At 45.2% G+C, this 57,461-nt stretch carries 57 protein-coding genes, 1 tRNA gene, 1 pseudogene and 1 riboswitch (2 of these 60 cut by a window edge); of the genes and pseudogenes, 31 read left to right on the top strand and 28 right to left on the bottom strand.

Annotated elements, in window-relative coordinates:
• The 6 genes from fusA to NIES593_RS02880 all read right to left on the bottom strand — a co-directional run.
• Window positions 1–31 carry the 5' portion of an elongation factor G gene (gene fusA, locus NIES593_RS02855; RefSeq protein WP_073598145.1) on the bottom strand. Its footprint begins 2,045 nt before the window's first position, so the window shows 31 of its 2,076 coding nt (coding positions 1–31); it begins with the start codon at window positions 29–31; its stop codon lies off the left edge, out of view.
• 160 nt (window positions 32–191) lie between these two features.
• Window positions 192–662, bottom strand: a complete 471-nt coding sequence (gene rpsG, locus NIES593_RS02860) for a 30S ribosomal protein S7 (protein WP_073598146.1) — start codon at window positions 660–662, stop codon at window positions 192–194.
• A 175-nt stretch (window positions 663–837) separates the two neighbouring features.
• The gene (gene rpsL / locus NIES593_RS02865) at window positions 838–1,215 is read right to left on the bottom strand and encodes a 30S ribosomal protein S12 (protein WP_015144237.1); all 378 of its coding nucleotides are present in this window, start codon (window positions 1,213–1,215) and stop codon (window positions 838–840) included.
• Window positions 1,216–1,340: 125 nt separating this feature from the next.
• Window positions 1,341–1,670 carry a HesB/IscA family protein gene (locus NIES593_RS02870; protein ID WP_073598147.1) on the bottom strand — a complete coding sequence of 110 codons (330 nt, stop codon included), beginning with the start codon at window positions 1,668–1,670 and terminating at the stop codon, window positions 1,341–1,343.
• A gap of 262 nt (window positions 1,671–1,932) precedes the next feature.
• Window positions 1,933–2,328: a cupin domain-containing protein gene (locus NIES593_RS02875; protein WP_015144234.1), complete on the bottom strand. Its 396-nt coding sequence runs from the start codon at window positions 2,326–2,328 to the stop codon at window positions 1,933–1,935.
• Between the two features lie 196 nt (window positions 2,329–2,524).
• Window positions 2,525–3,739, bottom strand: coding sequence for a DUF3747 domain-containing protein (locus NIES593_RS02880; protein WP_073598148.1), 1,215 nt, complete (start codon window positions 3,737–3,739; stop codon window positions 2,525–2,527).
• A gap of 349 nt (window positions 3,740–4,088) precedes the next feature.
• Between NIES593_RS02880 and NIES593_RS02885 the strand changes: the two genes are divergently transcribed.
• The 3 genes from NIES593_RS02885 to NIES593_RS02900 all read left to right on the top strand — a co-directional run bounded on the left by NIES593_RS02885 (window position 4,089) and on the right by NIES593_RS02900 (window position 9,405).
• Entirely contained in the window at window positions 4,089–5,186 is a 1,098-nt protein-coding gene (locus tag NIES593_RS02885; RefSeq protein WP_073598149.1) for a glycosyltransferase family 4 protein, read from the top strand.
• 460 nt (window positions 5,187–5,646) lie between these two features.
• Window positions 5,647–6,750, top strand: a complete 1,104-nt coding sequence (locus NIES593_RS02895) for a glycosyltransferase family 4 protein (protein ID WP_073598151.1) — start codon at window positions 5,647–5,649, stop codon at window positions 6,748–6,750.
• A 57-nt stretch (window positions 6,751–6,807) separates the two neighbouring features.
• Window positions 6,808–9,405: a GumC family protein gene (locus NIES593_RS02900; protein WP_073598152.1), complete on the top strand. Its 2,598-nt coding sequence runs from the start codon at window positions 6,808–6,810 to the stop codon at window positions 9,403–9,405.
• Between the two features lie 147 nt (window positions 9,406–9,552).
• On the opposite strand, the gene NIES593_RS02905 is transcribed toward NIES593_RS02900, so the two are convergent.
• The 7 genes from NIES593_RS02905 to NIES593_RS02935 form a co-directional block, all read right to left on the bottom strand.
• Complete coding sequence (locus NIES593_RS02905) at window positions 9,553–10,152, bottom strand: ATP-dependent Clp protease proteolytic subunit (protein WP_015144229.1); 600 nt, start codon at window positions 10,150–10,152, stop codon at window positions 9,553–9,555.
• Window positions 10,153–10,191: 39 nt separating this feature from the next.
• On the bottom strand, window positions 10,192–10,878 hold the full coding sequence (locus tag NIES593_RS02910) for an ATP-dependent Clp protease proteolytic subunit (protein WP_015144228.1): 687 nt from the start codon (window positions 10,876–10,878) through the stop codon (window positions 10,192–10,194).
• Between the two features lie 227 nt (window positions 10,879–11,105).
• Window positions 11,106–11,318 (bottom strand): chlorophyll a/b-binding protein, encoded by a 213-nt coding sequence (locus NIES593_RS02915; RefSeq protein ID WP_073598153.1) that lies wholly within the window; start codon window positions 11,316–11,318, stop codon window positions 11,106–11,108.
• Between the two features lie 402 nt (window positions 11,319–11,720).
• A complete protein-coding gene (locus tag NIES593_RS02920; RefSeq protein WP_073598154.1) occupies window positions 11,721–12,608 on the bottom strand; it encodes a J domain-containing protein in 888 nt (295 codons plus the stop codon).
• Between the two features lie 242 nt (window positions 12,609–12,850).
• Entirely contained in the window at window positions 12,851–15,028 is a 2,178-nt protein-coding gene (dnaK, locus tag NIES593_RS02925) for a molecular chaperone DnaK (RefSeq protein ID WP_073598155.1), read from the bottom strand.
• 692 nt (window positions 15,029–15,720) lie between these two features.
• Window positions 15,721–17,646: a hypothetical protein gene (locus NIES593_RS02930; protein ID WP_073598156.1), complete on the bottom strand. Its 1,926-nt coding sequence runs from the start codon at window positions 17,644–17,646 to the stop codon at window positions 15,721–15,723.
• A 250-nt stretch (window positions 17,647–17,896) separates the two neighbouring features.
• The gene (locus NIES593_RS02935; protein ID WP_073598157.1) at window positions 17,897–18,475 is read right to left on the bottom strand and encodes a thioredoxin family protein; all 579 of its coding nucleotides are present in this window, start codon (window positions 18,473–18,475) and stop codon (window positions 17,897–17,899) included.
• Between the two features lie 70 nt (window positions 18,476–18,545).
• Here NIES593_RS02935 and NIES593_RS02940 point away from each other — a divergent pair, with 70 nt between their 5' ends.
• Window positions 18,546–18,950, top strand: a complete 405-nt coding sequence (locus NIES593_RS02940; protein ID WP_073598158.1) for an NIL domain-containing protein — start codon at window positions 18,546–18,548, stop codon at window positions 18,948–18,950.
• Between the two features lie 111 nt (window positions 18,951–19,061).
• On the opposite strand, the gene NIES593_RS02945 is transcribed toward NIES593_RS02940, so the two are convergent.
• Complete coding sequence (locus NIES593_RS02945) at window positions 19,062–20,678, bottom strand: NAD(P)H-quinone oxidoreductase subunit N (RefSeq protein ID WP_073598159.1); 1,617 nt, start codon at window positions 20,676–20,678, stop codon at window positions 19,062–19,064.
• A gap of 409 nt (window positions 20,679–21,087) precedes the next feature.
• On the opposite strand from NIES593_RS02945, the gene topA reads away from it, so the two are divergent.
• Genes topA through NIES593_RS02965 form a run of 4 tightly spaced genes read left to right on the top strand, consistent with a single transcriptional unit; the run spans window position 21,088 to window position 25,611 of the window.
• A complete protein-coding gene (gene topA / locus NIES593_RS02955; protein ID WP_073598161.1) occupies window positions 21,088–23,721 on the top strand; it encodes a type I DNA topoisomerase in 2,634 nt (877 codons plus the stop codon).
• Between the two features lie 53 nt (window positions 23,722–23,774).
• Window positions 23,775–24,371: a phycobiliprotein lyase gene (locus tag NIES593_RS02960; protein WP_073598162.1), complete on the top strand. Its 597-nt coding sequence runs from the start codon at window positions 23,775–23,777 to the stop codon at window positions 24,369–24,371.
• 5 nt (window positions 24,372–24,376) lie between these two features.
• Window positions 24,377–24,673, top strand: a complete 297-nt coding sequence (locus NIES593_RS23385; RefSeq protein ID WP_139253609.1) for a hypothetical protein — start codon at window positions 24,377–24,379, stop codon at window positions 24,671–24,673.
• On the top strand, window positions 24,670–25,611 hold the full coding sequence (locus NIES593_RS02965) for a serine hydrolase (RefSeq protein ID WP_073598163.1): 942 nt from the start codon (window positions 24,670–24,672) through the stop codon (window positions 25,609–25,611). Before NIES593_RS23385 ends, NIES593_RS02965 begins: the two co-directional genes overlap by 4 nt.
• Before the next feature lie 64 nt (window positions 25,612–25,675).
• Here NIES593_RS02965 and gifA read toward each other — a convergent pair whose 3' ends face one another.
• Complete coding sequence (gene gifA / locus NIES593_RS02970) at window positions 25,676–26,101, bottom strand: glutamine synthetase inactivation factor IF7A (protein WP_073598164.1); 426 nt, start codon at window positions 26,099–26,101, stop codon at window positions 25,676–25,678.
• A 35-nt stretch (window positions 26,102–26,136) separates the two neighbouring features.
• A riboswitch (Glutamine riboswitch) is annotated at window positions 26,137–26,202 on the bottom strand.
• A gap of 92 nt (window positions 26,203–26,294) precedes the next feature.
• Here gifA and smpB point away from each other — a divergent pair.
• A complete protein-coding gene (gene smpB / locus NIES593_RS02975; protein WP_073598165.1) occupies window positions 26,295–26,759 on the top strand; it encodes an SsrA-binding protein SmpB in 465 nt (154 codons plus the stop codon).
• A gap of 80 nt (window positions 26,760–26,839) precedes the next feature.
• A tRNA-Gly gene (locus NIES593_RS02980) sits at window positions 26,840–26,910 on the top strand.
• A gap of 58 nt (window positions 26,911–26,968) precedes the next feature.
• Here NIES593_RS02980 and NIES593_RS02985 read toward each other — a convergent pair.
• From NIES593_RS02985 to bchM, 3 genes are all read right to left on the bottom strand, one after another.
• Window positions 26,969–27,565, bottom strand: coding sequence for a neutral zinc metallopeptidase (locus tag NIES593_RS02985; RefSeq protein ID WP_073598166.1), 597 nt, complete (start codon window positions 27,563–27,565; stop codon window positions 26,969–26,971).
• A gap of 195 nt (window positions 27,566–27,760) precedes the next feature.
• On the bottom strand, window positions 27,761–28,543 hold the full coding sequence (gene panB, locus NIES593_RS02990) for a 3-methyl-2-oxobutanoate hydroxymethyltransferase (protein ID WP_073598167.1): 783 nt from the start codon (window positions 28,541–28,543) through the stop codon (window positions 27,761–27,763).
• Window positions 28,544–28,609: 66 nt separating this feature from the next.
• Window positions 28,610–29,329 (bottom strand): magnesium protoporphyrin IX methyltransferase, encoded by a 720-nt coding sequence (gene bchM, locus NIES593_RS02995; RefSeq protein WP_073598168.1) that lies wholly within the window; start codon window positions 29,327–29,329, stop codon window positions 28,610–28,612.
• A gap of 262 nt (window positions 29,330–29,591) precedes the next feature.
• On the opposite strand from bchM, the gene NIES593_RS03000 reads away from it, so the two are divergent.
• From NIES593_RS03000 to NIES593_RS03015, 4 genes are read left to right on the top strand one after another with little or no spacing between them, the layout of a single operon-like run.
• Window positions 29,592–30,014 carry an NfeD family protein gene (locus NIES593_RS03000; RefSeq protein ID WP_073598169.1) on the top strand — a complete coding sequence of 141 codons (423 nt, stop codon included), beginning with the start codon at window positions 29,592–29,594 and terminating at the stop codon, window positions 30,012–30,014.
• Window positions 30,015–30,028: 14 nt separating this feature from the next.
• Window positions 30,029–31,018 carry an SPFH domain-containing protein gene (locus tag NIES593_RS03005; RefSeq protein ID WP_073598170.1) on the top strand — a complete coding sequence of 330 codons (990 nt, stop codon included), beginning with the start codon at window positions 30,029–30,031 and terminating at the stop codon, window positions 31,016–31,018.
• A gap of 22 nt (window positions 31,019–31,040) precedes the next feature.
• Window positions 31,041–32,177 carry a hypothetical protein gene (locus tag NIES593_RS03010; protein WP_073598171.1) on the top strand — a complete coding sequence of 379 codons (1,137 nt, stop codon included), beginning with the start codon at window positions 31,041–31,043 and terminating at the stop codon, window positions 32,175–32,177.
• 19 nt (window positions 32,178–32,196) lie between these two features.
• Window positions 32,197–33,189, top strand: coding sequence for a pentapeptide repeat-containing protein (locus NIES593_RS03015; RefSeq protein WP_073598172.1), 993 nt, complete (start codon window positions 32,197–32,199; stop codon window positions 33,187–33,189).
• Between the two features lie 54 nt (window positions 33,190–33,243).
• Here NIES593_RS03015 and NIES593_RS03020 read toward each other — a convergent pair whose 3' ends face one another.
• The 3 genes from NIES593_RS03020 to NIES593_RS03030 form a co-directional block, all read right to left on the bottom strand.
• On the bottom strand, window positions 33,244–34,092 hold the full coding sequence (locus NIES593_RS03020; RefSeq protein ID WP_073598173.1) for a methyltransferase domain-containing protein: 849 nt from the start codon (window positions 34,090–34,092) through the stop codon (window positions 33,244–33,246).
• Between the two features lie 137 nt (window positions 34,093–34,229).
• Complete coding sequence (locus NIES593_RS03025; protein WP_073598174.1) at window positions 34,230–34,712, bottom strand: hypothetical protein; 483 nt, start codon at window positions 34,710–34,712, stop codon at window positions 34,230–34,232.
• A 223-nt stretch (window positions 34,713–34,935) separates the two neighbouring features.
• Window positions 34,936–36,147 carry a glycoside hydrolase family 10-like protein gene (locus NIES593_RS03030; RefSeq protein ID WP_073598175.1) on the bottom strand — a complete coding sequence of 404 codons (1,212 nt, stop codon included), beginning with the start codon at window positions 36,145–36,147 and terminating at the stop codon, window positions 34,936–34,938.
• A 208-nt stretch (window positions 36,148–36,355) separates the two neighbouring features.
• Between NIES593_RS03030 and rraA the strand changes: the two genes are divergently transcribed.
• Together rraA and NIES593_RS03040 are read left to right on the top strand one after the other, a co-directional pair.
• The gene (rraA, locus tag NIES593_RS03035; protein WP_073598176.1) at window positions 36,356–36,850 is read left to right on the top strand and encodes a ribonuclease E activity regulator RraA; all 495 of its coding nucleotides are present in this window, start codon (window positions 36,356–36,358) and stop codon (window positions 36,848–36,850) included.
• A gap of 161 nt (window positions 36,851–37,011) precedes the next feature.
• The gene (locus tag NIES593_RS03040; protein ID WP_073598177.1) at window positions 37,012–37,398 is read left to right on the top strand and encodes a DUF423 domain-containing protein; all 387 of its coding nucleotides are present in this window, start codon (window positions 37,012–37,014) and stop codon (window positions 37,396–37,398) included.
• On the opposite strand, the gene NIES593_RS03045 is transcribed toward NIES593_RS03040, so the two are convergent.
• Together NIES593_RS03045 and NIES593_RS03050 are read right to left on the bottom strand one after the other, a co-directional pair.
• Complete coding sequence (locus NIES593_RS03045) at window positions 37,388–37,735, bottom strand: hypothetical protein (RefSeq protein WP_139253610.1); 348 nt, start codon at window positions 37,733–37,735, stop codon at window positions 37,388–37,390. The genes NIES593_RS03040 and NIES593_RS03045 overlap by 11 nt on opposite strands.
• 453 nt (window positions 37,736–38,188) lie before the next feature.
• Window positions 38,189–39,010: an RMD1 family protein gene (locus NIES593_RS03050; protein ID WP_245817250.1), complete on the bottom strand. Its 822-nt coding sequence runs from the start codon at window positions 39,008–39,010 to the stop codon at window positions 38,189–38,191.
• Between the two features lie 189 nt (window positions 39,011–39,199).
• Here NIES593_RS03050 and glyA point away from each other — a divergent pair, with 189 nt between their 5' ends.
• From glyA to NIES593_RS25090, 7 genes and pseudogenes are all read left to right on the top strand, one after another.
• The gene (glyA, locus tag NIES593_RS03055) at window positions 39,200–40,483 is read left to right on the top strand and encodes a serine hydroxymethyltransferase (protein WP_073598180.1); all 1,284 of its coding nucleotides are present in this window, start codon (window positions 39,200–39,202) and stop codon (window positions 40,481–40,483) included.
• Between the two features lie 170 nt (window positions 40,484–40,653).
• Complete coding sequence (locus NIES593_RS03060; RefSeq protein WP_073598343.1) at window positions 40,654–41,718, top strand: glycosyltransferase family 4 protein; 1,065 nt, start codon at window positions 40,654–40,656, stop codon at window positions 41,716–41,718.
• Between the two features lie 134 nt (window positions 41,719–41,852).
• Window positions 41,853–43,124: pseudogene (locus NIES593_RS03065) on the top strand (PQQ-dependent sugar dehydrogenase).
• A 118-nt stretch (window positions 43,125–43,242) separates the two neighbouring features.
• Entirely contained in the window at window positions 43,243–44,508 is a 1,266-nt protein-coding gene (locus NIES593_RS03070; RefSeq protein WP_073598181.1) for a competence/damage-inducible protein A, read from the top strand.
• A gap of 201 nt (window positions 44,509–44,709) precedes the next feature.
• Window positions 44,710–44,859: a hypothetical protein gene (locus NIES593_RS23895; RefSeq protein WP_175561018.1), complete on the top strand. Its 150-nt coding sequence runs from the start codon at window positions 44,710–44,712 to the stop codon at window positions 44,857–44,859.
• An 8-nt stretch (window positions 44,860–44,867) separates the two neighbouring features.
• Window positions 44,868–45,365 carry a type II 3-dehydroquinate dehydratase gene (aroQ, locus tag NIES593_RS03075; RefSeq protein ID WP_073598182.1) on the top strand — a complete coding sequence of 166 codons (498 nt, stop codon included), beginning with the start codon at window positions 44,868–44,870 and terminating at the stop codon, window positions 45,363–45,365.
• Between the two features lie 482 nt (window positions 45,366–45,847).
• A complete protein-coding gene (locus NIES593_RS25090; RefSeq protein WP_073598183.1) occupies window positions 45,848–47,953 on the top strand; it encodes a calcium-binding protein in 2,106 nt (701 codons plus the stop codon).
• A gap of 188 nt (window positions 47,954–48,141) precedes the next feature.
• Here the strand turns inward: NIES593_RS25090 and NIES593_RS03085 are convergent, their stop codons facing one another.
• Window positions 48,142–49,704, bottom strand: coding sequence for a phytoene desaturase family protein (locus NIES593_RS03085; protein ID WP_073598184.1), 1,563 nt, complete (start codon window positions 49,702–49,704; stop codon window positions 48,142–48,144).
• A 422-nt stretch (window positions 49,705–50,126) separates the two neighbouring features.
• Here NIES593_RS03085 and speE point away from each other — a divergent pair, with 422 nt between their 5' ends.
• Window positions 50,127–51,035, top strand: coding sequence for a polyamine aminopropyltransferase (gene speE / locus NIES593_RS03090; protein ID WP_073598185.1), 909 nt, complete (start codon window positions 50,127–50,129; stop codon window positions 51,033–51,035).
• 115 nt (window positions 51,036–51,150) lie between these two features.
• On the opposite strand, the gene NIES593_RS03095 is transcribed toward speE, so the two are convergent.
• Entirely contained in the window at window positions 51,151–51,426 is a 276-nt protein-coding gene (locus NIES593_RS03095) for a GlsB/YeaQ/YmgE family stress response membrane protein (RefSeq protein WP_015144192.1), read from the bottom strand.
• A gap of 310 nt (window positions 51,427–51,736) precedes the next feature.
• On the opposite strand from NIES593_RS03095, the gene NIES593_RS03100 reads away from it, so the two are divergent.
• Together NIES593_RS03100 and NIES593_RS03105 are read left to right on the top strand one after the other, a co-directional pair.
• Window positions 51,737–51,922, top strand: coding sequence for an NblA/ycf18 family protein (locus NIES593_RS03100; protein WP_073598186.1), 186 nt, complete (start codon window positions 51,737–51,739; stop codon window positions 51,920–51,922).
• A 233-nt stretch (window positions 51,923–52,155) separates the two neighbouring features.
• Window positions 52,156–52,584, top strand: coding sequence for a Na-translocating system protein MpsC family protein (locus NIES593_RS03105; protein ID WP_073598187.1), 429 nt, complete (start codon window positions 52,156–52,158; stop codon window positions 52,582–52,584).
• 35 nt (window positions 52,585–52,619) lie between these two features.
• Here NIES593_RS03105 and NIES593_RS03110 read toward each other — a convergent pair whose 3' ends face one another.
• On the bottom strand, window positions 52,620–53,090 hold the full coding sequence (locus NIES593_RS03110) for a response regulator (protein WP_073598188.1): 471 nt from the start codon (window positions 53,088–53,090) through the stop codon (window positions 52,620–52,622).
• A 258-nt stretch (window positions 53,091–53,348) separates the two neighbouring features.
• Between NIES593_RS03110 and NIES593_RS03115 the strand changes: the two genes are divergently transcribed.
• Window positions 53,349–53,576 (top strand): hypothetical protein, encoded by a 228-nt coding sequence (locus tag NIES593_RS03115; RefSeq protein ID WP_073598189.1) that lies wholly within the window; start codon window positions 53,349–53,351, stop codon window positions 53,574–53,576.
• A 71-nt stretch (window positions 53,577–53,647) separates the two neighbouring features.
• The gene (locus NIES593_RS03120; protein ID WP_073598190.1) at window positions 53,648–54,364 is read left to right on the top strand and encodes a response regulator transcription factor; all 717 of its coding nucleotides are present in this window, start codon (window positions 53,648–53,650) and stop codon (window positions 54,362–54,364) included.
• Here NIES593_RS03120 and hisH read toward each other — a convergent pair.
• On the bottom strand, window positions 54,345–54,983 hold the full coding sequence (gene hisH, locus NIES593_RS03125) for an imidazole glycerol phosphate synthase subunit HisH (RefSeq protein ID WP_073598191.1): 639 nt from the start codon (window positions 54,981–54,983) through the stop codon (window positions 54,345–54,347). The genes NIES593_RS03120 and hisH overlap by 20 nt on opposite strands.
• Window positions 54,984–55,049: 66 nt before the next feature.
• On the opposite strand from hisH, the gene NIES593_RS03130 reads away from it, so the two are divergent.
• From NIES593_RS03130 to NIES593_RS03140, 3 genes are all read left to right on the top strand, one after another.
• A complete protein-coding gene (locus NIES593_RS03130) occupies window positions 55,050–55,559 on the top strand; it encodes a pyroglutamyl-peptidase I family protein (RefSeq protein WP_073598192.1) in 510 nt (169 codons plus the stop codon).
• A gap of 14 nt (window positions 55,560–55,573) precedes the next feature.
• Window positions 55,574–56,092, top strand: coding sequence for a YidH family protein (locus NIES593_RS03135; protein ID WP_073598193.1), 519 nt, complete (start codon window positions 55,574–55,576; stop codon window positions 56,090–56,092).
• Window positions 56,093–56,156: 64 nt separating this feature from the next.
• On the top strand, window positions 56,157–57,146 hold the full coding sequence (locus NIES593_RS03140) for a glycosyltransferase (protein ID WP_073598194.1): 990 nt from the start codon (window positions 56,157–56,159) through the stop codon (window positions 57,144–57,146).
• Here NIES593_RS03140 and NIES593_RS03145 read toward each other — a convergent pair.
• A protein-coding gene (locus tag NIES593_RS03145; protein WP_073598195.1) for a hypothetical protein crosses the window boundary here: on the bottom strand, window positions 57,130–57,461 show its 3' portion. 241 nt of this gene lie beyond the right edge of the window; only the last 332 of its 573 coding nucleotides appear in the window; the start codon falls outside the window, past its right edge — the gene reads right to left on this strand; the stop codon is at window positions 57,130–57,132. The two genes, NIES593_RS03140 and NIES593_RS03145, sit on opposite strands and share 17 nt — an antisense overlap.

The following is a 57,461-nucleotide window of genomic DNA, read 5'->3' on the forward strand; positions in this document are numbered from 1 at the left end:
GCACTCTCTCCAGCGGGATGCTACGTGCCACAGCTACCTCCTTTGTCTTGCCCAGCAAATATTAATCGTATCGTTAGGATTTGTTTACACCCTTTACAATTCTATACTTTTCTTTGTTGAAATTATTCAACGTCGTAGAGGAGGTGACCGTACCTCCTATTTTTAGAACTAGATTAGGCAGATTGCAGATTTTAGTATCTGTAATGAGCAAATGCTTTATTTGCCTCAGCCATCCGATGAGTTTCTTCTCGTTTTTTAATAGCTCCCCCGGTTTCGTTGGCGGCATCCATAATTTCATTGGCAAGTTTGCTTGCCATCGTCTTACCGCCTCTGTTGCGAGAATAATTAATCAGCCAGCGCAAGGCTAGGGTCGTTCCCCGTTCTGGACGCACTTCCATCGGGACTTGATAAGTTGCACCTCCAACGCGACGCGCCTTGACTTCCACTAGCGGAGTTAGATTTTTAATCGCTTTCTCAAATAATTCTATGGGATCGCTACCCGTTCGTTCTCCTATTGTTTTAAGGGCATCGTATACGATGCTAGAAGCCAGCGATTTTTTACCGCTTTTCATGACGCGCCGAATTGTCATATTAACAAGACGGCTATTGTATACGGGATCGGGGGCGATAGTGCGTCTTTTGTGACTAGATCGACGAGACATTGCTATTCTTTATCCTCGTATTGTTTAGAAATATTAGGAAGCTAGTTTTTGAGGTAAACAAACTAATTTTGCCTCCAAGCATTAATCTTGTCTTAAAACAAGATTGCTTAAGGCTGAGCTAATTATATTGTCTAATTTTTAATTAGACGACTCGACTAGGATTAGAGGAAATCAACTAGGCAGATTTTGGACGCTTAGTTCCGTATTTTGAACGACCTTGCTTGCGATCTTTGACCCCAGTCGCATCTAAAGTTCCGCGAATGATATGATATCTGACACCGGGCAAGTCTTTAACGCGACCGCCACGAATGAGAACTACGGAATGTTCTTGTAAATTATGACCGATGCCGGGAATATATGCTGTTACTTCAAACCCTGAAGTCAAGCGAACCCTTGCTACTTTTCTCAAAGCGGAGTTGGGTTTTTTCGGCGTGGTCGTGAATACTCTGGTACAAACGCCTCGACGCTGCGGGCATTGCTTGAGCGCCGGAGATTTGGTTTTTTTGTTAAATTTAGCTCGTTCGCTGCGAATAAGCTGCTGAATAGTGGGCATGAGTTACTCAATAAAAGTTAGAACAAACTCCTAGTCAAAATGAAAATGGTTGACAAATTTCCATCCTACCGACATTAGAGCAGTCGTGTCAACCATTTTTATTAAAATATGCATTGCGCCGCTTCCTAGACAGCGCAGGAGAAAGATAAGGCACAACCACAAGTCGAAGCTGCATTGGGATTTTGAAAGCGAAAACTACCTCCCATCAGATCTTCAGCGAAGTCTAGCTTGAGACCTTTGAGGTAGGAATCGCTTTTCTCATCGACTAGGATAGAGATGCTTTGACTTTCGTAGGTGCGATCGCCGCTATGGGGCGTGTCGCAGAAGTCTAGTGTATAGTATAAGCCGGAACATCCGCCCGTTTGCACGCCTAGACGAAAGTAGCTGCCAATTTTTTGACGACTGGCTTGTAAGCGCCTGATTTCATTGGCAGCAGCTTGAGTGAGATGGATCATTTATCGGTGATTAGTTATCAGTTACCAGTTACCAGTTATTCTATTTAATTTTGGATAACTATCGCGATACCCAACATGACAAAGTCGAATCCGACTCCGCTGCTCAATTAGTGGAGTATCTTCGACGTTCTATACTTTTTAGACAAGTTAGTAGGGGCGGGTTTATTGAAAAACGCTAGAAACTTACCTGCAGTTACTGTCAAAAACCCGCCCGTACAGCGGTTAGTTTCCTCCTATTTCCCCTTGCTTCTCTTCTATCTCTTTACTTGCGAGCGTAGTCATCTTGGAAGCGAATGATGTCGTCTTCTCCTAAGTATTCTCCGTTTTGAACTTCGATGAGAATTAGCTTAATTACGCCTGGATTCTCCAGACGGTGTGGAGTACATTGAGGGACGTAGGTAGATTGATTGGCGCCTAAAATTTCTTCTTTATCTCCACAAATTACTCTAGCCGTACCGGAGACAACGATCCAGTGTTCGCTACGGTGATGGTGCATCTGTAAGCTTAAGCGATGTCCCGGATTGACTTCAATACGCTTAATCTTATAGCCAATTCCTTCTTCGAGGGTCGTAAAAGAACCCCAGGGACGGATTTCGGTCGCTGCTACTCCCGTTTGCGTTACGGAAGTGAGCAGAGAAACTTCTTTGGACTGAACCATAGTTTGCTCCATAAACAACGTCGATCGCGAGACAATCAGAACTAACAGAGTGATAAATCACCTTAGCATAAGATAACAATAGACACAGGAAAGTTGTCATCCGGGCAACAAACAATTCGCGCGATCTTTATCAATTCTTCACATTAAAGACGCGGTCTAGTAGCCTATTAATTCCGTTTGCCTACACCGTTTTCATTCAGTTGGTCGGTTGCTGGGGATTTGAATTGACACAGTTAAGCATTCGCAAAGTAGCTGCTGCTGCGTAGTTACGAAAGGCGGGAGCGTTGGGAGCAAAGGCAGTGCCCTTTTCGTTAACTGGAGAAGCAACTTGGCAATAAGCTGACATTTGGCTGACTAAGGTTTCAGCCCAGTGTCCGGCTGTATCGGAGAAAGTTTTTGGCGTCTCCTTAGCTGGCAATTGTGCCGACGAACCGCGCTGAGTTTGGGCATATTTTGCTGCCTTCTGCAACACGGCTACTAACTCGGCTCTAGTTACTTCTTTAGTCGGTTTAAACGTCCCGTCGGGATAGCCGCTAACGATCTGATTTTTCTTTGCCCATTGAATCTTGGCAGCACTCCAGCGCGAACCATCTACATCAGTATAAGGGTTCTCAGAGATCCGGTCGGCAACGCTCACCTTGGTTTCGGGTACGGTTTTGAGAGCATCGACAATCATCGAAACCAATTGCTCTCTGGTAAGGGCAACTTCGGGACGGAAGGTACTATCTTCTTTAAAACCCGCGATAAATCCTTTGGCTACTGCTTGTTCGATCTCGGCTTTGTAGATGTCGTTGCCGATGTCTGTGAAAGCGATCGCTGGGGCGGGAGTATGATTGGGAGGTAAAGAACCGCCAGCCGCTACGATTGCTTCTCCATTGCCGCTGAAATAGAAGTGACCGAGTTCTTTGCCATCAAAGGCTCTTTTTGAAAATTGCCAGCCCGGTTCGAGAACAAATTTAAGAAATCCCTGACTCAGACCCCTTGTTCTAGCGACGACAATTTCTGGTCCGCCCGTTCTAGGCGTTCCGACTAAGAAAAGTTCGCCGTTGCGAGGAACGACGCTCAGGAGATAATTCAAGCCGTAGTCTCGACCGTCGATGCGAATGGAGTAGCCGTTACTATCGGTAGCGCGCCGACAATGCCCGGTAAAATCAAATTTTAGCAATAGGGGTTCTACCACGACTGGATTGGCACCGCTTTCGCTCCAGCACTGTTTTTTGCCTGGAATTTGCTCGATCACGAGCAAGTCATATTTATTACTGCCATAGGGTCTAGCAACGGCAATCACTTGACTTTGGTCGATAACTCGTTCGTCGAAGGAGACTGCCGATTTGGCGGAATCCAAAGGAAAGATACTTGTTAGCGTAAGGGTAGCTAAAGTTGCTAAACGAATTGGAAGCGTCAATTTCATTGTTTCTCCTGGATCGATTTATTGAAAGTTTTTGAATAACAAAGCAAGCCATCTGCGATCGCCGTAAATGAATGACAAGCTTACTCGATGTCGAGTTCCAAAATCACTTGGAAAACTATCGAGCAATGTTTACTCGCTCCTTATAGAAATCGCAATCTGGGTTCGGTTACCATAAAAGATCGACTAAAAATAAGAATAACTATTAACTAACATAGGCTGGCGTTTGTATCATTGGCTTCTAGCGAAAGACAGAACTTTTTGACAACCGCGAAACCCTGATAGGTAATAATAGCCGACGAATTGACGTAAGATTTGAAAAACTAAAAACAAAACCCGTCCGGCGATACTAATGCTGAAAGTTGCTCTGCTGCATTTTTGTTTTGAGGATTACACGGTTGAATTAGCCAATGGGTTGTGCCAGTATGTCGAGCTAACCCTAATTCACCCGGAGAAAATCTCAGCAAGCTGTAAAAACGTTCTCGACTCGAGAATCGCCGTTCGTAGCTTTAAAAAACCTCGGATCCGCGATCCGCGTAATGTTTTGGCAATGAGGGAGATGATGCGGATCGTTCGCCAAGTACAGCCCGATGTTTTGCATCTACAGGAAACGAACGATCCCTGGTTCGATCTAACGCTTTTGTACCATCGAGTGCCGCCATTAGTGACGACTATTCATGATGTCGTGCGGCATCCTGGCGATCGCGATCGCGTACCGGGTTCGGATTATACTCGCCAAATCGTCATCAATCGCTCCCAACAGTTTATCGTTCATGCCGATTCTCTTAAAAAAGCCTTAAGCGAACGATTTCCCAAGTCCAAGCGGCGAGTTAACGTGTTGCCCCATGGAGAACTAGGTAGCCTCTATCAGCGACGTGTCGGTAAGATGCACTTCCCCCGCGAGCCATATAAGCTACTGTTTTTCGGAAGGATTTGGCCTTACAAAGGTTTATCTTATCTACTCAAGGCAATGCCTCTAATCGTCGATAAAATTCCCGAAGTTAAGTTGATTATTGCGGGACGGGGCGAAAATCTCAGACAATATTTTCCCAACGGCTGGGACGAGCGACACTATCAAATTATCAATGATTTCATTCCCATTGAAGAGGTCATAGCTTTGTTCCAAAGCAGCACCGTTGTGGTTTTACCCTACGTTGAAGCCTCTCAAAGCGGGGTTGCTGCTCTAGCTTACGGTATGGGAACGCCAATTATTGCCTCTGATGTGGGAGGAATCGGCGAGGTCGTTCGACACGAACGAGACGGACTGCTCGTACCGCCTCGCGACGTTCCCGCTCTAGCCGACGCGATCGTTCGCCTGTTGAGCGATCGCCAATTGCAAGCGCGAATGCAAGCAGCAGCCTTAGCTCGCTGTCAGGAAGATTTAAATTGGTCAACTATCGCCGCTCAAACGGTTGAGATTTATCGCCAAGCGCTAGCGTCAAACCGTTGAGAGATTTCTTGGCTCGCAGCCAGGAGATCTTTACGCTTATCGCTTCAATAGCTCCGTGTTTTTCCTAGCAGTCTTAATTTACTTTGCAACTCGCGCGCTTTAAAACTCCTTATAAAACATGAGCTGTGGTAAGTGTTTTTATAAATTTTATATTTTTGATTTTTGCATAAAAATTTAACAATCAAAGGAATATTGTTGATTTTCAATTTTATAAAAACATTGATTAATTTACGACTATTTTTAGTTTACATTTTAAATACTGTAAATCCAGGAAATCTGATTTTAGAGTTAGATTTATCAAGCGATGATATTCTTAAAATTTACATTTTGTCTAACATAGCTAAAACAAAACTATCGGAATACGACAACATTTTTCGAGGATTGGAATCGCAACAAATTTATTGCCACTCGAAGGTTCTGATATATTATTTGCAAAACATGAAAACTGCCGTTTGACGAGATGGACTCATTAAAATATCGAGTAGTAATGATGGGGTCTAACCTCAACCAAAAAGGTGGCATTGCTTCTGTAGAAAAATTAATCTTAAACTATAGTCTTCCCGAATTTGAGATTCGGCATATTACAACTCATGATGAAGGGTCAACCTTTTATCGCGTTCGAGTCTTTATCAAAGCTTTGACTGCCCTAATATTGCTCCTATCAAAAAAAGACGTAGATTTACTGCACGTCCATTTTTCAGAACGCGGTAGCGTCCTCCGAAAAACGATCGTTATTTTTGTTGCCTCGTGGTTTAAGAACCCGATCTTAATGCATGCCCACGGAGCTGAATTCCATTCATTTTTCTCGGCTCTTCCTAAATGGATTCAGCAATTAATCAGATCGGCATTTCGTCGATGTAAAGGATTAATTGCTTTATCTAAAACCGATCGCGAGCTATATATTCGCACTCTTGAGTTACCGCGCGATCGCGTTTTTGTCCTTCCCAATCCTGTCGAGTTACCCTCTCAAGTTCCAGAACGAGTCAATCGCTCATCCGTCAATCTTGTCTTTTTAGGACGAGTGGGTCAGCGCAAAGGAGCATTCGATTTAATCGAAGCCTTTGCTAATTTGCCAGATCTCCAGCAGCAAAAAGCTAAATTGATTTTGGCAGGCGACGGAGACTTAGAGAGAGGATATAGGTTAGTCGAGAAGTTCAATCTTGCCGAGAAAGTTGTTCTGCTGGGCTGGATTTCTTCAGAGCAACGCAAGGCGCTTATGAGCGAAGCGGACATTTTTATTTTACCTTCATATCACGAAGCCTTACCGATGGCAATCCTAGAAGCGATGGCTTGGGGTTTACCGATTATAGCTACGCCTGTAGGAGGAATTGCCGAGCTAGTTGTCTGTGGCGAAAATGGTTTGTTAGTAAGGCCGGGAAATATCGAGCAGCTTTCTAATGCCATGAAATTGGCGATCGAAGACGAATCGCTGCGACTGGCTTTAGGAAAAACTGCCAGAACCATGGCGGCTAGGTTTGATATCAAAAATTACTGGCACAGTTTGGCGCAGTTTTATTGTCTAGTCGCGACATCTCGCTTGCAACAAGCTTATGTCAGTAAATAAATATGCCACTGCGAGAAAATAAATATATCAGATCGATAAAATACTACACGAGAGTTTATGGAAGATAGAGAATTGTTGGATTTAGACTTTGGTAAGTACCTAATCGCCCTGAAACGACGATGGGTGTCAATGGTCGGCGTTTTTTTGGCAACCGTTGGTCTATCTGCCCTTTCGATAACTCTGCTCAAACCCTCTTATCAAGCTGAAGGAAAGCTGTTATTCAAAGAAGATCGCACTACGATGCTAATGGGATTGGGGAACGAGATCGGACAACTCAAACCGCTCGTTTCCACCCAAAATCCTTTAAATACCCAAATAGAGATCCTAACTTCCACGCCGCTTCTGCAAAAGACAATCGATGCTCTCAATCTCAAAGATAAAGAAGGTAAGCCTCTCAAACCAAAAGACTTCAAGAAGAGGTTAGAGGTTAAAATCATCGGTGGAACGGATGTCTTGAAGGTTGTTTATACGAGCTCCGATCCCAAGCTAGCTGCTGCCGTAGTCAACCAACTGATCCAGTTTTATAGAGAAATCGATATTCTCAACAAACGGGATGAAGCCCAAGCAGCGCGCAAATCTATTGCCAACCAGTTGCCCAAAGCAGAAGCCGCGCTGAGCCAAGCCGAAATTGCGCTGCGTCAATTTAAACTGCAAAACAAAATCGTAGATTTAGCGGAAGAATCTAAGTCAGCCGTCGAAAAAATAAAAATTTTAGACAACGACATTGCTACTACTAAGGCGCGATTTGAGGGAGTTGAAGCACAAGTCAAGGCATGGCGCAAGCAACTGGGGCTAAGCTTCGAGCAAGCCATTGCCGCGCAAATTCTCAGCAAGTCTCCTGCCATACAAGCCATCTTCAAAGACCTCGAACAGGTAGAACAAGACCTAGCCAATGAAAGAAGTCGTTACCAAGAGTCCCATCCTATAGTCGCGACCTTGAAGGAAAAGCAAACAGAAATCAGAGACAACTTGCAACGACAAATTCGAAAAACACTAGGCTCTGAGGCGCGTATTCCCGACGGACTGCTCGAAAATAACCGCGATCGCCAAACTCAAAACTTGATGGAAGATTACATCCAAATCGAGAAGAAACGCCTCGACCTAGCACAACAATTGCTGTCTCAATACAATTCTAAGGCGGCGTACCAACGAAGAGCGGATTTACTCCCGAAATTGGAACAAAAGCAGCGAGTCCTAGAGAGACAACTAGAAACTGCCCGAACGACTTATATAAGCTTATTTCAAAAAATTCAAGAAGCTCAGCTAGCCGCTCAGAAAGATTCGACTAACGTCTCAATTGTTGAAGAGGCAATCGTTCCTGAAAAGCCGCAATTGAGCCAGCCGCTTAAGGTTTTGGCTTTAGGAACGATCTTAGGTGCTTTCTTATCTACCACTGCCGTCTTAGTGCTAGAAAGAAAAGACCGAACCCTCAAGACAGTCAAAGAAATCAAGCAATTGTTTGGCTATCCGCTGCTAGGGATCGTTCCATCGCTCGATCGCCCAAAGAAATCCGCTCGTTTGGATGAAAACTCAGAACTGCCCATTCCGACGCTCGTGGTTCAAAATACTCCCGATTCGCCGATTAGCGAATCCTATCGAATGCTTCAGTCCAATCTCAAGTTTCTCAGTTCCGATCGCCAACAAAAAATTATTGTCGTAACCAGTTCGGTTTCTAAAGAGGGAAAATCCACTGTAGCTGCTAATTTAGCGGCTGCTATGGCGCAGGTGGGGCACAAAGTCTTGTTGGTAGATGCAAACTTGCACCATCCAATTCAACATCGGATCTGGGAACTTTATCCCAATGTGGGGTTGAGCAATCTTTTAGTCGAGCAAATCGCTCTTAGTAAGGCGCTCAAACAAGCAGTCATTCCCAATCTAGATATTCTCAGTTCTGGCGTAATTCCTCCCAGTCCGGCAACAATTTTAGATTCTCAACGGATGACTTTATTACTGCGAGAATTTACTAGAAAATACGATTTCGTTATCATTGACACTCCTTCTCTAAACCTGGCTGCCGACGCTCCGATTCTGAGCCGCATGGCTGATGGAATGTTATTAGTCGTTAAGCCTGGTGTCGTCGAGCGAGACAGTGCCATTTTTGCCAAAGAAATTTTGGAACAATCGGGTCAGAACGTTCTAGGAATCGTCGTCAATGGCGTTATTCCCGATCGCGAACCCTATAGCTACTACTATTTTGCTCCAGAGAGCAAGCAGGAGTCAGCCTCAAATAATAAGTATTCAGAAGTTCGGGAGAATAGGCTGCCCCCCTCTTGGTCGATGGCGTCGAACGAGTTTTCGCTCGACGATGACTCTACCTCCTCTATAGGGTTAGGAAATACATCCATTCATGAGTTGGAGCAAATTGCGCTCGATTTTCAATACAACTGGGAACAGTTACAGTCTTTGGTTAACGACCAAGAAGAAGAATTGGTCATGCAGGAGCAGACGATTAAGGAATTACAAGAGAGACTTAATAGAGCTAGTCAGCGCGAGCGGCTGACGCTAGAACAAGAACTTGCCTACGAACTCGAAAAACAAAAAATGTTAAGGGCAACCCTAGTCGGTCAGCGGGACAATCTTCAGAAAAGACATGAGCTTTTGCGCCAATATCAGGTTTTGCAACGCGAGCAAGTCTATCGTTCGCAAGATACCTAGTATTGATAGCGTTTGGAGAGCGGTACGGATGAGCGCGACTTGGTTGGCAGGAGAAAATCCCGGCAAAAGTTATCAATTCTCAGCAAAAATCCCACGAATTGAGGCGTGGGATCCAGTCGATCGCTAACTCGCATGCAAGACGATCGCTCACTTTTTGGTTTCTTCGATTACCCTATCGATGAGACCGTATTCTTTGGCTTCTTCAGCAGACATGAAGTAATCGCGATCGGTATCTTTCTCAATTCTTTCGATTGGTTGACCCGTTCTTTGCGCCAGGATTTCATTTAACTGACGACGAATTCGGATAATTTCTTTGGCCTCGATCTCGATATCTGTTGCTTGTCTGCGTCCGGTTCCTCCTAGGGGTTGGTGAATCATGATCCGGGAGTGAGGAAGGGCTAGACGTTTTCCGGGCGTGCCTGCTGCTAGCAAGAAAGCTCCCATCGAAGCAGCTAAACCAACGCAGATAGTAATAACATCTGCTTTAATGTATTGCATGGTATCATAAATCGCCATGCCAGCCGTGACGGAACCGCCTGGAGAGTTAATGTACATGTAGATCGGCTTGCTCGAATCATCGGAGTCCAAATATAACAGAAAAGCCACGATGCGATTAGCGAGTCCGTCTGTCACCTCTTGACCGAGGAAAATAATGCGTTCCTGACTCAGGCGAGTGTAAATATCGATCCAACGCTCGAACTGGCTGCCAGGAAGGCGATAAGGCACACTAGGAACACCAATGGGCATAGCAATTTACTCGTATTTGTATTTAAAGGTTAACAACAATTAACTGACACTCGTTAAAGGTTTGGGCAGTTCTTTGCGACTCTCTAGGACGCGATCGATCAGTCCATATTCTTTGGCTTGTTGAGGGGTCATGTAGAAGGTACGATCCATATCCTTGGCGATTTTCTCGATTGGTTGACCCGTATTCTTGGAGAGAATCTCCAGCATGGTTCTCTTATTGGAGATTACCTCTTTGGCTCGGATTTGAATGTCTGTCGCTTGACCTTGCGCTCCTGTTCGGCTTTGGTTGAGAACGATGGTAGCGTGGGGAAGGCTAGCGCGACAACCTTTGGTTCCTGCCGAGAGGATCATGGCTGCCGTTCCCATTGCCTGACCGATACAAATAGTATGAACGGGAGGTTTGATGTAAGCGATCGTGTCGCAGATTGCAAAAGCTTCCGTTTCATAGCCGATCGCGTCTCCGGTGTACCACGAGGTTCCGGTAGAGTTGATGTAGAAGTAGATCGGCTTTTCTGCATCGTCGAATTGCAGGAAAAGCAGTTGAGCAATAATTAACTGAGTGACATCAATGCCAACTTGCTGTTTAACGTCGTCTGAAGAAAACAGCGGCATTCCCAAATAGACGATGCGCTCTTTAAGCAACAGAGATTCTAAATCTGGCGGGGGAGTTCGATAGGATACATCGCTATAGTATGCAGTTTGAACTGCTTTAATCTGTGAAGTCATCTCGTTAGGCGTTTGTGGTTAGTTAGTACGCGTCAATGGGAAAAAATACAATTTAATGACGTGCGGGATTAATAGTCTTCTAATTTTGATTCTAACGTACTTGGAATTTAAGGCAGAAGAAGATTTGCTCGCTTGGGTGCCGTTGCGAATTGCACTGAGCTAACAAAAAAGCCCCAGTCGCTCTAACTAGGACTTAATTGAAACGAACCAAAAGTTCGATGCGATGCTTAGAGGCTAGTCAACCAACCAATTAATCCCTGTCCCGTAAAGGCTTCGAGAGCCAACAGGGAGACGAACCCAATCATTGCCAAGCGACCGTTGAGTTGCTCTGCATGCTGAGTAAAGCCAGTTTTGGGGGTTTCATCTACATACATTGTAGGTTCGATGGCAAAGTTATTTAATCGATTTCCTTCTTCTGTGGTATATCCGCGAGATGTCATGTTTTTGTTATTCCTTTGTTTTTCTCTATGTAAAGAATTATAGCTTTATATAAATAATTATTTCAATAACTTGACAAAATTATTTTGTGTGACAGGAGCCTATGCATCAGGATTCGCTCCATCTATCGAAGTACCATATCCAGCCAACATTAAAATCTCGCCAAGAAATCAATTTCTTGGCTAAGACCATAAGTCCATTAAAGTGGACTGAAAACCTTATCTAGTAATCATTTATAATCATTTATCCTATAGGCGAGAACTTTCGCGATCGAGCTTGGGAATTCATTCCTTTGTCGGGTTAAGCGCGAATCTGGTACCTTAACACTATTAGCCCAGAAGTCCATTTCTGGGCTAATAGTGTTAGCTTAAATCTGTTTAAGACAAAGACCGATAGTTATTAGCTTAAGCGATCGAATTGCGACGAGGATTAAACTTTTCCACCTGCCTCAATTGTTTGTATAGTTCCAACTCTTGCTCGCTTGGTTCGGGAGGAATAACGATCTGAATTTCTACTAACTGATCGCCCCTGCTGCCTTGACCGTTAGGATAGCCTTTATTGGCAAGGCGCAGGCGCTGACCCGCTCTAACTCCCTTGGGAACGATCATTTTGACGAGACCGTCGATAGTTGGAACTTCTACAGCCCCTCCGACAATTGCTTCGCTAGGTGTAACCGGGATCTGACAATAAATATCCGACCCTTGTATCTCAAAGAAAGGATGGCGAGCGACCGTAATTTTAAGATAGAGATCGCCGCCGTTAATTCCCTGACCCTTGAGTCGAATTTTTTGCCCATTCATCATGCCGGGCGGCATATCGACTTCTAGCGATCGCCCGTCTTCAAGTCGAATGCGCTCTCTGCCGCCGCGATAAGCTTTTTCGAGGGGCAGAGTCAATCTTGCCTCAACATCCCGACGAAGCGGGGGACTGACCACTTTAGCCGTTTTAGTCGTTCCTGGGCTGAAATCTCTGATTTTCCAGGTCTCGAATGCCTGACGAGAATTGCTGCTGCTTCCGTTGCTATTACGATTGAACCCTACTCTAGGTCGCTCAAACCTGCGCTTCGGTTTTCCAAAAAGAAGTTTATCGTAATCTGCCCGTTTATTTTCATCGGAGAGGATGTCATATGCCTCATTAATATCCTTAAATTTTTCCTCTGCGATTTTATCTCCCGGATTAACGTCGGGATGATACTGTCGAGCCAATCTGCGAAATGTTTTTTTAATTTCCTCTCCGGAAGCATCTCTAGAAAGTCCTAAAATTTCATAATAATTACGCAATTGTTGTTGCATATGACAGTTATCACTAATTCAGTTATCAGTTATCAGTTATCAGTTATTGGGAGAGACGCGACGTATCGCATCTATTGATTAATTATCAGTTACCAGTTATTAATTTCAATTATTAATTATTAGTTATTTGGTTACCCACTGTTGGTTTATCTGTTACTGTTTCCTGGTAACTGGTCACTGGTAACTGGCTCTCGCCGCTTCGATCTCAGCCGTCTCACAGTTCTATGACGGCGGTTGCCGACTTAAAACCAATCGTCATCATCTTCATCCCAATCATTTTCGTAAGGAAGATTGCGAGAACGACTCCGATTGTAAGAGCGACCAGACTCGGAAGAAGAGTTGCGAGAGCGAGAGGAGCTTCCTCGATCGTAGTACTTGTTGTCATAATCATCGTAATTGGGATTGGGAGAGCGATAGTTATCTCGGTAGTCATCTTGGTAGTCATCTCGATAATTATTTTTTCGATAACTACCTTGGTAAGAATCGCGGTAATCGTCGTGATAGCTAGAAGAACGTCTCGTTGGATAGGGAAGGTCTTCTTCTTTGTCGCCAGTAAAGATATTGCGAATGGAACCGAAGAAACCTTCATCTTCTTCGCTTTCGTATTGCAGTCGCACTTCTCGTTGTAGTTCGTAGAGAACGTCTTGAAGGTCTGATTGCGCTCTATCGAGCCTGCGATCGTCGTCTTTTTCTAAGCTATCGAGAATTTCCGTACTCAGAGCTTCGATTTGACGGCGATAGGAACTGGTGAATTGAGTGCCGAAATCTAAGGTAGCCTCTTTGAGGCGGCGTTGAGCGCGATCGACTAAAGATTTAGCGCTATTGCGCTTGTCTACCCGTTCTTTTTTCTCTCTGTCCTGCTGGGCAAACTGAGCAGCCTCTCGAATCATGCGATTGACTTCTGCTTCGGTTAGCGTAGAAGCGCCTTGGATGGTAACGCTTTGTTCGCGTCCGGTGGTTTTATCGCGGGCAGTAACTTGCAGAATACCGTTGGCATCGATATCAAAGGAGACTTGGATTTGGGGAACTCCTCTGGGGGCAGGTGGAATTCCAGTTAGCTTGAATCGTCCTAGCGACTTATTTCCTGTCGCCATTTCGCGTTCTCCTTGAAGGATGTGGATTTCTACCTGGGTTTGGTTGTTTTCAGAGGTCGAGAAAATGTCGGAACGACGAACGGGAATGGTAGTATTGCGCGGAATTAGTTTTTTCATTACGCCGCCGATGGTTTCCAATCCCAAAGAGAGGGGAGTTACGTCTAACAACAGAATATCTTTGACTTCCCCTTGTAGAATTCCTGCTTGAATCGCCGCACCGACGGCAACAACTTCGTCGGGATTGACGTTTTGATTGGGTTCTTTGTCAATGAAGCTGCGTACTAACGCTTGTACCATGGGCATGCGGCTTGCTCCGCCCACTAAGACAACTTCGTCGATCTGAACTGGGCTTAAACCCGCGTCAGCAATAGCGCGTTTGAGGGGACGGCGCAAGCGACTTACTAAATCTCCGCAGAGTTCTTCAAATTTGGCGCGAGTCAATCGAGTTTCGATGTGTTGAGGTCCGTCTTCAGTAACGGTAATAAAGGGTAAATTAATGTCGGTGACGCTAACGCCAGAGAGTTCGATTTTTGCCTTTTCTGCTGCTTCTATCAGGCGTTGTAGGGCTTGGCGGTCGCTGCGGCGCAGATCCACTCCATGTTGTTCGAGAAATTGTTCTGCCAGCCAGTCTACAATTCGTTTATCAAAATCATTGCCGCCTAGCTGAGTATCGCCGCTGGTCGCTCTCACCTCGATCACGCCATCTCCAACCTCTAAAATCGAGACATCAAATGTTCCGCCGCCGAGGTCAAAAACTAGGATTTTCTTGTTTTGCTGCTGGTCTAATCCATACGCCAACGAGGCTGCAGTTGGTTCGTTGATAATGCGTAAGACTTCTAATCCCGCGATGCGTCCCGCGTCTCTGGTGGCTTGTCGTTGAGAGTCGTTAAAATAGGCGGGAACGGTAATTACTGCCCCTGTCACTTCTTCGCCCAAGTAGCGACTGGCTTCTTCAGCCAGTTTGCGCAGAATCATCGCTGAGATTTCTTCAGGAGCAAATTCTTTTTTCAAGCGCGGACAGCGAATTTTAATATTTCCAATTTCATCCCGACGGATGGTATAGGGAACTTGCTTGGATTCGGGTTGTAATTCCGCGTATTGACGACCCATGAAGCGCTTGATCGCGAAAAAGGTATTTTGGGGATTTAAGACGGCTTGCCGTCGCGCCATTTGTCCCACAACTAATTCGCCATCTTTTGTGAAGCCAACTACAGAAGGGGTCGTTCGCATTCCTTCCGAATTTGGTATTACGAGAGGCTTTCCACCCTCCATGACGGCTACCACGGAGTTAGTTGTCCCCAGGTCAATGCCGACTACTCTTCCCATGCCTATTTTTCTCTCCTGTCTTTTTGATTCGCTCTTGGGTCGTTTTCGTTCGAGCGTTTAACTCGATTACTCCTTGTAGACTATATTCTATCGAATCGTGCCAGTCTTATTGGGTCGGGAATCCCGTTCTTCTTTGTCCTTTGTTACTTGTCCTTTATCAAAAGTTCTTTTCCCTTTCCCCTTTCCCTTCAATAACCAATGACCAATGACTAATAAGAAATTGCGATCGCGAAACAAAAATGCCTAAGAAAATTTTAGCGAAAACTATTATGACTTGCGAGATTCCTCTCCGATCCGATTTTAGATTGAGAAAGATCGAACCCATAAGGTTTGAAAAATCTATTTGTAGCTAAGATTTTTCCAATTGGTATGAGTAGTTTCTGAGCTTTTTGATAAGAAAGTTAAACTAATTTTGCAATCAATGTAACCCAACTCTCATAAATTTTTGCTGCTTTGCTACGATTGGAGTAGAAAAAACCAACCTAGAGAAGTTTAAGGTTGGTGGAGGAAAAAAGATATGACAGTAGAACTTTTTCAAACTTTATGGATTATAGCTATCGTCGCGATCGCTAGCGCCATTTTAATTCCCGTCTTGATGTGGATTTTACCAGACAGAACCAAATCTGCCTAATCATAGTGGTTGACGGATAGTAGTTAGTTGTTAGCCGATAGTATAACTATTAACTACTAACTTACGGAATCGCGCGAGTTTTAAACTGTAATTCTCCAGCTTTTATTAAGAGTTCTCCCTGCTTCCAGCCGAGGGAAATTGGTGATTGGTTTCCCGTTTGACTGTTATAAAGGGCAAAATTCTCTGACCAATTGCGTTCTTTACCATTGAAAATTAGCAAAGGAAGTAGAAATAACTGATTATAGAATAGTTGTAAATGATTACCTTTGACATCTTGTAATTTAACTCGTCCTTGGTTTAACTGACTGAGATCGAGTTGACTTTTTTGTTTGACGGCTTGTTTAAATTCTTCATAACTACCATGGGATTCTGGCTCGCCAACTTCGAGCGCAAAACCTGCATAAGTGCTTTCCTTAGTTGTTGCCTTGAAGGTTTGTTCTCGGACATAAATTGAACCATACTTGCGATCGCCAATGGGAATGGGAAAATAAGTATTTAGATTAATAGGATAAATAGCTAACCAAGTTTTTTCTAATTGAAAAAACCAAATTCCGCCTTCAATTTCCGCTTTAGCCGTTTTCGGTAATTGAAAGAAAAAAGGCATTTGGGTAGCAGGACGCAACCAAATCAAAAGATTGCGAGATTGTCCGATTTGATCTCCGGGATTTTTTCCCGGATGTACCCAATTACCACCTGTATTTGCCACAAAATAATCGACTCCGCGTCTACTGTTATATGCCATCAATTTAAATGGCGAGACATCCTTGTCCGCAAAAGTTCCCGCTACACTTCCCATTTGATAAGTATTGCCAAAAAATTGAGTTTCCCAATAGGCAGGATACTCGTCATTTCCGAATTTCCAATTCTCATAAAGGGGTTTGGTGGCTAAAATTTCTAAGGGTTTATCGAATTGCTTGCGTGCCAAAGCAACGACGGCTTGCGGCGGTCGATAGGTGCTAGTGATGAGATGCAACATATCCAACTCTGGCTGGGAATTGGGAAGCGGCGTATCGCCAAAGTATAACCAGAACGTCTTCGCCGCTGAAGACATCAAAGCGCCATTGCCACCGCCGTAATCCCGTTTGGACGGACCTCCCCATCCGCCTCGATAGTACTTCACGGCAGCCGCAGCCGACATCCAATCTAATGCAGCTTTCGCTAATCGTTTGACTTGTGGATCTTTGGCAAAGTCATAGAGATTGAGATAGGGGACAAAAGTATGACTCATATAAGCCTCTGAATCCCATTCCCCCATACCAATGTGATAAAGTGCCCCGACGTAGCCTTGAATTTTTTGCTTGTAGAGTTGTCGGGTTTTCTCATTTCCGGTTTTTTCTGCCATTAGATAGACTGCAACTTCTCTCATAGCTCTGAGATTATCTGTATTGCGACTATCCACCCAACCGCCACGCTTGCTCATATCCCATTCTTTGCCTCGACTATCTCCAAAACCGTAGATGGGATGCATGCGGTTGAGGGGATCTTCTTGAGTCCATTTTTTGGCTCCCAAATACATGCGTTGCTTGTAAGCTGGATCGAGAAATCGTCCGAACAGGAAATACTTGCGAATTTGTCCTTTAAGGGTAAAGCTATAATAATAGTCGATTCCTTCTGTATGCGCGTGTTTGTCGGCTTGCGGATCTTCTTGTTGCAAAAAAGCTAGTGCGGTTTTCCGATTGCCTGCTAAAAAGTCAAACATGGCTCTAGGATAAGCGCTCTTTTCATTTTCTCCATAGCCGTTACCGTAGCCGTTTGGGTTGGCAAAATGACGAATAACGGTAGCAGCGCGTTGTTGAAATTCGGCTTCTAGTTCTTGCGTCCAAGAGTTTTGAAACTCTGGTTCGACTTCTGAGAGTTGGAGTCCGCTAATGGTTTTAGTAGCGGCGGATGGGGAAGCTTCCTTCGCAGTAGTAAGCGCACAGCCAAAGAGCGCAAACGGCAGGAGCGAAGTTGCTACCGCATGACGGGCAACATCGGAAAATTTCATCGCAAAAATTTGCTTAAGTTGGCACGAATCTTGTCGCAATCGCTGATTAAGCTCAGATTTGCGATGGAGATGGAGTGTTAAAGATTTTGATAACTAATTTCTCACGATCGCTTTAGTAATCGAGTAGTGGTTCTGTTCCTATATAGCCTTTTAAGCTGTCAGTGTCAACCCAGTTCACAATTGATTGTCATTGCAAATTGTCAATTGTTAATTATTTGGGTTAAGTTTGTGCTGCCTATAAACACTTAATTTATTGTTTTACTTGAGTGCCGTGACTGCGGGGATCGTCCTGACTGGAATTGGCAGCATTAACTGGGGCGTTAAAGGTAGAGGTTTGACCCGTAGAATAGGCATATGGTAACTCTGAATTGGCGACCAGAGCGTCCAGATTAGCTTCCATGACCGAAAGCGGTTGTTCGCCAATCGTTTGGGCAACTGCTTCTCCCTGTCGATTTAAAAAGACAAAATGGGGAATGCCGTCCACGCGATAACGCAAGATTTCGGGCAGCCATTTGCTATTATCGACGTTGAGCATAACAAAATTTATCGAGTCAGCATAATTTTGTTTGAGTTGGGCTAAATCTTTTGCCATTGCCTGACAAGTCGTACACCAGTTGGCATAGAATTCTGTTAGGGTAGGTTTGCCGTTTGTCAGGGCAACTTCGAGGGGAGTGGATTGTTCGGCTTGCGCTTCGAGAGAAACCGAGCTAGCTTGAGTATGAAAGCCAAAAGAGATGGCAACGCCCAGAGCGATCGCAGCTATGGCAATTAATAAGTTTCTAATTCGAGCGGCATTTGTTCCTTGAGACCCCGATAAATTCTCAGCCATACCTAATTGATTTTGGACTCATTTCATACGATTTCATTGTAACTATTTACAATCGAATGACAACCGAACGATGAAAAAACGGGTCACGCTGACTTTTCCCCAAAGAACGGTGCATATGCCAGTGACTTATCGACTGGCAAAGGATTTTAACGTTGCTGCTAATATTATCCGCGCCCAAGTCGCGCCCAACCAGGTAGGCAAACTGGTACTGGAATTATCGGGGGATATCGACGAGTTAGAAGCGGCGATAGAATGGTTGCGATCGCAGGGAATTGGCGTTTCTCTGGCGAGTCGCGAAATCGTCATCGATGAAAACAGTTGCGTTGACTGCGGGTTGTGTACGGGCGTTTGTCCCACAGAAGCATTAACCCTAGAACCGGAAACGTTTAAATTAAAATTCCTGCGATCGCGCTGTGTCGTCTGCGAGCAATGCATTCCCACCTGTCCGGTACAGGCAATTTCTACCAATCTTTGATAACTTGTTTAACCTAACTGCAATTGAAATAGCCTAAAAAAGTAGAGGTACAATCGCGTTGCACCTCTAGGAAAACTCTTTATCGTGCTAAGGTTTTAGGTACGGACGGAGTTATTGACGTTTTGCCCGCTCAAGCTGTTCTGAAACCGAAAGATCCGCGACTGTTTTGTGAGTATTTTTGACATTCGGGAGCGAACGATTAACTTGAGGACTGATAATAGCTGCTTTCAGAATTGGCGTGGTAGTGACAGAATTAGTGGCAAGAGTAAATAGAGGATTTGACAAAATTCCCGCTAGAGAAGTTGCTACGAGTGACAGTACCAATCCCACTTGCAAGGGACGCATTCCTGGTAGATTCCAACGAATTTCGGGATAATTCTTAACCGCATCCGACATCTCTTGCGGTTCTTTGACCACCATCATCTTGACGACGCGGATATAGTAGTAAATCGAGGCAACGCTGGTAATTAACCCCAACAAGACCAATCCGTAAAGTCCAGCTTGCCAACCCGCCCAGAATAGATAGATTTTACCGAAGAACCCAGCTAGGGGAGGAATGCCACCCAAGGAGAGCAAACAAACGCTCAGACCAAGGGTTAACAGCGGATCTTTTTGATACAATCCCGCATATTCGGCGATCCGATCGGTTCCCGTGCGCAGAGAGAAAAGAATCACGCAGGTAAATGCGCCCAGGTTCATAAACAAGTAAACCAATAGATAAAACACGACGCTAGAGTATCCGGCATCGGTTCCGGCAATCAAACCAATCGTCACAAAACCTGCTTGCCCGATAGACGAGTAAGCTAGCATTCGTTTCATGCTGGTTTGTGCCAAGGCAACGACGTTTCCCAAAACCATGCTGAGAATTGCCAGGGCAGTAAAGATAAAATGCCACTGTTCGCTTACCAAGGCGAAAGCCGTCACTAACATGCGAATGGCAAGGGCAAACCCAGCCGCTTTAGAACCGACAGAGAGAAAAGCAACGACAGGAGTAGGAGATCCTTCGTAAACGTCTGGAGTCCACTGGTGGAAAGGAACGGCAGAAATTTTGAAAGCGACACCAGCGATAACGAAAACCAGTGCGATCGCCAGTGCCAACGATTGACCGCCGCTAGCATCGGCAAGCTTAGCCGCGATCGCGTCCAAGGCAGTTTCTCCCCCCGACAACCCGTACAACAGGGAAACCCCATAGAGAAAGATTGCCGAACTCGAAGCACCGATCAACAGGTATTTTAATGCCGCCTCGTTAGAACGGGGATCGCGCTTCATGTAGCCCGTCATCAGATAGGAAGCAATACTCAACGTCTCCAGGGAGATATAAATCATCACCAGTTCGTTCCCCCCCGACAGGAACATCCCGCCCAGAGTAGCCGTAAGCATGATAGCGATGAACTCCGCCAAAGACGTACCCGATTGTTCTACATAGCGCACCGACATTAAGATAGTAACTGCTGTAGATAAGGCGACGATGGCACGGAAAACGATGCTTAGGTTATCTGCCTCAAAAGCCCCCAGAAAGGACATAGGCGTGGGATTGTTCCAACCGAGATAGAGTGCCGCGATCGAAATCAGCAATCCCGCGATCGCGGCATAGGGAAGCCAACGCGCGGAACTGCGCCCCATAATTAGATCCCCGATGACGACGACCATCAGGGTGATAATCACGATGCCTTCTGGCAAAATGGTTCCAGCATTGAGCTGACTAGCGACAAGAGTGGAAAAATCCATAGGGTTTATAAGTTGAACTAATCTATAGTAAGAAAGGGCAGCACCCGAATCAACTGCTCTTGTATCATTAAAAAACCTTTAAAGAAATTGTAACCTGCAAGTTACTCCAATCTCTCGGTTGCAATCGACGCGAGAAGTTTTGTTAGATTGATAAGCTAGGATTGAGCTATGTTAAAACTATGCGATAAGTTTAACCGGATTCCCATGCCCAAAGGTCAATTATCGAGCAGATGCTGGGCGATCGACGTTAAGGTAGGGAATCCCGCGTTAAAAGAGCGCAAAAATTTAAATTACCAGAAGCCTGCTTCAGTTTCCGTCCAAAACTCTCCCCTTCAATTGATTTTTGCTTGACCTAGTTGTACTCAAACAGCACTAATTGCTATAACAGCGCAACTACCTGTAACCTCTTATGTCAACTCTCGTCATCGTCGAATCCCCCACTAAAGCCCGCACGATCGGGAACTATTTGCCCAAAGATTACCTCGTAGAAGCATCAATGGGACACGTGCGCGATTTGCCGGCATCCGCTGAGGAAATTCCGCCGGAATATAAAGACAAAAAGTGGGCAACGTTAGGAGTTAACGTCGAAAATAATTTCGAGCCGCTCTATGTCGTTCCTCAAACCAAGAAAAAAGTCGTTAGAGAACTGCAAGCGGCACTAAAAAAGGCGGACAAACTCATCCTCGCAACGGACGAAGATCGCGAAGGGGAAAGTATTAGCTGGCATCTCACCCAGATCCTAAAGCCAAAAGTTCCGGTCGAGCGGATGGTTTTCCACGAGATCACCCGCGAGGCGATTCAAGAAGCCCTCAAAAATTGTCGCCAGATTGACGAGAATTTGGTTCGCGCTCAGGAAACGCGACGAATTTTAGACCGTCTAGTTGGCTATACCCTTTCTCCCTTGCTGTGGAAGAAAATCGCTTGGGGATTGTCTGCCGGACGAGTTCAATCTGTTGCCGTGCGCTTGTTAGTGCAACGAGAGCGAGAACGCCTTGCCTTTAAATCGGGAAGTTATTGGGATCTCAAAGCTATCTTAGAACAAGAGAAAACTCCCTTTGAAGCAAGATTAATTGCTTTAGGCGGTAAAAAGCTGGCTACGGGGAGCGATTTCGACCCCACAACGGGGAAAATTGCGCGAGGGCGCGATGTAGTGCTTTTGAACGAAGAAGAAGCAACTGCCCTCAAAGAGCGCCTCGAAGATAAAGTCTGGAAAGTTACCAACACCGAAGAAAAACCTACCACTCGCAAACCCGCTCCTCCTTTTACAACTTCTACCCTACAACAGGAAGCCAACCGAAAACTGGGCATTTCGGCGCGAGATACGATGCGGATCGCCCAAAATCTCTACGAGCAGGGCTATATCACCTACATGCGAACGGATTCGGTGCATTTGTCCGCACAGGCGATCGCAGCAGCAAGAGCCTGCGTTGAGGAAATGTACGGCAAGGAATACCTCAGCTCTAAACCGCGAAATTATACCACAAAAAGTAAAGGAGCGCAAGAAGCACACGAAGCTATCCGTCCGGCAGGCAGTAGCTTTCGCATCCCCAGCAAAACAGGGCTATCGGGACTGGACTTCTCCCTCTACGATTTAATCTGGAAGCGAACGGTTGCCTGTCAGATGGCAGATGCGCGCTTGACTCTAACGACCGTCAATATTAAAGTCGAAGATGCCGATTTTAGAGCTTCTGGGAAACGCATTGATTTTGCAGGCTTTTTTCGCGCCTATGTCGAAGGTTCCGATGACCCAGAAGCTGCCCTCGATAGCCAAGATGTGATTCTGCCTCCCCTGAAAGTTGGAGATACGCCGGAGTGCAAGCAATTAGATGTTTTGGGACACGAAACCCAACCGCCCGCTCGCTATAGCGAAGCCTCTTTAGTCAAAACCTTAGAAAGCGAAGGCGTGGGTCGTCCCAGTACCTATGCCACCATTATCGGGACAATTATCGATCGCGGCTATGCCAAGATGGAGAATAAAGCCTTAGTCCCGACTTTTCCAGCTTTTGCCGTCACTAGCCTGCTAGAACAACATTTTTCCGACTTAGTAGATGTCAGCTTTACCGCCAAGATGGAACAAACCTTAGATGAAATTGCTAGCGGCAAAGCTGAATGGCTTCCCTACCTTCAGAAGTTTTATCTGGGGAACGAAGGACTGGAGAATCAAGTTAAGGTTAGAGAAAGCGACATCGACCCCAGCAAGGCGAAAACAATTTGTCTAGAAAATCTGAATGCAGTCGTCAAAATCGGAAAATTTGGACCTTATCTAGAAGTTCCCAACAACGAAGAAGTCGTGACAGTTTCTCTGCCGCCAGACGTGACTCCTGCCGACCTCAATCCCGAACAGGTACAGGTGCTGCTGCGCCAAAAAACTGAAGGGCCCGATAAATTAGGATTGCATCCAGAAACTGGAGAACCAATTTATCTAAAAATCGGCACTTATGGTCCTTACGTTCAGTTGGGAGAAGAGTCGGAAAACAATAAAAAACCCAAACGTGCCTCTCTTCCTAGAGGCGTTAAACCAGAAGAGGTGACGCTGGAGATGGCAGTCGGTTTATTATCTCTGCCTCGGACGCTAGGAACCCATCCAGTTACAGGAGCAAAAATTAAAGCAGGGTTAGGAAAATTTGGACCATATATCGTTCACGACCAAGGCAAGGAAGGACTAGATTACCGCTCCCTCAAAGCAGGAGACGATGTTTTGACCGTGACTCTAGAACGGGCGCTAGAATTATTATCCGAACCGAAGCGAGGACGAGGAGGCAGTCGCGGCACTAAAAAGGAACCATTGCGCGAACTGGGGGTTCATCCCGACGATAACGAACCCATCAATATCTACGACGGTCCCTATGGCGCTTACGTCAAGCACGGCAAGACCAATGCTGGCATTCCTGAAGGAGAAACCGTAGAAAGTTTGACCCTCGAAAAAGCTTTAGAACTGATCGCTGCCAAAGCAGGGACAAAAAAATCGACTCGCAAGTCTACTGCAACTGCCTCGAAAACGAAGAAAACAACCACCAAGAAAACGACAACCAAGAAAACATAGAGCGATCGCAGTTATAGTGAATTGAGATAGGAAAACTAGGAGGTATATCAGAAGTGGACGCAATGGAGTTTTTCCAGCGCAGTGCCGGAAAATGGCGTTCTCAGCGCACGACGCATCATCTCCCGTTTAGACGAGCAGAGACGGGCGATTCGGATATTTATGTAGAAGCGCTAGCAGCCGACCATCCCAAAATCGTCGAAATTTGCGAAATGCACGAGGTAGATCCGTCTTTGGCTGTCGGCGGAGCCTTTGTTAGTTGGGACGGCTCGATGGCGTGGGACAAAGCCGACGAAAATCACCAAGGAACGACGGTGTTTGCCCTAATTCCCGATGTCGATAATTCTAGACAAGGCATGCTCCTGCGGGAGAGGGGTTATGCCGAAATCATCCCCATTGCGGGACGATACTACATGGATGACGAAAATGGATTGGTTCTTATCACTGAGTACGAAACGATGAGTACCATCGAACGTTTCTGGTTCGTCAGTCCCGATATGCGCCTGCGTACTAGCACCGTGCAGCGTTATGGCGGATTTAATACGGCTACTTTCTGCGCTGAAATTCGCACCGAGTCACAAGCCAAGGAATTTAGCGGATCTCAAGCACCTCCTTCCGAAGGAATGCAGTTTTATTCCATCAGCGGCTGGTAATGACAGTGACCAGTGATTCGATGAAAGGATTTTGGATTTTGGTCGCCGTTGTGCTGGAAGTGCAAGGTACTCCGCCAAGTGAGCGGCGGAGCCTGAAAAGCACTTCGTCAATTCCAGCGGCGTGCGGCGACTGCGTTCCGCAGATTTTGGCGAAGCCGCCGCACGCTCCCGGAACCGCTTCCGGGAGAACGGCGGATTTTGGATTAATTGTCTGGGAGTCCCCCAGTCTCCGAGTCTCTCCATCTCCTCCGACTTCCGACTTCCGAATTCCGAATTCCCCCCGTCCCCCAATCTCTCTATGACCTTTTTTCGACAAGACGAACAACTCGAAAAACTCGCAATCGATATTTTAGAAAAAACTTGGGCTAAATTTCCCGACCTAGGACGCGATCGCATCGCCTTAACCTGGATAGTTTACGATCCTCCGGTCGCGGTCAATACGGGTGGAGCAATTTCTGCCGAGGAGTTCTGGAAATATCCGGTGCGAGGCTATAGCTATCGAGGAGACGAGCGCATTTATCCAGCTAGCATCGTCAAACTGTTTTATTTGGTTGCGATTCACGAATGGCTAGAAGGAGGCATGATTCCCGAATCGACTGAGTTAAATCGAGCCATTCGGGACATGATCGTCGATTCGAGCAACGATGCCACCAGTTTAGTCGTAGACGTGTTGACGGGAACGACTAGCGGTCCAGAATTGCCTCCGGGTCCGTTGGAAACGTGGAAGTACCAGCGCAATATCGTCAATCGCTATTTTCAATCGCTAGGCTGGGAAGAATTAGCCCAGATCAATGTCAACCAGAAACCGTGGGGAGATGGACCTTATGGACGCGAGAGGGCATTTTTGGGCGAGATGATGGAAAATCGCAATATGCTGACCACTAATGCGGTAGCAAGGCTATTACACGCGATTGTCGGGGGAGTGGCGGTATCGTCAGCGCGATCGCAACAGATGATGGACTTGCTCAAACGAAATCTCGATGTTGCAACGTCTTCTGCCTCTGATGAGGAAAATCAGGTTACCGGGTTTTTAGGTGAAGGGTTGCCAACCAATGCTCAGTTATGGTCAAAAGCTGGTTGGACGAGTCAAGTCCGTCACGATGCCGCTTATATCGAAATTCCCAATCGTCAACCCTATCTTCTCGTCGTTTTTACAGAAGGTAAAGCCGATACCAAGAAAAAGGAAATTCTCCCGTTTATTTCTCGCTCTTTTGTTGGCGCGATGGAAAATCTTTCTTAGAAGCACGATCGAGACAAAACACCCCATGAAGGGGTGTTTTGTTTATCTAGCAATTGACTTCGTACTAACTTACAGCACCGCCAAAGCGATCGTAATTATCCCGGAAGGTGGGCTGAATTTGCCCTTGAATGTGAGTCCAATGTTTTGACACGTCGTCCGTCGCGCCAATTTCCTCTACTGCACGACTCAAGAGAGATTGTTGGCGCTTTTTGACGGCTTGGGTGCGATCCGCCATTAAGGTACGAGCTTTATCTGCCATCGAGAGAGCAGGCGCTGCTTGTGGTGCGGCTGTTCCCGGAATGGCGGTATCGGGTTTATTATAGGTTACGCCACGATAGGTCAAATTGGCTCTTGGTACTAAAATAGGTGGTTTCTTCAGGTTGCGGAATCTCCAATCTCGACTCCGATATTTTCCACCCACTTCACCCGTTGTTGTTTCTACAACGATGGGATCGTATTCATAGCTAACACCGCGATAGGTAAGTTTCATCGTTTTCGCTCCTCAGAAATTGTAGGGGGTTTCGAGGCGCGTTCCTTCGGGATGTTTCCCTACTTCCGTCTCTCTAGTCAGGGCTTAGAGAGATGAACGATTTATTTTCTGTATTAATTGTTACAGTTTAGAATTGAATTGTCAAGAGAAATGCAAATTTTCTGAAAAAAACAAGTGCTATGCTAGAAAAGTTATGAGCGATCGAGACGACAGAATCAAAATTATTAGCGACAACCGCCAAGCTCGCTTTCTTTATGAAATCCTAGAAACTTACGAGGCGGGAATTGAGCTTCTAGGAACCGAAGTGAAATCGATTCGTGCTGGGAAGGTTAACCTCCGGGACGGATATGCCTTGATTCGCAATGGAGAAGCATGGTTGATTAACGTCCATATCTCTCCCTACGAAGCAAGCGGACAATATTTCAATCACGACCCTCGCCGTACCCGTAAGTTGCTGCTGCACCGTAAAGAAATTAGTAAGCTAATTGGACAAGTCGAACAGAAAGGCTTAACCTTGGTTCCTCTAAAAATGTATTTCAAAGGTAGCTTGGTAAAAGTTAGCTTGGGACTCGGACGAGGGAAGAAACTTCACGATAAGCGCGAAACTCTCAAACGCCGTCAAGACGAACGAGAAATGGCTCGCCTGTTAAAACGATGATCGAAAATTCTGTTGCAAGCAGATTTACATTGGGTTAAAGTGTGTTACTCTAGATAAGGTGAAATTTTTAAGACTCTCATGCGGGCATAGTTTAGTGGTAAAACCTTAGCCTTCCAAGCTAATGATGCGAGTTCGATTCTCGCTGCCCGCTTGAAAAATTAAACGCCTGGTATTCAAAGACTTTTGCCGAAAATCATTAGTCAGAATAGTTAACGAAGACAAGCTTGAAAGTTTTCTCCAGCGAAGCCGCGTAACGCAAAAGATACGCGCTGTTCGGGTGTTCCGTGGTGAGCCGAATCGTGATAGTCATAGTCACCAACTTGGGCAGCAGCTAAACCTACCAGGTATCCCATTTGTTCGTATTCTTCTCCAGACACAGAAGCCAGCTTAGAAAACATCCAAGACAGTGCATCTCCTGCAAGGCAATCGGCTTGTAGTTCAGTACCAATCGTAACTGCTCCACTATCCATGCCTCCAATTCCTAAATTCCATTGAACGGCATGGGCAGTTTCATGAGCCGCTACAAATAGCGAAAAAACCGGATTATCGCTAGCTCCCTTTACGGCTTCTACGTTGATGTAAACCGTGTTATCGGCAGGACAAAAAGCGGCAAGAGTTACAACTCCACAGTCCGAATATGTTGGTTGGTGTTCCAATACATAGTTGAAATTAACTTCATATAAAGAAGTCATATAATTTATGACTCCTTCAATTGCACCTTCAACTGATTGAGCTTTGGCGCCAATAGGAGATAAGGCAACCGCTGCCGTAGCAGCAGCTACGATTAATTTCTTCAAGCGTTTCATCTAAGGAACTTATAGGGACAAATAACTGTTATTCCCAAAGTACGGTTAATTACAAAGCTTGCCTGTAACCTAAATCCGAACTGGATGTGATTCTAATCATGCAGTTTGCTGAGAAAGAGGGCTAAGCTGCGTGTTTCTTACACTGAATTTGAAAATATAAATTTATTTTTTAATTGAAGGCGCGATCGGATGAGCTTAACTTGATGGCGGAAATCGATGCTCTCGTACCTCTTGAGCAAACTCCTGAGCTGCTTGCATAATAACCTGTCGCAAATTGACATAGACTTTGGCAAAGGGCGGTTGCCTGTCCGACAGTCCCAGTAAATCGGCAGTCACCAATACTTGTCCGTCGCAATGCGGTCCCGCACCGATACCAATGGTAGGAATGGGGAGTTTAGCAGTAATTTGTGCGGCTAAGTCAGCGGGGATATGTTCGAGGACGATCGCAAATGCTCCCGCCTCTGCAAGCACGATCGCTTCTCGTAAAATTCTCGCTGCGTCTTCTTCTGTCTTGCCCTGCTGCTTGTAACCCAGTTGATGTACCGATTGAGGTGTTAATCCCACGTGCCCCATTACGGGAATGCCGATGGCAGTGAGTTTGGCAACGGTTTCTGCGATCGCCGGATTCCCTCCTTCTAACTTGACTGCCTGGACTCCCGTTTCTTTCAAGATCCGTCCTGAGGAGTGGATCGCTTGGCTAATGCTTTCCTGATAGCTCAAAAAAGGCAAATCGCATACCACCAGCGATCGCTTCACCCCTCGACGCACGGCAACGGCATGGTGGATCATCTCATCGAGCGTTACTGGCAAAGTCGTCGGATGTCCGAGAGCTACCATTGCCAGCGAATCTCCGACAAGAATGACATCTACCCCCGCTTCATCCAACCAGCGAGCAATTCCATAGTCCCATGCCGTCAGGGCGACGAGAGAACGTCCTTGTTGTTTCCACTCAATCAGTTGTTGGATAGTAACTGCCATGGCTGATAGCCGATCGCGATCGCGCTTCGAGGGGTCTTGCTGTCTTCCTATGATACAAAACGAACTTTAGGCTACCAGAACCGAATGACTCGCTTGAGAATTTTCCCTCGTTGCTTCCAGTATGCGGGAGAAATAAAAGCGAGTACTGGTCATGCCATTGCGTTGAATGGAAAAACCATTATTTTCTAGAATCGCAATAATATCGGATTCCTTGTGCTGATAAGCACGAGTCGTTTTACTAGGTCCTGGGAAAAACTCGCCGATTTTCTTGAGAAGGGAAAGTAAAACCGTTTTAGGGGCAAAACTAATAATCAGACGAGACTCTGCTAAAGAGGCAAGATGGGCGATCATTTTCGCTGCCTCTTGTGTGGGATAGTGAATTAAAACATCCAGACAAATGACCGTGTGATATTTCCCCGTTAATTGCTCCAAATCCCGTACGGCAAAGGTTAAATTGCTAGGATCTCCCAAAACTTGTTTGGCTATTTGTTGCGCTTCTCCTACCATTTTTTCGGAGATATCGCTGGCAAAAACGTTAGCACCCGCTTGAGCGAGAGGAATGCTCAGACTTCCTATGCCGCACCCTGCGTCGCAGATGGATAAGCCTTTGAGATTTCCGTCTTCTCTGAGCCATCCTAACGTTGTAGCAATGGTTTGTTGATGTCCGATGCGGATATCTTTTTGAACTTTGTTTACCTCGCCATCGCCATAAATTCTGCGCCAGCGATCGAATCCAGTGGCATTGAAATAATCTTTGACTATCGTCTTATCATCCGTGGTGGTCATAAATTTTCTATTTATCCAATCGTTACAGGCTGTACCCGCTCAATAATTTTACCTTTCAGAGACGACTATAAACGGAGCGATCGCTATCAAGGATGGAAGTATGGACGGACGCAGACTTTACGCCTCTACTTCTAAATTGTGAGTTTCAAGGTACATCTATTGAGCGAAAATCCTTTTTTATGGGAAAGCTATGATTGAGCTGCAAATGCTCGCTGATTAAATTTGCCACTAATTTTAGTTAGACTCGCTACTTTCTCTGCCTATGTTAAGTACACCTCTTTTGTGGCTGATTGCTGGCTCTATTCTATGTTTGATGGAGTTAATTTTCCCTACTGCGTTTGTAGAACTCATGATGGGAATTAGCGCGATCTTAGTAGCGGCAGTCTCGCTAGTCGTTCCCCATCTGACGTTGCAGGTGTTTTTGTGGCTATTTTTTTCTACTACCTCGATTTTCCTTTCGCAGCGCTTGCTAGCTCCCAAGCGAAAAGTTTCCATGCTAGAGGGAGATACTGAAGGAGAAACCTTAACAGAAATTGCGCCAGGACAGGCGGGAAGAGTTCTCTATGAAGGCAGTTCCTGGCGAGCAGTCTGTGCCGATGAAAATCTAGCGATCGCCCCTCATCAAAAAGTTTATATTGTCGAGCGAAAAGGGAATACTTTATATATCTTACCCGTTACGTTCTAGAAATAACTAAAATTATGGATCAATTTTTCTCATTTATCTTCTTTTTCTTGATTTTCGGCGGCTCGGCACTGGCTAGCTCCGTCAAAATTATTAATGAAAAAAACGAAGCCTTAGTAGAACGGCTGGGAAGCTACAACAAAAAACTGACCCCCGGTCTCAAATTTGTTATTCCTTTTGTCGAGCGCATTGTCTACAGAGAAACCATCCGCGAAAAAGTTATCGATATTCCGCCGCAGTCGTGCATCACCAGAGATAACGTCGCCATTACAGTCGATGCGGTCGTCTACTGGAAAATCGTAGATCTCGAGAAAGCTTATTACAAAGTCGAGAATCTCCGCGATGCGATGGTCAATCTCGTCCTTACTGAAATTGGCAAGCTCGAACTCGATGAAACCTTCACTGCTAGGGCAGAAATCAATGAAATCCTCCTGCGGGAACTCGATATTGCCACCGACCCTTGGGGAGTCAAAGTCACGCGGGTAGAACTGCGGGACATCATGCCCTCTAAAGCCGTGCAAGAATCGATGGAATTGCAGATGTCGGCAGAGAGGAGAAAGCGAGCAGCCATCTTAACCTCAGAAGGGGAAAGAGATGCCGCTATTAACTCTGCCCAAGGAAAAGCCCAAGCCAGACTTCTCGAAGCCGAAGCCCTCAAGAAAGCTGCTATTCTCGAAGCCGAAGCCCAAAAAGAAGCAATCGTCCTCAAAGCCGAAGCCGAACGCCAGCAGCAAATCCTTCAAGCCGAAGCCACTGCCCAAGCTTTGACAATCGTCACTAAAAAGCTCGATGGAGATTCCCACGCTCTCGAAGCCCTTCAGTTTCTCCTGGCACAGAATTACTTAGAAATGGGGAAAACTATTGGCACTAGCAAAAGTTCTAAAGTGCTGTTCATGGACCCTCGCAGTCTGATCTCTACTCTAGAAGGAATTCGTTGTGCGATCGCACAGGAAAAATCTTCCCTGGAATTAGAGGTAGAAAAAATTGACCATCATTGTGCCGATTAAAAAAAGAAATTGTCAATCGCTTATGCCCCTACCATCCGACCTACTCAATGAAACCGTTCGACAATTAGAAAATCACGAAGAGTCTCTTAGGATTAAAAAAGTTATTTTTTGTCTTTGCAAAAAATATTGGGAAAATATGCTCGATATTCTCAATACTTTTTCTTTGGGCGATTTAATTGAAGAATTGATTAGCGCTTACCCAACCCTCGATCGCTTTAAAGAAGCGCTAGTCGAATTGGTGAAAACCTTAAATCGTCCTAACATTTACACCGAAGTTGCTAAAGTTATCTTCGCTCGCATCAGCAGGCTCTATAAATATTTAGAAGACGAGCCGCAAACGGCTATTATAGCTAGTTCTACTTCGTCCGAGATATTAAATTTAGTTGCTTCAAAGCTGCAAAATCATCAGGAGCAAGCGAGAATCAAAAAAGTAATTTATTCAGTTTGTCGGAAGCGATGGGAAAACGATATACAAATCATCGACAGTTATAGTCTTTCTAGTTTGATTAGAGAATTAATGCAACATTATCCAACTAAAGACGAACTACAGAGAGCTTTAATCAAACTCGTCCAAAATATTAACAAACAAAATTTATATTTAGCGATCGCCAATATTATTGTTAATCAATTGGGAGGATTATATAACAATAAACAAAATCTAAACACCCTAAAAGAAGAAACTGCCACGCAAATTGTCAATGCTCAATTCGTTCAAGTTAGTAACTTTAATAGTATTTCCAATCCTGTCGAACCTCAACAACCAATTCCTCAAAATTTTGGTACGTCGGTTATCGATCTAAGCGTCGAGCAAGCCTCTGAAGTTCAGCCCCAATCAGAGCGATCGCAACAACCGCAAAAAACTTTAAATCTTTTTGAGTTGCGACTGGAAATTATGCAGTATACCAATCCATTGCGAGCAAAAGTTTTGCTTTTTTCCATTCTCTATCAATCTTGGGATAAAAATAATCAAGATTGGGCAATGCTGAGAAGTTATACATTAGACGATCTCCTCAAAGAACTAATTCAATCTGCCAAAAGTTTGACCGACACGGAATCGAAACTTTTTGCGGCTGCTAGAATTTTGACAGACTTTGAGACAAATATGCAAACTGCCAGCACAATTATTGAAGCTATTAAACCTCATCTAACCAATAATTAAAACCATTAACAGAAGTGCTATGAAAGTTGAAGACCTATTAAAAAAATATGCAGATGGAGAAACTAACTTTAGCGGCATTAAACTGCCACTAGCCAATTTAGCCGAGGCAGATCTAATTGGGATTATCCTCAATGAAGCCGATCTTCAAGGAGCTAACTTACTATTTGCTTATCTAAATCGAGCTAATTTATCTAATGCCAATCTTGTCGGTTCTAACTTGAGCGGAGCGAGTCTCAATCAGGCAGATCTCAGCGGCGCAGACCTTCGCAGCGCTAACTTACATGGAGCCACCTTACAAGGAGCTAACTTGCAAGAAACCGATATTACTCTGGCAATTTTGCTGGATGCCAACCTAGTTGGCGCAGACTTACGCGGAGCTGACTTGAGCGGCGCAACCCTGATAGGCGCTTGTCTGAGAGGGGCGAATCTCCGTCAGGAGAAGAAAAGTTACAACACCAACTTGCAAGGAGCTAATTTGGCGGGTGCGGACTTACAAGGGGTCAATATGAAGGGGGTCGATTTGGTAAGAGCGAATCTGGTCGGTGCTAACCTAACAGAAGCCAATCTGCGGGGGGCTGACTTGCGCCAAGCGGATCTCAGCCGAGCCAATCTTAAAGGTGCCGTATTAACAGAAGCGAATCTAACCGGGGCTAAACTTATTGGAGCGAATCTGACTAATGTGAATTTAGTGCGTGCCCAGATGGTACAAGCAGAGATGCCAGAAGCCAATTGCCAAGGAGCTAACATGACTCATGTGGTATTGACGCGGGCTAATTTAACCATGGCAAATTTGCGAGCGGCGAGAATGAATCAAGCCGATTTCAGTCGGTCAAATTTAGCTGATGCAGATTTGAGCGAAGCAGAATCGATCGGAGCTTTTTTTGCCAGAGCCAACATGATTGGAGCCAATCTTAGTTATGCGAACCTGACACAAGCCGACCTGATGAGCGCTAACCTGACTGCGGTCAAGTTAACAGGCGCTACCATGCCCGACGGGAAAGTTCATGGGTAGTACAAACGTCCTAATCCGTGAAGGGAAGAAACCTGGCAACACTAAACTGGCTTGCTACTTGATGGCGCAGAGCAAACCAAAACGAATCAAGCCGCGTTGATAGCCGCGACTCATCAGCCCAAGGGAGAAGGCAGCTTGAATGGTTGTCCAACCGCTTTGCAAAAGACCGAGAATGGCTTTAGGCTCGAAAACCGAATCGATAACAACATCCCAAAAGGGAGCAACCGCCATAGACCAATCGTCGGAATGGAGATCCCTAAAGCCACAGGAAAGCGCGATCGCTTCGTATTCTGGCAGCGAAATGACATAAGGCAAGCGATACACGCGATAAATTTCTTCTAGATGGCGTTGTTCGTCGCTTGTGAGTTCTCCTGCCAAAGAGTTAGTGGGACGATGGCACCACGTTACCAAAATTAACGTCCCGCCCGGTTTTAGCACTCGGTAGCATTCGCGCAAAAACTTGGACTTATCTGCCATGTGTTCGCCACTTTCTAGCGACCACACCAAGTCAAAATTATTGTCTTCAAAAGGCATATTTTGGGCATCAGCCACTTGAAATCGCACTGTTTCTTCTAAATTGAACTCTTGCGCTCTTTGCGTGGCTCTAGCGGCTTGAGCGGGCGATAAGGTTATTCCTGTCGCTTGGGCGTTGAATTTCTTGGCTAAGTATAGGGTACTGCCGCCGATGCCGCATCCAACATCAAGAATATTTTCGGCAGTTCGTACCTTTGACCAGTCGAGGAGTTCTTCAATCAGATCGATTTGTGCCTGACGGCGATTTATTTTATAGGTACCAGCCCTACCATAATAACCGTGGTGCATGTGTTCCCCCCAGATTTCTTCCCACAGTCTGCTGGAGGAATCGTAGAATTGTTGAATTTGCCGATTGAGGCTAGAACTCATAAACTGTCATCTTCTAAAAAAGAAATAATTACTCAATCTATAGTTAATCTACTAGGAAATTACAAGACAGCTCTGATAGAAAGCGAATCTGTATAAACGTTTTAGTATAAGTCTTTGGTTGTTGAGCAATTCGCTTTTTATAAGTGCCAAACTTCCGAACGTCCCCGACGGCGGCTCAAAATCGCTTCGGCATAGCTAATTGCATCCTCAGTTCCCTTGATGATGATGAGATACCTACCCCGCTTATAATATTTTTGAAAAAACTGCCAACCGGCTTCAGAAAACTCGTCCTCGTCAAAGCGATCGCAAACTGTCAAACCCGGCATCCAATCGTAGCGCTTGCCTTGGCGGGCAACTAGAGCGATCCAACTCATCGGAAAGCCTACCTTTCTGAGTTCCTCAAGCGCTACTTTGGCATCGCGATGGTGCAGAAAAACACCAACTGTACGCCGATGCAAATTCCCTTTTTTGCTAATCGTCGAGGCACCGCCAGCAGTTGTTGTTTCAATAGCGCAACGATCTGCGCTTGCCCGTGCCGAATTAATTTTTTTTTCTCTAAAACCAAAGTTAGCTAAAACAAAGTTCGCGATTGTTTTATTGAGCGAGAGCGATTCATTCACTAGAGTTAATCCAAATTACCGACATTATTAAATTAGCTGCTCGATATGACGGCATTGTGACAGATATATGACAAGCTTGTGTCAAGATAATTCGCAATTGACAATTCGCAATGATATCGGTTCGCCATTAGTCAGCCGCTCTGGGTGTCAGGCTTTTTCCTTGAGTATTTGTAGCGTTCTTTTTTAGAAATGGTATAACTATCCGTACAAAGGAACCACATTGCTATTCGATCGCGAAGCCGTGAGATGCGAAGCGGCGTGCGGGGATGGGGAAAAGAGATTGAAATCGAGCTTGTCGCTCTGCGATTGGTTCTGGAGCATAATCCCAGAGACTTTCGTAGAAGAAGAAGCATACACCCAAGCCGCGATCGCGAGCCGCTAACACCTGAGATTGAACTTGTTGCATTGGAATCGGTTTATTTCGCAATCCTGTTAAAATACCAACTCCGGTTGGAATCTTTTGTTGTGCTTCTTGAATTTCTGGACGGTTAATCTTTTCAAGAAAACTTTGTAGATCGGAAAGATAAATTTGCACGATTAGCTCGTCTACGATATTCTTCTGTACCCAGGCACGCCAATCTTGCAGATGTGCTTTATAGGCAAAGTCATAGGAGGCAGGAGCAACTGAGAAAATCGCATGGGGCTTGTTAGCTTTTACAGCTTTGTTGAGTCGTTCCATAAACGCCGTGATTTTATTGGCACGCCAGCGCACCCATTCAGGATTTTGAGAGTCGGGATGGGGATTTTTCTTGGTCTCGCGGACGTATAAGTCAATTGTGTAGCGATCGTAACCCAATTCCCTGGGCAAACTCATGTGATCGTCAAACTGAATGCCATCGACATCATATTGGCTGACGATTTCCAAGACGAGATCGGTGATAAACTGCTGTACTTCTGGAAGAAAAGGATTGAGCGATACAACCTCGCCAGCAGCGCTATTCCAAGTTTGGCTGCCATCCCGCCGTTGCGTAATCCAATTAGGATGATTCAAGGCAAGTTCTGATGTAGGGGGAGTCATGAAACCGAATTCAAACCAAGGAATCACTAGCAAGCCTTGACGATGGGCTTCGATAATGAGATCGGCGAGCAGATCTTGTCCTTGTCTACCATGGTAGACAAAAGGTTGGATGCCCATCCGTTGTGCTACGGCACTGGGATAAATTACATAGCCGGAATTCCACACTACCGGATAGATCGTGTTGAAGTTTAGTCGCGCTAGTTGGCTGACGGCATCCCGAACTTTGGCGCGATCCTTGAGTACATCAATGTCATTGATAGTTAACCAAACCCCGCGAATTTCCTGACGAGGAGACTGCGCGATCGCCCAAGGAGATCTGCCTGCTAGCAATACCGCAAATAATGGTATTAAAAAAAGGATTGGGAGAAGATATTTCAGCGATCGTCGCCAACTTTTAGAAATGAAATTTAATTTCATAGGCTTGAGTCATGAGTTGGTTATCCAGGCACGTAATCTTTTAGATTGCATCATCCTACGGCTAGAATTCACTAGCCTCTAGTCTACAAGTATTTAGATTGCTTAAAGGTTTAGTTAATTATTAGGCTAAAATATTTTTAATTAGGTATTTAAATCATTCCAGCACAACTGCATTCGCTAAAATTTTTCTGGGTTGTTGGAGGGGATTGTGCCGAATACCACCGATTTACTCGATGCTAATGAAGCGCTCATCGACGAAGGTAAAGTGCGGATTGTTGCACCTCTGTTTCGCGACTACGGGGGCAACATCGAGTTTAGCGGTTCGATCGCTACTCTCAAAATCTTTGAGGATAATTCTCTTGTGCGCGAGATGCTTTCAGAGGCGGGTAACGATCGCGTCCTGGTCGTAGATGGAGGGGGTTCGCTGCGCTGTGCGCTTCTTGGCAATCGACTAGGCGAATTAGCCGTTAAAAATGGTTGGGCTGGACTGGTCATTTACGGTGCAATCCGCGATGCGTCCGTGATTGCTAAACTTCCGCTAGGCGTTAAGGCACTCAATACTTACCCTCTTAAAAGCCTCAAGCGCGGTTTGGGAGACAAAAATATTCCTGTGCGTTTTGGCGAGGTTACGTTTACTCCGGGGGAATGGCTATATGCTGACCTAGATGGGATTGTCGTCAGTTCTGTTCCCCTTTCTGCCTAACAAAGAGAAAGCGTTTAACTCGATTTTCCAAAATCAATTACTTGCTCTGCTTTTAAATTCAATTCGGGAAATGGATTCGGATTCTATGCGATCGCTGATAGAATAATTTATCTTGGTTGTAGTGATGACTATTAGAAGGTCGATCTTGAAGTCCAACGATGATGAGTCGAATTTTTATCGCGATCGCGGCAATTTTAGCTGGCTTATCCGTTGCAGCGGGAGCATTTGCCAGCCATGCACTGAAAGCCAAATTAACAGAACGTGCCCTAGAAATCTTTGAGACAGGGGCAAAATATCAGATGTATCATGCCCTTGCATTGTTATTGGTTGCTATTTTGTTAAGTCGTGTTGAAACAGTTACCATTCCGCTGATGGTAGCAGGTTATGCTTTTATTGTTGGGATCGCACTTTTTTGTGGAAGTTTATATGCCCTGAGTTTAAGTGGCATTAAATGGCTTGGGGCAATTACCCCTTTGGGAGGTATAGCATTTTTAGTCGGATGGGGAATGCTTGCGATCGCAGCTTTCGCCTATAAAGCTATCCTTTAACATCCTCTTTTTTAAGCACTGCCGGCAATTCTTCGGTAGGCGATAAAAAGCCATGTTGCAGTAGCTCATCAGGGATTTTGAGGAGCGATTCCGATCGAGTATACTTTCTCTCAAGCAGATTCTTGATTTCGGTTTCAAACTTGCGCTGTCCTTGTTCAAAAAATCGTTGCGAACTGTTAGGATAGCTCAATCCATTAATGATTTGTTGGGTTTTGGGCGTGGACGGCAAAACTCGCGAGGTAGACGGCACGGTTTGAGTCTTGGCAGCAGGCACAAGAATGAATAGCGAGGCAACTGATGTCAACGCTAGAATGGCTTTGGCGAACGAGCTAAACACAATAGTTAAGTGCGAGAGATAGCTAGGCTGCACTCCCTACACTCTCCATAATCAATGCACTTTTTATTAAGCTAATCTCTATCTCTATATCTATTTTAACGTCAGTTCGGGTTAAGGCAATTTAGCCGTCCATTCACGCAAGAATAAGAGTTTCGGACGATCTCGAACTCGAAAACAAATAAAACAATATCTGCTTAAAGAGATAGAAAATAATGCGATCGCAAGATACAGCGTTTCTCACAAAGTTGCAGTACGCACAAGTTTTTACCAATAGGGCTTTTTAGCAATGTCAACGTACTTTGTCTATCTGAGAAATGCTGTATATCGAACCTTTTGTAGGAAGTCGAAATATTAATAGCAATGCTCAAAAACGAGGTCAGATTAATGAACTTTCGATTGCAAACTACCGATCGATTGTTTTAAAAATCTAGAAACTATTTGTAAAAGACTTTATCAACCTCTAAAAACAAGATCGTATAAAGACAAAATAATCTCCACAACGATGAGAATGACAATATACCATTCAACTCTCAAATTCGTGTTGTGCTGCAACAAACCTAGTGCGGTTTCTGCCGTGCGAAAAACAAGTTCTAGCTTGCGTTCTAGTACTAAATGTCTTTCTCTGACTTCATATTCAAGCGCCAATCGTCGATAGAGCGGCTCTAATTCAGGATATTCCCAAAGAAGTTCCGGTTTATCAATAATTTCAACTCGACCTACCATTTTATGATCGATAGAAAGCGTATTGCCGAGTTGCTGGAGTAATTCTCGAACCTGATGCCTACTCCAACGGGCGTGCTGTAGTCTGACGGCAAACGGTTCGATGCGATCGAAAGCACTAGCCGTTCGGGCTTCATAATAAGCCAAGATAACGCTTTTAGCTAAAATATCTGCAACAATCTGTAGGCTTTCGAGATTAAACTGAGGCAGAAAGATAATGTCTCCTTCAACTCTTCCAGGATTTGTTGCGTCTTGATGAATTTCTACCTCTTCTACTTCGGGAGAATCGACGGGTGAAGTTATTAGAGGGTTCAAGTTGGCTAAAAACTCTTTCTCTTCTGCAGGAGTTAGATTAAAGAGTGCGATCGCGCCATAGCGAAAGAGAATGGCGCAACCTTGCTTGCCAGCAGCCACCACGAGAGGGTTAAGTGCCAAATAATCTGTCTTTTCTAATGCTTTTATATTAATGCTCTGCCCGATTAACAAAGCGCGGACTTTGACAGTACTTTTATCGACGAAGAGTGCTTTGTGCATCTTTGGTATGGGTGAGGTCATATCTTTATTTGTAGCGCCCAATCTGCGATCGCAATTCTTAATTAACAATAGCAATCGATCGAGTTAATTGATGAGTTCTTTAGAATTGCCAAGAACGATACAGAAAAAAGGCTAAAATTATGGATGGTTACAATTCGTAACCTCAAACCCAGATAATATATTTAGCTATTAATTAGGAATTCACCGAACGTGACTCAAACCAACTTAGATATTCTGGCTCAAACCGATCCAGCCGTTGCCGAAATTATCCAGCACGAACTCCAGCGCCAACGCGATCATTTGGAGTTAATTGCTAGCGAAAACTTTACCTCTGCTGCCGTCCTTGCCGCACAAGGTTCCGTCTTAACCAACAAATACGCGGAAGGATTACCCGGAAAACGCTATTATGGCGGCTGCGAATATATCGATCGAGTAGAACAACTAGCGATCGATCGCGCCAAAGAACTCTTTGGCGCTGCCTATGCCAACGTTCAGCCCCATTCCGGCGCACAAGCGAACTTTGCCGTCTTCTTAGCGCTGCTAGAGCCAGGAGATACAATTATGGGAATGGACTTGTCCCATGGCGGACACCTGACCCACGGTTCGCCCGTCAATGTCTCTGGTAAATGGTTTAAAGTTTGCCACTACGGAGTCAACAAAGAAACCGAACGCCTCGATTACGACCAAATTAGAGAATTAGCCCTCAAAGAACGTCCCAAACTGATTATTTGTGGCTATTCTGCCTATCCTCGCATCATCGAATTCGACAAATTCCGCGCGATCGCCGATGAAATAGGTGCATACTTGCTTGCCGATATCGCCCACATTGCTGGATTAGTTGCTACTGGGAACCATCCCAACCCAATTCCTCACTGCCACGTCGTCACCACAACCACTCACAAAACGCTGCGCGGTCCTAGAGGCGGATTGATTCTCACTAACGACCCCGAACTGGGCAAGAAATTCGATAAAGCCGTCTTCCCAGGCAGCCAAGGAGGACCTTTAGAACACGTTATTGCTGCGAAAGCGGTAGCCTTTGGAGAAGCGCTCAAGCCAGAATTCAAGACCTATTGCGCTCAAGTGATTGCCAACGCCCAGGCAATGGCAAAAGGACTAAGCGATCGCGGCTTTAAGATCGTTTCTGGCGGCACCGACAACCATCTCATGCTAGTCGATCTTCGTTCTATTGGTATGACGGGCAAGCGTGCCGATGCATTACTCGGCGACGTAAACATCACTGCTAACAAGAATACCGTGCCCTTCGACCCGGAATCCCCATTCGTGACTAGCGGCTTGCGTTTGGGTTCGCCTGCCGTAACCACCAGAGGCATGAGAGAAGCGGAATTTACCGAAATTGCCAATATTATTGCCGATCGCCTGCTCGATCCAGAAGACGAAGCCGTCAAGCAAAACTGTTTGAGTCGAGTTGCCAGCTTGTGCGATCGCTTTCCCCTCTATCCCCATCTCAAAATTCCCGTACCAGCGATCGCTTAAATTTTACCGTTCTCTACCATTTTTTATACCAACAAGAAACTAAACTAATGACTAATGACTCATAAGTGATGACCAATCGCGTAAACTTGGGTTACTTCCCGCTCGAAAGGAAGATGATTGAGGTAAACTCTGCCTCAGAAAACCCAAGTTCGCTTACTCTTCCCACATCCATGCCTGGAGAGCTATATCATCTAATTGCCTTCCTCTTCTCGATGACTGTCGTCCTCTGGAGTACGCCAGTCGTCAGAACGATCGGTCTCAAAAGTGGGTATATCGATAAACCCAACGACCGAAAAATCCACGAACGTCCCATGGTGCGACTAGGAGGCGTTTCCATTTTTGTCGGTACCCTGACAGCAATCCTCCTTGTCTGGTGGCTGGGAGGATTTAAAGGGCTTTATCAACCCAAAGAATGGGAAATCCTCGGCGTTATTTTAGGGGGAATTGCCTTCTTCCTCATCGGTTTGGCGGATGACTTATATCACTTGACCCCCGGTTCGAGACTGGTGATGCAAACGGTTTTTGCCGCCGCTGCCTGGGGAATGGGAGTTCGCATCGATTTTCTGACAGTTCCTTTCGATGGCTTAGTTCATACTAGCTGGTTGAGTTTACCGATCACAGTCATTTGGCTAGTGGGAATGGCAAATGCCATTAACTGGATCGACGGGGTAGACGGATTGGCAGCGGGAGTTTCCGGCATCGCTGCCGTAGTGATGTTGATTGTCACACTTTTTATGAAGCAACCAGCTGCCGCCTTGATTGCTGCTGCTTTGGCAGGAGGTTCGTTGGGCTTTCTGCGCTACAACTTCAACCCAGCACAAATCTTTATGGGAGATGGGGGGGCTTATTTTATGGGCTTTACCCTAGCGGCAGTCGGCGTAATCGGTTTGGTTAAAACGACGGCAGTTACGGCAGTTTTACTCCCATATTTAATTTTAGCCGTGCCGATTCTGGACATGTCAGCCGTCATTTTTTCTCGTCTGAGCAAAGGCAGATCGCCCTTTAAGGCAGATAAAAGCCACCTCCATCACCGACTGCTAGAAGCAGGACTTTCCCAGCGTTTGAGCGTCGTTTTTATTTATGCGCTGACGCTGTGGGTGGGCAGCTTAGCCCTGGGGCTTTCCAATATTCCTAGCGGTTGGGGATACGCGATCGGGGCAACTATGCTACTGTCCTATGTAGGTTGGCAAGTCTGGCGCAATAGTCGGCGAATTGATGAAGATCGATCGCGCTAAATATTTTAGAGAATAAGTAAGTGGCTATGAGCGTTTCCCATACAGGTGGCTGTCAACGTGGCGAGCCATAAAACCTAATACCAATTTTCAGGTTTTCGCGATCGCGCGTCTAAATCCCATTTAGGAGGTTTGCGATGAAAGCAAAAATCGCTCGCTTAGAAAGCAGTATCAAACCTGGGTTTACGGTTGCGATCGCCCAAAGCCTCGTTTTGTTTGCGATCGCGGCATGTTCGTTGACGCAAACCTCACCCGATGCTGCTAGGGTTGACCAAACCGCAGGTTCCTCTACTCGACAAACATCGTCGCAGCCTTCAACTACTGGCACCAGCGAAGCGGTTCGTACTTTAGACGTTCGTCGAACCACAGTAGTCGAGGGATTAGAACGTCCCTGGAGTGTGGTCTGGTTGCCCGATGGCGCGATGCTAATTACCGAACGTCCAGGACGATTGCGGATTGTGCGCAATGGAGTACTCGATCCGAACTCAATTACTGGGATACCGGAAGTGTAGGCAATAGGTCAAGGCGGATTGATGGATGTGTCTATCCATCCTCGCTTTACAGAGAATCGCTTTGTTTATCTCACCTATTCTCACGGCACCGAAAATGCCAACCGTACCCGCGTTGCTCGTGCCACCTTTGACGGCAAGGCACTAACCAATTTGCGCGTCATTTTTGAGGTGTCTCAGTCCAAATCGGGCGGACAGCACTTCGGTTCGCGCATTCTTTGGCTGCCCGACCGTACGATGTTAGTGGCGATCGGCGATGGAGGCAATCCACCCATACAACTAGCGGGCGATTTAATCCGCAAGCAGGCACAGAATCTTCGCAGCGATTTGGGTAAGATTGTGCGTCTCAATGATGATGGCTCGATTCCGCAAGACAATCCTTTTGTCAATAACGCCAATGCTGAGCCTGCCGCGTGGAGCTACGGACATCGTAACATTCAGGGACTCTCCTTCGATCCGACAACGAAGCGGGTGTGGGCAACCGAACACGGATCGCAAGGCGGTGACGAACTGAATCTGATAGAAGCGGGCAAGAATTACGGCTGGCCCCTCGTCACCCACAGTCGCGAGTATACAGGGGGCGAGATTTCTAAGGAGCGATCGCGTCCGGGGATGGTAGATCCTAAAATGGTCTGGACTCCAGCAATCGCACCATCGGGATTGGCGTTCTACAGTGGCGATCGCATTCCTGATTGGAGAGGCGATCTATTCGCCGGGGGGCTAGTTTCGCAGGATGTGCGCCGCATCGATCTAGATGCAGATGGGAATGTGTTGAGTCAACAGTCGATTAACATCGGTCAGCGAGTGCGAGATGTGCGTCAAGGACCCGACGGGTTTTTATACGTCCTGACCGACGAGCAAATGGGTCAACTGATTCGCCTCGAACCGGCAACTGGATGATGAAATTCAACTGCCTGTTATGGCGCGATCGCGATGATTACGAGCATTCACTAATCCTAGCATCAAGAAATAGAGTTTTTAGCTTAATCTAATGGTATTGTCAAAGCTCTAGATAACTATGAGTGCAGAAATTATTTGTGTTGGAACCGAGCTGCTGCTAGGAGATATCCTCAATACTAACGCGCAGTTTTTAGCGCAGCAGCTAGCCAGTCTGGGCATCCCCCATTATTATCAAAGCACCGTTGGCGACAATCTAGAACGATTGCAGCAAGTTATCGAGATTGCTAGCAAACGCGCCTCTATTCTTATTTTTACGGGGGGATTGGGACCGACTCCCGACGACTTGACGACAGAAGCGATCGCAAATTTCTTTAATACGCCTTTAGTCGAACGACCGGAAATCATCGCAGATATCGCCCAAAAATTCGCTAGTATCGGGCGCAAAATGACTCCTAACAACCGCAAGCAAGCTTTACTCCCCGAAGGAGCAGAAGTCTTGCCCAACCCCAGCGGCACTGCACCGGGCATGATTTGGCAACCGCGTCCGGGATTGACAATTCTAACTTTTCCTGGCGTTCCTAGTGAACTGAAACGAATGTGGCAAGAAACGGCAGTTCCTTTCCTCAAAAGTCAGGGTTGGGGCAAAGAGATTATCTATAGCCGCATGATGAGGTTTAGAGGCATTGGTGAGTCAGCTTTGGCAGAAAAAGTCGCCCCTCTCCTCGATTTAACCAATCCCACCGTCGCACCTTACGCCTCGCTAGGAGAAGTAAGGCTGAGAGTTTCTACTAAGGCAAGTTCTCAGGCAGACGCGATCGCGTCGATCGAACCCGTTGCCCAACAAATACGCGATATTGCTGGACTAGATTATTATGGGTCTGACGATGATACGCTCGCCTCAGTCGTCGGACGATTGTTACGAGAGGTAGGAGAAACGGTAAGTGTCGCCGAATCCTGTACTGGAGGTGGATTGGGAGCGATGTTGACGACGGTTGCAGGCAGTTCCGACTACTTTGTGGGGGGCGTTATCGCTTACGACAATCGCGTCAAGATTTCATTACTGGGAGTCAATCGAGAGGATTTAGAACAATTTGGCGCTGTGAGTCATCCCGTAGCCAAACAGATGGCAGCGGGAGTTCAAAAGCAACTGGGGACGAATTGGGGATTGAGCATTACTGGCATTGCAGGTCCTGGCGGCGGCACTCAAACTAAGCCGGTGGGATTAGTTTATATTGGTATAGCAGCCCCCGATGGAACAGCGCAGAGTGTGGAATATCGTCTGGGGGCAATGCGCGATCGCGAATCCGTTCGCTCGATCGCAGCTGCTAATGCCTTGGATCTATTGCGGCGCAGGCTGTTAACGAGAAAGAACAAAAAATTGTAAATCTTTGTGCAAGCCGCACTCATTTTTAAAAGCTGTGTTAATCTTAATATAACTATAAAAAGTAAAAAACTAGGTTTGTCATTCTAAGAACTGGCAAGTCGAACCAATATAATTAACGTCGATAGCAAAAAACAGCCTAACAGCTCAAGGTCTGACAAGCTAAAAACAACAAGCCACTATATCAGAGGAGCCGTCTATTCGATGGACTATTTGGACAAAGTGTTGGAAAAGCTGAAAGAATGGGCGCGTAAGCTCATTGAAACCCTTCTCGGTCCCGAACCCGAACCCGAACCCGAACCAGAGCTGATTCCCATTCCAGTTAACGATCCTCAGCGTCGCCAACACAGATAATCCTCCTAGTGTCTTCCGATAGTTTGCATCAACTATGTATTTTGGTTCTCCATGGTCCTAATCTAAATCTATTAGGGCATAGAGAACCAAAATTTTATGGAACCGTCACCCTAGATGATATTAATCGTCTTTTGGTGGAAGAGGCGCAAGTATTAGGCGCTACAGTATCTTGCCTACAATCAAACCACGAAGGCGTTTTAGTTGACGAAATCCATCGCGCTTTAGGAAAGCACGAAGGCATTTTAATCAATGCAGGAGCTTATACTCATACGAGTATAGCTATTCGAGATGCCCTCTGTGCTGTTAAGATTCCTGCTGTTGAAGTTCATTTGAGCAATATTTATCAGCGCGAAGAGTTTCGCCATCATTCTTACATTGCGCCAGTAGCGATCGGTCAAATTAGTGGATTCGGAGCAGAAAGCTATCGTCTCGGACTGCAAGCTTTGATTCGCCACATCAGAAAATCAAAGGGCGAAGATCTGCCAAGCTTGAGTGGATATTTATAGCAGTTCTCTTTGGATGAGGTACATAACTTATAGTTTTAAGGCAGAAGTTAGAAGTTATACCATTTTTCATTCATTAATGATAGTCGATTGCCCTCACCCCCAACCCCTCTCCCAATTTGGGAGAGGGGAGAAGAATGTCGATCGTGAAAACCTGAAAATTGGTATTAGACTGTACCTTACTTAGAAAGAGAAAAGCTGTATCTAAATCATGGGATGAGACAATCTCTCCTGAATCCTTTTGTGCCATTGCATCTAGCTTTCAACACGTTTTCCGGTCTAATTTTTGCCTAATTAATATTAATAATATTTACTATTTGCGCAATCCGTATAACTACCGATCTTCAATTTTACCTAATCAGTATAACTACATATCATCGAGAATGAATTGAAGATAAATAATTTAATTATTCTCGAAAATCTACGGATGATAGTTAACTGAAATATGAATTATCCTCAGAGTGTTCTTCTGTTGCATCCCTTCCATGCTCGCTCAATCTCAATCTTTGCAGAATAACACTCAATCGACAGAACCTACGAAATCTACAAATAATCTTCAAAATCCTGCGGTTTCTACGAAGTCTTCTAGCTCAAATATTTTACTCGTTACTAATACTAACGATAGTGGAGCTGGATCTCTCAGACAAGCCATTCAAGATGCTAAGTCAGGAAATATTATTGAATTCTCTGCTAGTTTAGCCGATCGCACGATTTTCCTGAAAAGTCAACTTTCAATTCCTGCTGGCAAAAATTTAACTATAGATGGCGGCGATGCTCGTAATTTAACGATTAATGGAAATAATCAAACTCGCCTATTTTATTTAAACTCTACCTCTGCTACGCCGACTAACTTAACTCTCAAAAATCTAGCGCTGGTCAATGGTTATACTAGCGATCGCGGCGGTGCAATTAGTACTACTCATCAAGGCAATTTAACCGTAGAGAAAGTTATTTTTAAAAATAATGTTGCCAACAAAGGAGGAGGAGCAATTTTTAGTGCTTATGAAGGCAATTTAACAGTGACGGAGAGTTACTTTGAAAGCAATAAAGCAATCGCTAGTAATGATGAAAGAGGAGCAGGGGCAATTGCTTTTTGGGGACCCAATAACCTAACCGTTACCAATAGCGATTTTATTAACAACCAAGGCATTAACGGAGGTGCTATTAACAGTTTGAATGGCAAATTAACTATTAAAGATAGTCAATTTATCAATAATAAAACAACAGCAGCCTATTACGATGTAGGCAAAAAAAATCCATTTTTAAGAGGATATGGCGGAGCAATTTTTGCAGATAGAGCTAGTTCTGCCGATAGTAAGACTGGTGGCGAAATTAATATTGCCAATAGTATCTTTGAAAATAATCAAGGCAAAGGAGAAGGCGGTGCAGCCTATCTTTATACAGGTGCTTTAGATCGCGTCAAGATTACTAAAAGCCTCTTTGAAAATAATCAAATCTCAGCCCTAGCTAATGGTGGAAATGCAGGGAATGGTGGTGGGGTCGTGGTGATGAGTAATAGTGTCAATCGCGGACTGACAATTACTGACAGCAGTTTTGTTGGCAATAAAGCTGCCAATCAGGGGGGTGGATTGTGGATGATGAATGCCCCTACAACAATTAGCAATACTACTTTTTCTGGCAATCGGGCCGAATCCCTCGAAAAAAGCGGTAATGGTGGGGCGATGGCATTGTACGGACAGACAGATATTGTAAATAGCACCATTGCTCGCAATTATGCTGGATGGGTAGGCGGTGGGGTGTCGGCAGATAAGTCGCCTGTCACTGTCAAAAATACGATTTTTTATGAAAACACCGCCTCTAACGGTACGAATAATTGGAGGATTCAACAGCATACCAATCGGGAACTAACCGACAATGGAAATAATCTTCAATATCCTCCCAAACAAACGAATAATTTCAACGATTACAATGCCACCGCGAAAATTACCATTGCCGATCCCCAATTAGGTTCTGTGCAAGAAATGAATGGGTTATTAGTTCATCCCCTATTGCCTGGAAGTATGGCGATCGATCGCGCAACCAATAGCGGTGCGCCCGCTACCGATCAAATTGGTACGCCTCGTCCTATCGATGGGGATGGAAATAAGACCGCTATTGCCGATATCGGTGCTTATGAATTTCCTAGCGGTAAAACTTTTACAGGTACTTCTGGTGCAGATACTCTAAGTGGCGGTAGCGGTAACGACGTGCTTGCAGGCGGTTCGGGGAATGACGCATTAATAGGCGGTATCGGCAACGATACTCTCACTGGCGGTGTCGGTGCAGACAGCTTTAGGTTTTCATCTCTCCACGAACGGAGCGATCGCATTACCGATTTTATCCCTGCTGACGATACGATTTTCGTTTCTGCTGCTGGTTTTGGCGGTGGATTAAAGGCAGGTAGTTCGCTGGCAGCATCTCAGTTCGTTTTGGGGGAGATAGCAACAGACGAGGGCGATCGCTTTATGTACGATAAATCTAATGGTGCATTGTTCTACGATCGCGATGGTACGGGGGCTGCGACGCAAGTTCTAATTGCAACCCTCAGCAGTTTACCCGATTTAACTAATGCCGATATCGTCATCGCCTAGAAAAGCTTGCAAAATTTTTCATTCATTAATGACACAGATAGTCGATCGCCCTCACCCCCCAACCCCTCTCCCAATTTGGGAGAGGGGAGAAGAATGTGTATCATGACTAATGAAAATTGGTATTAGTTATTTCTTATGAATGTACGATCGCTCTCACATTAGTTTTAAGTAAGAGCGATCGTCTAATCTCATCTGGTTCCAACTAAAGGTTTAGGTGCTTCGATTGGTTTTCGGATCGATCGCCCCGATATCAACTCTACCACATCCATTCCATTGCTAATCACGCCCGGAACGCTAGGATAGCCAGCACTTGCGCCGACTAAGAAGAGATTTGGCAATTCGGTTCTATATCCTAAACGGTTTAAGCCAACTTGTTTGGGAATGAGGTTCGCACCGTAAATATTGCCCTGCGGTTGTCCCAAATAGAACTCAGTAGTCGTAGGCGTGCCATAGAGTTTCATGCGGGTGTGAGCATTCACATCGGGAATCAAATCCTGCACGCTGACCATCGTCTGCTTATAAACTTCCCGTTTCTTAGCTTTGTATGCCTTGGGATCGGTTTTGTGCAAATGTTCAAAAGGTTCGTAGGAACAAATGGTGACGATCTCCAGAACGTGATGCCCCTCTGGTGCCATTCCGGGTTCGCTGGATTTCATAGTCGGACAGGACAAGAAAATCCAGGGATGACTGAGGTCGCCCTCTAGCTGACGCTGGTAAGCCTCGTTTAAGTTGCTATTTGGATAGTACCAGACATTCCAGTTCCCGATACCATAGCGTTGCGGGTCAAAACTGCTGTCTAATCCCAGGTAAATGTTGAATGCACTGGCTGAATATTGGTAACTGGTCAGACGTTGATACTCCTGTACGCTCAAGGCATCCCTGTCATGCATTAGCTGAACCGTCAATTTAGGGTCTAGATCGCTGATATAGGCTTTGCTTGCCCGATAAGTTTCGCCACCCGCCGTCACGCTTTGAACGAGACGATTTTCTACTTGGATATGTTCTACGGGGGTTGAAAGCTTGACAACGCCGCCTCCAGCAACAATCGCTTCCACAATCGTGTCAACAAAGTGCTTAAAGTGATGTTGGGGATAGTAAGCCCCTTCGGAATAGTCCCAAACCAGCGAGGTATGAGTAATTAATGCAATGTCTTTGGGGGGCAATCCATAGTCGCCACTCTGTCCTGCTAATATGGCTTGCAGTTTGGGCGACAGTCCGACGCGATCGTAGAGATCTTGCAACGTCCAATGACTCTTGAGGAAGAGATTCCAGTATTTTGGCAGCTTTAACCAATCCGTCCACTTGCGATCGAACCAGCGAACTTCCTGTTGCAAGTCGTGCATTTCTTGATGGAGGTGCTTGATTTCATCGCAGTAGCGATTGATGGCAACTGTTTCTTCTGGAAACGTGGCTAGCAAACGATCGCGTAGGTTTTCCCAACCTAGAGGAATCTTAAACTCGGTTTCCGGTGTAATGACGCGATCGATGCAGTCCGGATCGAGACTGCTAAAAGGAACATCGCGATCGATGTAGTTAAGAAATTGAGAAATCGTCTGACCGGAACCGCATTGCGAAATGTAGTGTACGTCCGCACAAAAGCTATACTCGCCATAGTCGAAAGTGTGACAACACCCACCTGGCAGATAATGCTTTTCTAGAACTACAACCCGCTGTCCCTGTCGAGTCAGGCAAGCTGCTGCCGAAAGTCCGCCTAATCCCGCGCCCAGAATGACATAATCAAAGGTTTCCATCTCAGATTTCCTCCATCTGCACGTCCATACAAGAATCTGGTAATTGAGAACTCTGCTGTGAAGGTTATAAAAGATCGATCGGACAATAGTAGAGAGTAAAGATTGAGTCTGAATCGTTAGATGATCGACAATTGGATATTGACTGATGTGAATTAATTAAGTCGAAGCGATCGAGATTTTTTGGCTTATATAATTTAGCTTATCAAGTAACAAAACCTATATTTAATTAAATTTAATTAAGTTGAACAATCTTTGTATTTCTCAACCTAAAGTTACCTTCTCTAAGCGAGTAAATTCCTGCTTGAGGGGGAAATAATCCAAAAGACACTTTTTTCAAGCGATCGCTTTTACTCCCATAAAGTCTTGAGCCGATCGCTCTGACATCGTATACTTATCCCCTGAAACTCTATAGGCAGCTTAAGATGACTAATTCCGATCGACCTGCTTCTGAGCTGGCATCTTCCCAATTCAATCCGTCTGAATGGGTGATAGATGGTAATGAAAGTATTGCACTATCGATTCATATTAAGGGCGATCGCCTTTTTAAAGAAGACTCCCCCTACCAAACGGTAGAGGTATTCGATACTTACGGGAATGGAAAAATGCTGACCATCGATCGCATGGTCATGTGTACCGAAGCAGATGAAGCATCCTATCATGAGATGATCGCCCACGTACCAATGCAAACTCATCCCAGCGTTAAGGACGTGCTGGTCATTGGTGCCGGCGACGGGGGGACGATTCGCGAACTGGTTCGCTACCCGGGGATCGAACGGGTGACAATGGTAGAAATCGATGAAGCTGTCGTACGAGCTTCCAAACAATTTTTACCGACAATTTCGTCTGCGTTCAACCATCCCAAATTAAATTTATTAATTGACGACGGGATTAAATTTGTCAAAGAAGCTGCTGATGCTTCCTACGACTTGGTTATAATCGACTCTTCAGATCCGGTAGGACCATCGGAAGGACTCTTTACAAAGTCGTTTTATGAGGATGTCTATCGCTGTTTGCGTACTGGTGGGGTGGTAACGGTACAGAGTGAGTCGCCATCCTATAATCCCAAAGCATTTATCGAACTCAATCAATGTCTCAAGCAAGTTTTTGGCAGCGATCGCGTACATTGTTATTTAGTATTTATTCCTATGTATCCAACGGGAATGTGGAGTTTGACCTACTGTTCCAAGCAGGGACCGCATCCAATCGAAAATTTTGATTACAACAAAGCCACACAATTCGCTAAAGAACACGACCTGCACTACTACAATGCAGATGTCCACAAAGCGGCATTTTGCCTACCAACTTATGTTCAGAAAATGATAAATGGGTAATACAGAAAAAAGCAGAGTGAAACTCTGCTTTAATTTATCTTAGATACTAAAGCTCTCTTATGTCTTTCTGAAGCCATTTTTTCTCCCATAAGCGCTCGATGTAAGTTCGAGTAGTCTATGCAGCGCGGCGCGTAATCAATCCCCAAATGAAAATCAGCAATATAGCTCCAAGAACGGCAAAAATAATGCCGCCAATCGATAAAGTTCCTGTTGCGGCAGCGGCAGCGCCAGGACTTCCCAATAAAACTTGACCTAAATAGCCACCGACTAGAGCGCCCAAAATCCCTAACACGATAGTGGCTATAATTCCGCCGCCTTGATGTCCAGGGTAGATTAGTTTTGCCAGTGCTCCAGCAATCAGACCTAAAACTAACCAGGCAATAATATTCATCTTTTTTCTCCTTGAACCGAGTTATTATCTCTGGATTAACATTTTTAAACTTACCGAAATTGCTGAGTTCTTTTCTTCTATCAAATTGGATAAAAAAAAAAGAAATCTATCTGTCTCTAGAGGGACAGATTATCCCAAAAGTATAGAATGTCGTGTTGAGCGTAGCGATCGCGAAGTAAAAATTTGAATTATATCTTCTGACAGAAGCTACCCTATCAACAAGACTTTATTTTGGAGATAGCAATAAATTTTTATTGTCATCAACTAAAGGTTTTTCCAAGAGCTTGCTCGTTAAATGAGAGGTGTAAAGATGAGTTCCGAGCCACTCGAACTAAATTTAGAACTGACTTTAGAGCAACAATTTCAAATGAGACTTATGGAACAATCTACACAGGGAATGAGCCGCGAACAAGCAATTTCACTGTTACTTGAAACAGCCCGATTGTTGATGATGAAAGATAATGCGATTAGATCGTTAGTCAAGCAGATTGTTTAATTAATCGCTTTACCAGCGATCGCCTAAATCATCCTCTTTAAAATCTTAGCATCTATCTACAGAATGATTGAGCTTTGAGCTAGATTTTAACTATATCTCTATCGGACTGGTGACGATTAAAGCGATGACAAGCAGAATGCCATAAAAAGAAATTACACTGCCTTTGATAACTTAGAGGATCTGTCTTTTCTCTGACTTGTGATTGCAGTCTAAATCAATCAAAAAGTACGCCAATGACAACAACTAATCCAACTCGCGGACAACTGGAAAGAGCGCTCAGCCAGCGCATTCAATCTTTCTATCGCAACCAACTCGGACATCAACCGACTAAGGTAACCTCTCAGCTATTCGAGCAGAAATTAGTCATCATTATCGAAGACTCCGTGACTCCTGCCGAGCAGCTTTTAGCTCAAGAAGGTCAAGAAGAATTGGCACAACAGATCCGCTCCACTTTAGATGAGGTCACTCAACCTCAAATAAAAGAGTTGCTCGAAGAGGTTATGAAGGTTGAAGTTATTGACTTGCTTAGCGACGCTACGCTAGAAACGAGTCGCACGGGAATAATTGCTGTCCTTGCTGCTAACCCGCAAGTTCGCAACCCAGAGACGATTCCTGGAGTGAGATCGAGAAGACCGTCTGCCAGGAGCAATGATGTTGCATAAGAAAGAGGCTTAGTCATCAAAAGGCGGAGGATCTGCTACTCCGGAAGCAAACACATCTGCTCTTCTGCCTCGGCAGCAACTGTCCTCGCAGGAAGTCGATCGAGATAGCGACTGAGAATTGCTTCTAGATCCTCAAACAGATAAGGTTTGCTTAGATATGCCTCACAACCGACATTGAGGATTTTCTCTCGTTCTCTCGGCGAAGCTAATTGCGTGACTGCGATGAGGGGAATGCGAGCGGTCAAACCGTTATTTTTAAGAATACGAACTAGCTCGAAGCCGTCTAACTTTGGTAAAACCATTTCCAGAACGATCAGATCGGGTTGGTTTTCTCTGGCTAAAGAGAGAGCTTCTCTGCTACTTGTCGCTCTCAATAAGGTGCAGTTAAACTGCTCGACTACGTACTTAACTAGCAACAGGTTATCTTCATCCCCATCTACAGCAAGAACCAAAGGCGTTTTTTGAACACTTGCTTCAAAAAGATCTACAAAGCCGTTTAAATCCATCTTCTGTCCCCTCAAAAAAATTCAACGAGTCGGACGAAGCATACTCTGAGTGGCTTAACACATGGCACTTAAGCTAGAGCTGGTTCGTATCCCTATTTCCAAGTCAATAAGCCTTACCAGTTTGCTCTGTTGATGGGGGGAGACTTCGCCTTTTAATAGCGGAGTCTCCTTCCACTTCGTGAAGAAAAGGCAATTTGAGTTGGAGATGAAACACTTTTTGTTACACTAATTCTAGAAAAATTTAAGATTTTGTCAATCATGGAAAAACTCATCCGCTTGGATGAGTCTGACTCGATAAGTCTTCTCCTTCGGTGGCGATCGCTCACCCAATGCATCGGTGCAATTCAATTTTTTTTCGATCGCGATCGCTGCTTTTTAGATAGAGAGGCAATTAAACACGAGGGCGTGTTTTTCATTAACTGGTTTGCTCTGGAGTTAAATCCAACACGCCCGCTGCAAATCTTAACACAATGCTCGCTTCATTAACGAGTCACAGGCGAGTTAATGAAGGGGAATTGTTTACGAAATGGAAAACATATTCTGGGCAGAAAATAGATATGCGAATTCTTTTAGTCGATGACGAGGCGGAACTGACCGATCCTCTCACTCAAGTGCTATCCCGCGAAGGCTACGAAGTAGATGTAGCCGATAACGGGATAGCGGGGATGGAGTTGGCGCTGCAAAAAGAATACGATCTGATCGTTCTCGACTGGATGTTGCCCTACAAATCGGGGATAGAGATTTGTCGAGAATTGCGATCGCGCACAAAAACAACGCCAATCCTGTTTCTCACTGCCAAAGATACGGTTGACGATCGCGTGATCGGGTTAGACGTAGGCGCAGATGACTATCTCGTCAAACCCTTTGAGTTGCGGGAATTGCTAGCGCGAGTCCGTGCCTTGTTGCGCCGTTCGTCTGCCTTCGATGCGAGTGTAACCGAAACCGAAGCGCGAATCAAAGTTGCCGATCTCGAACTCGATAGCGAAAATCAGGTTGCTTACCGTCAGGGACGGGCAATTCATCTTTCAGAAAAAGAAATTAAGCTGCTGTATTTTTTTATGTGTCACCCCGGTCAATTATTGACCCACGAGCAAATTTATCAGTACTTGTGGATGGAGAAAGAACAACCTAATAGCAATGTTTTAGCGGCACTCATTCGCTTGCTGCGCCGCAAAATTGAGGCAGATGGAGAATCGCCTTTGATTCATACGATTTATGGCAAAGGCTATCGTTTCGGAGAACCAAGCCAGGAAATTATGCGATCGCGTAGTTAGGCGTTACTTGTGCGACAAAATTAGACAGGATTTTCAGCCCGTTATCTGAAGATTTTTCTGGGTGAAACTGCACTGCTACTAGATTATCGCGAGCGATCGCAGCCGTAACCGTTTGAGAACCATGGGTTACCATTGCCGCACGTACGTCGGGATCGATGGGATCGACGTAATAAGAATGGACGAAATAGACGTAGGGATTTTCAGGTAAACCTTGCCAGACGGGATGGTTGGGTTGGGTTAATTGCAAGCGATTCCAACCCATGTGGGGAATGGTCAATCCGGGTTCGGAACGAAAGCGGCGCACCATGCCCCCAACAATGCCCAAACCGGGTTCCGTCCCTTCCTCCGAACCGTCGAAGAGGATTTGTAGTCCCAAACAAATTCCCAAAAATGGCTTTCCGCTAGCGATCGCAGCTTTAATCGGTTCTTCCAGATGGCGCGATCGCAAATGTTGCACTGCCGGATCGAATGCCCCTACTCCGGGTAATACTAAAGCATCTGCTCGTTCGATATCTTGAGGGGAATCGGTAACTTTGGGAGTCGCCCCTGCTTTTTCTAAGCCTTTGCAAGCCGAGTGCAGGTTTCCCATGTCGTAGTCAATTACAGCAATTAGTGCCATTGAAAATTTTGGAGCCTAAATTGGAAAATATCCTCGTCTTCATCCATCCTATTCCAAGTTGCTGCGATGGCAAAAAAAATCCTACTGACTTCCTTTCAAACTTGGCTTCCCCATCATGTTTCTAATTCCTCTGACGATTTATTGGCACAGATTCAAGCAGAGGAATTTCTTGTCGCTTCTCTAACTTTTTTAAGGCAATTACCCGTCGATATTGCCCTCGCCAGTCAAAAAGCGATCGCGACGATTCAAACCCTACAACCGGATACCGTCATTTGTTGCGGAATGGCGGAGTCCCGCGATCGGCTTACCATTGAATCTAATGCTAGTTGGAGCCAGGAACAGATTTACACTTCCGTTAACCTAGAGCAATTAATTGCCAAATTATCCCATACAAAAATCAGCCACGAGGCAGGTAAATTTGTTTGCGAAGGATTGTACTATCAAGTTTTAAGGTATCTCAAACAGTTTCGCCCTCAAAGTCACTGTCTTTTCGTTCATGTTCCCGTCCTCACCGATATGAATTTGCCTGAAATTTTGGCAGATTTTCGCTTAATTCTCGAAGAGATGGGGGCTTGAATTCTAGAGTTTCAATGAGTCAAAATTCTAAAATCGATCGCCAAAGAGAACATCAAGCCAACGAACGCACATTTCTAGCATGGCTGCGTACTTCGATCTCGCTAATTGGATTCGGGTTTGCTATTGCCCGATTTGGCATCTTCTTGCGCCAACTCAACCTCGCCGTAACTCGCCAGCAAGCGCCAACTCGTTCGCTATTTAGTTCGGAAGTTTTAGGAGTCAGCTTAGTTGTCTTGGGAATTGTGACGATCGCTTGGGCAGCTTGGCGTTATAATCAGGTTTTTTGGCAAATCGAACGCGGTGACTACCGAAGCGATCGCTTTATGGTCTGGGTTATAACCGTAATAGTGATGCTTTTGGGAATATTGAGCCTTCCCTTACTGCTTTGGCGCGATCGCCAGACGCAACCGACTACACCTGACTCGGATCGATTGCAGTTGCAAAACTCGCGATCGCTTCTCAAACGATATCGTTCGAGAAAATCTATAATTTTGCAGACCAAGCTTGGTAAATTTGATTGCTGGACTCTATAACTATGACTTAAAATTAAGAGCTTCATCATAATTCCGCAAGCGATTCGAGTCTAGGAGATAGGTAATGAGAAAGCTTTACTTCTTAGTTCCCGGAACTGGCGGCAAATTTGCCTGCGGCGGTCTTTGGGCAGAATTAAAAACGCTCAATCTGGCGAAACGAATTTGCGATGCTGAAACAGTTACTTATCGTCAAAGGGAAAAAGATACCCTTTTTCTTGACGATTTGTTGAAAGAGAACAATTTAGATGATGTCATATTCGTGATTAGTTGGGGATTTGACGTTGCCAAACTCGCTGCCAAGTTAAAAAACTGTAATGTGGTCTATCATGCCCACAGTGCGGGTTATCGATTTACCCTGCCTTCTGCCATTCCAATTATTACTGTTAGTCGAAATACTTTGGGATATTGGGGACAGAAATCTCCTCATTCTCCGATCTATTATTTACCCAATCAAATCTCCGATGAATTTAGAAATTTAAATCGCGATCGCGATATCGATGTTTTGGTGCAAACTCGAAAATCTTCTGAGTATTTACTTAATGAATTAGTTCCTGCATTGCAGAAGCAATGTAACGTCCGAATTATTGATTCTTATGTAGAAGATTTACCCGGATTATTTAATCGAGCTAAAGTTTATCTTTACGACTCTGCTGAATATTGGGCGCTACAAGGAGTCAGCGAAGGATTTGGCTTACAACCGCTAGAAGCGCTTGCCTGTGGTTGTCAGGTTTTCTCTAGCGTCAACGGCGGACTGTCTGATTATTTAGACCCTGGTTTTAATTGCTATAAAATTGCCGGATATTCAAAAGAATACGATTGCGATCGCATCTTAAAAGTTATTAATTGTCCGGTTTTGCCTGCTTTATCTGAAGAGGTTCTTGCTGAGTATCGAACTGAAAATATTCTTAAGCGTTTAACGATAATTTTGCAGAAAATTAATGAGTTTTTCGATTATAAAAATTATTGTTATTCTCAAATTAAAAATCTGACAACAATGCGAATTTTAAAATTGAAGACACAAAGAATATTAGCAAAAATTAGAAAGAAGATTTAGCTAATTCAATCCAATTTTGAATTCCTTTTTTAGTCGGCTGTCTCGTCGGAGTAAATGTCCAGATATCTCGTTTATGTTGCGAGCCATAACTAATGTGAATTGGTCTATCTCGATCATAAAAATATAGAGAATCAAAAGGTAACTTTTGAGATAAAATCCAGTCAACTAAGGAATCGCTAGGAAACTCTGCGATCGCAAAATCGCAAGCAGCCCCTAATCGCTTACAGTAATAATTTCCCAGACGATTTTTCTCGTGACTCATATGTTGATCTCTAGTCGGATCTATGCGACCGTTTTTGATTCCCGTTACTGGGT

The organism is Hydrococcus rivularis NIES-593 (assembly GCF_001904635.1).
Lineage (GTDB): Bacteria > Cyanobacteriota > Cyanobacteriia > Cyanobacteriales > Microcystaceae > Hydrococcus > Hydrococcus rivularis.

Coding starts and splice junctions, on each gene's coding strand:
- NIES593_RS03060 (WP_073598343.1), top strand. CDS start 40,654: ATGCCTGGAGAGCTATATCATCTAATTGCCTTCCTCTTCTCGATGACT.
- smpB (WP_073598165.1), top strand. CDS start 26,295: ATGAGCGATCGAGACGACAGAATCAAAATTATTAGCGACAACCGCCAA.
- NIES593_RS02905 (WP_015144229.1), bottom strand. CDS start 10,152: ATGCCCATTGGTGTTCCTAGTGTGCCTTATCGCCTTCCTGGCAGCCAG.
- NIES593_RS02910 (WP_015144228.1), bottom strand. CDS start 10,878: ATGACTTCACAGATTAAAGCAGTTCAAACTGCATACTATAGCGATGTA.
- NIES593_RS02920 (WP_073598154.1), bottom strand. CDS start 12,608: ATGCAACAACAATTGCGTAATTATTATGAAATTTTAGGACTTTCTAGA.
- NIES593_RS03070 (WP_073598181.1), top strand. CDS start 43,243: ATGAGTGCAGAAATTATTTGTGTTGGAACCGAGCTGCTGCTAGGAGAT.
- NIES593_RS02930 (WP_073598156.1), bottom strand. CDS start 17,646: ATGAAATTTTCCGATGTTGCCCGTCATGCGGTAGCAACTTCGCTCCTG.
- bchM (WP_073598168.1), bottom strand. CDS start 29,329: ATGACCACCACGGATGATAAGACGATAGTCAAAGATTATTTCAATGCC.
- NIES593_RS03005 (WP_073598170.1), top strand. CDS start 30,029: ATGGATCAATTTTTCTCATTTATCTTCTTTTTCTTGATTTTCGGCGGC.
- NIES593_RS03015 (WP_073598172.1), top strand. CDS start 32,197: ATGAAAGTTGAAGACCTATTAAAAAAATATGCAGATGGAGAAACTAAC.
- NIES593_RS03115 (WP_073598189.1), top strand. CDS start 53,349: ATGGAAAAACTCATCCGCTTGGATGAGTCTGACTCGATAAGTCTTCTC.
- NIES593_RS03085 (WP_073598184.1), bottom strand. CDS start 49,704: ATGGAAACCTTTGATTATGTCATTCTGGGCGCGGGATTAGGCGGACTT.
- NIES593_RS03020 (WP_073598173.1), bottom strand. CDS start 34,092: ATGAGTTCTAGCCTCAATCGGCAAATTCAACAATTCTACGATTCCTCC.
- NIES593_RS03110 (WP_073598188.1), bottom strand. CDS start 53,090: ATGGATTTAAACGGCTTTGTAGATCTTTTTGAAGCAAGTGTTCAAAAA.
- NIES593_RS02900 (WP_073598152.1), top strand. CDS start 6,808: ATGGAAGATAGAGAATTGTTGGATTTAGACTTTGGTAAGTACCTAATC.
- NIES593_RS03095 (WP_015144192.1), bottom strand. CDS start 51,426: ATGAATATTATTGCCTGGTTAGTTTTAGGTCTGATTGCTGGAGCACTG.
- NIES593_RS25090 (WP_073598183.1), top strand. CDS start 45,848: ATGCTCGCTCAATCTCAATCTTTGCAGAATAACACTCAATCGACAGAA.
- NIES593_RS03050 (WP_245817250.1), bottom strand. CDS start 39,010: ATGACCTCACCCATACCAAAGATGCACAAAGCACTCTTCGTCGATAAA.
- NIES593_RS03010 (WP_073598171.1), top strand. CDS start 31,041: ATGCCCCTACCATCCGACCTACTCAATGAAACCGTTCGACAATTAGAA.
- NIES593_RS03000 (WP_073598169.1), top strand. CDS start 29,592: ATGTTAAGTACACCTCTTTTGTGGCTGATTGCTGGCTCTATTCTATGT.
- gifA (WP_073598164.1), bottom strand. CDS start 26,101: ATGAAACTTACCTATCGCGGTGTTAGCTATGAATACGATCCCATCGTT.
- NIES593_RS03100 (WP_073598186.1), top strand. CDS start 51,737: ATGAGTTCCGAGCCACTCGAACTAAATTTAGAACTGACTTTAGAGCAA.
- topA (WP_073598161.1), top strand. CDS start 21,088: ATGTCAACTCTCGTCATCGTCGAATCCCCCACTAAAGCCCGCACGATC.
- NIES593_RS02985 (WP_073598166.1), bottom strand. CDS start 27,565: ATGAAACGCTTGAAGAAATTAATCGTAGCTGCTGCTACGGCAGCGGTT.
- NIES593_RS02965 (WP_073598163.1), top strand. CDS start 24,670: ATGACCTTTTTTCGACAAGACGAACAACTCGAAAAACTCGCAATCGAT.
- hisH (WP_073598191.1), bottom strand. CDS start 54,983: ATGGCACTAATTGCTGTAATTGACTACGACATGGGAAACCTGCACTCG.
- NIES593_RS02940 (WP_073598158.1), top strand. CDS start 18,546: ATGAAAAAACGGGTCACGCTGACTTTTCCCCAAAGAACGGTGCATATG.
- panB (WP_073598167.1), bottom strand. CDS start 28,543: ATGGCAGTTACTATCCAACAACTGATTGAGTGGAAACAACAAGGACGT.
- NIES593_RS03120 (WP_073598190.1), top strand. CDS start 53,648: ATGCGAATTCTTTTAGTCGATGACGAGGCGGAACTGACCGATCCTCTC.
- NIES593_RS03105 (WP_073598187.1), top strand. CDS start 52,156: ATGACAACAACTAATCCAACTCGCGGACAACTGGAAAGAGCGCTCAGC.
- NIES593_RS02915 (WP_073598153.1), bottom strand. CDS start 11,318: ATGACATCTCGCGGATATACCACAGAAGAAGGAAATCGATTAAATAAC.
- NIES593_RS03140 (WP_073598194.1), top strand. CDS start 56,157: ATGAGAAAGCTTTACTTCTTAGTTCCCGGAACTGGCGGCAAATTTGCC.
- NIES593_RS03030 (WP_073598175.1), bottom strand. CDS start 36,147: ATGAAATTAAATTTCATTTCTAAAAGTTGGCGACGATCGCTGAAATAT.
- rpsG (WP_073598146.1), bottom strand. CDS start 662: ATGTCTCGTCGATCTAGTCACAAAAGACGCACTATCGCCCCCGATCCC.
- NIES593_RS02885 (WP_073598149.1), top strand. CDS start 4,089: ATGCTGAAAGTTGCTCTGCTGCATTTTTGTTTTGAGGATTACACGGTT.
- NIES593_RS03040 (WP_073598177.1), top strand. CDS start 37,012: ATGAGTCGAATTTTTATCGCGATCGCGGCAATTTTAGCTGGCTTATCC.
- rpsL (WP_015144237.1), bottom strand. CDS start 1,215: ATGCCCACTATTCAGCAGCTTATTCGCAGCGAACGAGCTAAATTTAAC.
- NIES593_RS02875 (WP_015144234.1), bottom strand. CDS start 2,328: ATGGTTCAGTCCAAAGAAGTTTCTCTGCTCACTTCCGTAACGCAAACG.
- dnaK (WP_073598155.1), bottom strand. CDS start 15,028: ATGGGAAGAGTAGTCGGCATTGACCTGGGGACAACTAACTCCGTGGTA.
- NIES593_RS02880 (WP_073598148.1), bottom strand. CDS start 3,739: ATGAAATTGACGCTTCCAATTCGTTTAGCAACTTTAGCTACCCTTACG.
- NIES593_RS03135 (WP_073598193.1), top strand. CDS start 55,574: ATGAGTCAAAATTCTAAAATCGATCGCCAAAGAGAACATCAAGCCAAC.
- NIES593_RS02895 (WP_073598151.1), top strand. CDS start 5,647: ATGGACTCATTAAAATATCGAGTAGTAATGATGGGGTCTAACCTCAAC.
- NIES593_RS23895 (WP_175561018.1), top strand. CDS start 44,710: ATGGACTATTTGGACAAAGTGTTGGAAAAGCTGAAAGAATGGGCGCGT.
- NIES593_RS02870 (WP_073598147.1), bottom strand. CDS start 1,670: ATGATCCATCTCACTCAAGCTGCTGCCAATGAAATCAGGCGCTTACAA.
- NIES593_RS02935 (WP_073598157.1), bottom strand. CDS start 18,475: ATGGCTGAGAATTTATCGGGGTCTCAAGGAACAAATGCCGCTCGAATT.
- speE (WP_073598185.1), top strand. CDS start 50,127: ATGACTAATTCCGATCGACCTGCTTCTGAGCTGGCATCTTCCCAATTC.
- NIES593_RS02945 (WP_073598159.1), bottom strand. CDS start 20,678: ATGGATTTTTCCACTCTTGTCGCTAGTCAGCTCAATGCTGGAACCATT.
- NIES593_RS03130 (WP_073598192.1), top strand. CDS start 55,050: ATGGCAAAAAAAATCCTACTGACTTCCTTTCAAACTTGGCTTCCCCAT.